Source organism: Chryseobacterium sp. FH1 (genome assembly GCF_000735135.1).
In the GTDB taxonomy this organism is placed as follows: domain Bacteria; phylum Bacteroidota; class Bacteroidia; order Flavobacteriales; family Weeksellaceae; genus Epilithonimonas.
On record NZ_JPLZ01000006.1, the window covers coordinates 1,845,489 to 1,903,159 of the forward strand.

General features: G+C 36.2%; 53 protein-coding genes and 1 other RNA gene (2 of these 54 cut by a window edge). 26 read left to right on the forward strand and 28 right to left on the reverse strand.

Going from position 1 to position 57,671, the window contains the following annotated elements:
• The 18 genes from IO90_RS15300 to IO90_RS15385 all read left to right on the forward strand — a co-directional run.
• On the forward strand, positions 1-594 hold the end of the coding sequence (locus tag IO90_RS15300) for a SusC/RagA family TonB-linked outer membrane protein (protein WP_034968399.1). The gene continues 2,274 nt to the left of window position 1, outside the view; 594 of the gene's 2,868 nt are visible here — the last part of the coding sequence; its start codon lies off the left edge, out of view; it ends in the stop codon at positions 592-594.
• A gap of 11 nt (positions 595-605) precedes the next feature.
• On the forward strand, positions 606-2,561 hold the full coding sequence (locus IO90_RS15305; RefSeq protein ID WP_034968402.1) for a RagB/SusD family nutrient uptake outer membrane protein: 1,956 nt from the start codon (positions 606-608) through the stop codon (positions 2,559-2,561).
• A gap of 84 nt (positions 2,562-2,645) precedes the next feature.
• A complete protein-coding gene (gene uxuA, locus IO90_RS15310) occupies positions 2,646-3,824 on the forward strand; it encodes a mannonate dehydratase (protein ID WP_034968405.1) in 1,179 nt (392 codons plus the stop codon).
• Positions 3,825-3,866: 42 nt separating this feature from the next.
• Complete coding sequence (locus IO90_RS15315) at positions 3,867-4,682, forward strand: SDR family oxidoreductase (protein WP_034968409.1); 816 nt, start codon at positions 3,867-3,869, stop codon at positions 4,680-4,682.
• 171 nt (positions 4,683-4,853) lie between these two features.
• Complete coding sequence (locus tag IO90_RS15320) at positions 4,854-6,551, forward strand: glycoside hydrolase family 43 protein (RefSeq protein ID WP_228374694.1); 1,698 nt, start codon at positions 4,854-4,856, stop codon at positions 6,549-6,551.
• A gap of 33 nt (positions 6,552-6,584) precedes the next feature.
• Complete coding sequence (locus tag IO90_RS15325) at positions 6,585-9,089, forward strand: glycosyl hydrolase 115 family protein (RefSeq protein WP_228374695.1); 2,505 nt, start codon at positions 6,585-6,587, stop codon at positions 9,087-9,089.
• A gap of 20 nt (positions 9,090-9,109) precedes the next feature.
• Positions 9,110-10,171 carry an aldose epimerase family protein gene (locus IO90_RS15330; RefSeq protein ID WP_034968413.1) on the forward strand — a complete coding sequence of 354 codons (1,062 nt, stop codon included), beginning with the start codon at positions 9,110-9,112 and terminating at the stop codon, positions 10,169-10,171.
• A gap of 2 nt (positions 10,172-10,173) precedes the next feature.
• Complete coding sequence (locus tag IO90_RS15335; protein WP_034968415.1) at positions 10,174-11,901, forward strand: sodium:solute symporter family transporter; 1,728 nt, start codon at positions 10,174-10,176, stop codon at positions 11,899-11,901.
• Positions 11,902-12,547: 646 nt separating this feature from the next.
• Complete coding sequence (locus IO90_RS15340; RefSeq protein ID WP_081871832.1) at positions 12,548-14,461, forward strand: sialate O-acetylesterase; 1,914 nt, start codon at positions 12,548-12,550, stop codon at positions 14,459-14,461.
• A 33-nt stretch (positions 14,462-14,494) separates the two neighbouring features.
• Positions 14,495-15,943, forward strand: a complete 1,449-nt coding sequence (locus IO90_RS15345) for an MFS transporter (protein WP_034968417.1) — start codon at positions 14,495-14,497, stop codon at positions 15,941-15,943.
• Positions 15,944-15,949: 6 nt separating this feature from the next.
• Positions 15,950-17,065 (forward strand): endo-1,4-beta-xylanase, encoded by a 1,116-nt coding sequence (locus IO90_RS15350; RefSeq protein WP_034968419.1) that lies wholly within the window; start codon positions 15,950-15,952, stop codon positions 17,063-17,065.
• 129 nt (positions 17,066-17,194) lie between these two features.
• The gene (locus IO90_RS15355; RefSeq protein ID WP_034968421.1) at positions 17,195-18,163 is read left to right on the forward strand and encodes a glycoside hydrolase family 43 protein; all 969 of its coding nucleotides are present in this window, start codon (positions 17,195-17,197) and stop codon (positions 18,161-18,163) included.
• 77 nt (positions 18,164-18,240) lie between these two features.
• On the forward strand, positions 18,241-20,277 hold the full coding sequence (locus IO90_RS15360; RefSeq protein WP_034968423.1) for an alpha-glucuronidase: 2,037 nt from the start codon (positions 18,241-18,243) through the stop codon (positions 20,275-20,277).
• Between the two features lie 119 nt (positions 20,278-20,396).
• Positions 20,397-21,050 carry a fructose-6-phosphate aldolase gene (gene fsa, locus IO90_RS15365; RefSeq protein ID WP_034968425.1) on the forward strand — a complete coding sequence of 218 codons (654 nt, stop codon included), beginning with the start codon at positions 20,397-20,399 and terminating at the stop codon, positions 21,048-21,050.
• Between the two features lie 201 nt (positions 21,051-21,251).
• Positions 21,252-22,061 carry a Cof-type HAD-IIB family hydrolase gene (locus IO90_RS15370; protein ID WP_034968428.1) on the forward strand — a complete coding sequence of 270 codons (810 nt, stop codon included), beginning with the start codon at positions 21,252-21,254 and terminating at the stop codon, positions 22,059-22,061.
• A gap of 131 nt (positions 22,062-22,192) precedes the next feature.
• On the forward strand, positions 22,193-22,543 hold the full coding sequence (locus IO90_RS15375; protein ID WP_034968431.1) for a VOC family protein: 351 nt from the start codon (positions 22,193-22,195) through the stop codon (positions 22,541-22,543).
• Positions 22,544-22,549: 6 nt separating this feature from the next.
• Positions 22,550-22,897 carry an SdpI family protein gene (locus tag IO90_RS15380; RefSeq protein WP_034968432.1) on the forward strand — a complete coding sequence of 116 codons (348 nt, stop codon included), beginning with the start codon at positions 22,550-22,552 and terminating at the stop codon, positions 22,895-22,897.
• Positions 22,898-22,937: 40 nt separating this feature from the next.
• Complete coding sequence (locus IO90_RS15385) at positions 22,938-23,963, forward strand: M28 family metallopeptidase (RefSeq protein WP_034968436.1); 1,026 nt, start codon at positions 22,938-22,940, stop codon at positions 23,961-23,963.
• A gap of 54 nt (positions 23,964-24,017) precedes the next feature.
• On the opposite strand, the gene IO90_RS15390 is transcribed toward IO90_RS15385, so the two are convergent.
• Positions 24,018-24,785 (reverse strand): NUDIX hydrolase, encoded by a 768-nt coding sequence (locus IO90_RS15390; protein WP_034968439.1) that lies wholly within the window; start codon positions 24,783-24,785, stop codon positions 24,018-24,020.
• Positions 24,769-25,959: an MFS transporter gene (locus tag IO90_RS15395; RefSeq protein WP_034968442.1), complete on the reverse strand. Its 1,191-nt coding sequence runs from the start codon at positions 25,957-25,959 to the stop codon at positions 24,769-24,771. The genes IO90_RS15390 and IO90_RS15395 overlap by 17 nt, the downstream gene beginning before the upstream one ends.
• A 223-nt stretch (positions 25,960-26,182) precedes the next feature.
• Between IO90_RS15395 and IO90_RS15400 the strand changes: the two genes are divergently transcribed.
• Positions 26,183-27,622 (forward strand): glycoside hydrolase family 30 protein, encoded by a 1,440-nt coding sequence (locus tag IO90_RS15400; RefSeq protein ID WP_034968444.1) that lies wholly within the window; start codon positions 26,183-26,185, stop codon positions 27,620-27,622.
• Positions 27,623-27,672: 50 nt separating this feature from the next.
• On the opposite strand, the gene IO90_RS15405 is transcribed toward IO90_RS15400, so the two are convergent.
• Together IO90_RS15405 and IO90_RS15410 are read right to left on the reverse strand one after the other, a co-directional pair.
• Complete coding sequence (locus IO90_RS15405) at positions 27,673-28,191, reverse strand: hypothetical protein (RefSeq protein ID WP_034968447.1); 519 nt, start codon at positions 28,189-28,191, stop codon at positions 27,673-27,675.
• A gap of 192 nt (positions 28,192-28,383) precedes the next feature.
• A complete protein-coding gene (locus IO90_RS15410; protein ID WP_034968449.1) occupies positions 28,384-29,487 on the reverse strand; it encodes a M14 family zinc carboxypeptidase in 1,104 nt (367 codons plus the stop codon).
• 339 nt (positions 29,488-29,826) lie between these two features.
• Between IO90_RS15410 and IO90_RS15415 the strand changes: the two genes are divergently transcribed.
• From IO90_RS15415 to IO90_RS15430, 4 genes are all read left to right on the forward strand, one after another.
• On the forward strand, positions 29,827-30,885 hold the full coding sequence (locus tag IO90_RS15415) for a TerC/Alx family metal homeostasis membrane protein (RefSeq protein WP_034968452.1): 1,059 nt from the start codon (positions 29,827-29,829) through the stop codon (positions 30,883-30,885).
• 15 nt (positions 30,886-30,900) lie between these two features.
• On the forward strand, positions 30,901-31,596 hold the full coding sequence (locus IO90_RS15420) for a hypothetical protein (protein ID WP_034968454.1): 696 nt from the start codon (positions 30,901-30,903) through the stop codon (positions 31,594-31,596).
• Positions 31,597-31,715: 119 nt separating this feature from the next.
• Complete coding sequence (locus tag IO90_RS15425) at positions 31,716-32,234, forward strand: helix-turn-helix domain-containing protein (protein WP_034968457.1); 519 nt, start codon at positions 31,716-31,718, stop codon at positions 32,232-32,234.
• 232 nt (positions 32,235-32,466) lie between these two features.
• Positions 32,467-34,659 (forward strand): B12-binding domain-containing radical SAM protein, encoded by a 2,193-nt coding sequence (locus IO90_RS15430; RefSeq protein ID WP_034968459.1) that lies wholly within the window; start codon positions 32,467-32,469, stop codon positions 34,657-34,659.
• Positions 34,660-35,066: 407 nt separating this feature from the next.
• Here the strand turns inward: IO90_RS15430 and IO90_RS15435 are convergent, their stop codons facing one another.
• Both IO90_RS15435 and atpD read right to left on the reverse strand, forming a co-directional pair.
• Positions 35,067-35,348, reverse strand: a complete 282-nt coding sequence (locus IO90_RS15435; RefSeq protein ID WP_034968462.1) for a FoF1 ATP synthase subunit delta/epsilon — start codon at positions 35,346-35,348, stop codon at positions 35,067-35,069.
• 55 nt (positions 35,349-35,403) lie between these two features.
• The gene (atpD, locus tag IO90_RS15440; RefSeq protein ID WP_034968464.1) at positions 35,404-36,912 is read right to left on the reverse strand and encodes a F0F1 ATP synthase subunit beta; all 1,509 of its coding nucleotides are present in this window, start codon (positions 36,910-36,912) and stop codon (positions 35,404-35,406) included.
• 161 nt (positions 36,913-37,073) lie between these two features.
• Here atpD and IO90_RS15445 point away from each other — a divergent pair, with 161 nt between their 5' ends.
• Positions 37,074-38,000: a bifunctional riboflavin kinase/FAD synthetase gene (locus tag IO90_RS15445; protein ID WP_034969363.1), complete on the forward strand. Its 927-nt coding sequence runs from the start codon at positions 37,074-37,076 to the stop codon at positions 37,998-38,000.
• Here the strand turns inward: IO90_RS15445 and IO90_RS15450 are convergent.
• The 16 genes from IO90_RS15450 to IO90_RS15525 form a co-directional block, all read right to left on the reverse strand.
• Positions 37,997-40,648 carry a TonB-dependent receptor gene (locus IO90_RS15450; protein WP_034968467.1) on the reverse strand — a complete coding sequence of 884 codons (2,652 nt, stop codon included), beginning with the start codon at positions 40,646-40,648 and terminating at the stop codon, positions 37,997-37,999. The two genes, IO90_RS15445 and IO90_RS15450, sit on opposite strands and share 4 nt — an antisense overlap.
• Positions 40,649-40,659: 11 nt before the next feature.
• Positions 40,660-41,430, reverse strand: a complete 771-nt coding sequence (locus IO90_RS18515; protein WP_051878756.1) for a GLPGLI family protein — start codon at positions 41,428-41,430, stop codon at positions 40,660-40,662.
• Between the two features lie 74 nt (positions 41,431-41,504).
• Positions 41,505-41,789 (reverse strand): hypothetical protein, encoded by a 285-nt coding sequence (locus IO90_RS15460; RefSeq protein ID WP_034968470.1) that lies wholly within the window; start codon positions 41,787-41,789, stop codon positions 41,505-41,507.
• A 199-nt stretch (positions 41,790-41,988) separates the two neighbouring features.
• Complete coding sequence (locus IO90_RS15465; protein WP_034968472.1) at positions 41,989-42,342, reverse strand: MmcQ/YjbR family DNA-binding protein; 354 nt, start codon at positions 42,340-42,342, stop codon at positions 41,989-41,991.
• A gap of 6 nt (positions 42,343-42,348) precedes the next feature.
• Positions 42,349-43,011 (reverse strand): hypothetical protein, encoded by a 663-nt coding sequence (locus IO90_RS15470; RefSeq protein ID WP_034968474.1) that lies wholly within the window; start codon positions 43,009-43,011, stop codon positions 42,349-42,351.
• Between the two features lie 90 nt (positions 43,012-43,101).
• A complete protein-coding gene (gene kdsB / locus IO90_RS15475; RefSeq protein WP_034968477.1) occupies positions 43,102-43,824 on the reverse strand; it encodes a 3-deoxy-manno-octulosonate cytidylyltransferase in 723 nt (240 codons plus the stop codon).
• The gene (locus IO90_RS15480) at positions 43,821-44,405 is read right to left on the reverse strand and encodes a hypothetical protein (RefSeq protein WP_034968480.1); all 585 of its coding nucleotides are present in this window, start codon (positions 44,403-44,405) and stop codon (positions 43,821-43,823) included. The genes kdsB and IO90_RS15480 overlap by 4 nt, the downstream gene beginning before the upstream one ends.
• A 27-nt stretch (positions 44,406-44,432) precedes the next feature.
• Positions 44,433-44,897 (reverse strand): RES family NAD+ phosphorylase, encoded by a 465-nt coding sequence (locus IO90_RS15485; RefSeq protein ID WP_034968484.1) that lies wholly within the window; start codon positions 44,895-44,897, stop codon positions 44,433-44,435.
• Positions 44,897-45,370 (reverse strand): antitoxin Xre-like helix-turn-helix domain-containing protein, encoded by a 474-nt coding sequence (locus IO90_RS15490; protein ID WP_034969369.1) that lies wholly within the window; start codon positions 45,368-45,370, stop codon positions 44,897-44,899. Before IO90_RS15490 ends, IO90_RS15485 begins: the two co-directional genes overlap by 1 nt.
• Before the next feature lie 59 nt (positions 45,371-45,429).
• A complete protein-coding gene (locus tag IO90_RS15495) occupies positions 45,430-46,683 on the reverse strand; it encodes a pyridoxal phosphate-dependent aminotransferase (RefSeq protein ID WP_034968487.1) in 1,254 nt (417 codons plus the stop codon).
• A 194-nt stretch (positions 46,684-46,877) separates the two neighbouring features.
• Positions 46,878-48,599 (reverse strand): phospho-sugar mutase, encoded by a 1,722-nt coding sequence (locus IO90_RS15500; protein WP_034968491.1) that lies wholly within the window; start codon positions 48,597-48,599, stop codon positions 46,878-46,880.
• A 19-nt stretch (positions 48,600-48,618) separates the two neighbouring features.
• Positions 48,619-49,320 (reverse strand): GIN domain-containing protein, encoded by a 702-nt coding sequence (locus tag IO90_RS15505; RefSeq protein WP_034968494.1) that lies wholly within the window; start codon positions 49,318-49,320, stop codon positions 48,619-48,621.
• 38 nt (positions 49,321-49,358) lie between these two features.
• Positions 49,359-50,321, reverse strand: a complete 963-nt coding sequence (locus tag IO90_RS15510) for a glycosyltransferase family 2 protein (protein WP_410492591.1) — start codon at positions 50,319-50,321, stop codon at positions 49,359-49,361.
• A 19-nt stretch (positions 50,322-50,340) separates the two neighbouring features.
• Positions 50,341-50,766 carry a type II toxin-antitoxin system VapC family toxin gene (locus IO90_RS15515; RefSeq protein ID WP_034968500.1) on the reverse strand — a complete coding sequence of 142 codons (426 nt, stop codon included), beginning with the start codon at positions 50,764-50,766 and terminating at the stop codon, positions 50,341-50,343.
• Between the two features lies 1 nt (position 50,767).
• Entirely contained in the window at positions 50,768-51,022 is a 255-nt protein-coding gene (locus IO90_RS15520; RefSeq protein ID WP_034968502.1) for a DUF6364 family protein, read from the reverse strand.
• Positions 51,023-51,107: 85 nt separating this feature from the next.
• Complete coding sequence (locus IO90_RS15525) at positions 51,108-51,695, reverse strand: DUF4199 family protein (protein ID WP_034968505.1); 588 nt, start codon at positions 51,693-51,695, stop codon at positions 51,108-51,110.
• A 133-nt stretch (positions 51,696-51,828) separates the two neighbouring features.
• Between IO90_RS15525 and ffs the strand changes: the two genes are divergently transcribed.
• Positions 51,829-51,926: signal recognition particle sRNA small type (ffs, locus tag IO90_RS18715), an RNA gene on the forward strand.
• Between the two features lie 64 nt (positions 51,927-51,990).
• Here ffs and IO90_RS15530 read toward each other — a convergent pair.
• The 6 genes from IO90_RS15530 to IO90_RS15555 form a co-directional block, all read right to left on the reverse strand.
• Entirely contained in the window at positions 51,991-52,674 is a 684-nt protein-coding gene (locus IO90_RS15530; protein ID WP_034968508.1) for a metal-dependent hydrolase, read from the reverse strand.
• Positions 52,671-53,594, reverse strand: coding sequence for a tetratricopeptide repeat protein (locus tag IO90_RS15535; protein WP_051878761.1), 924 nt, complete (start codon positions 53,592-53,594; stop codon positions 52,671-52,673). The genes IO90_RS15530 and IO90_RS15535 overlap by 4 nt, the downstream gene beginning before the upstream one ends.
• Before the next feature lie 30 nt (positions 53,595-53,624).
• Entirely contained in the window at positions 53,625-54,554 is a 930-nt protein-coding gene (gene menA / locus IO90_RS15540) for a 1,4-dihydroxy-2-naphthoate octaprenyltransferase (protein WP_034968512.1), read from the reverse strand.
• A 2-nt stretch (positions 54,555-54,556) separates the two neighbouring features.
• The gene (locus tag IO90_RS15545; RefSeq protein WP_034968515.1) at positions 54,557-55,846 is read right to left on the reverse strand and encodes a PQQ-binding-like beta-propeller repeat protein; all 1,290 of its coding nucleotides are present in this window, start codon (positions 55,844-55,846) and stop codon (positions 54,557-54,559) included.
• A 12-nt stretch (positions 55,847-55,858) separates the two neighbouring features.
• Positions 55,859-56,695, reverse strand: a complete 837-nt coding sequence (locus tag IO90_RS15550) for a 1,4-dihydroxy-2-naphthoyl-CoA synthase (RefSeq protein WP_034968519.1) — start codon at positions 56,693-56,695, stop codon at positions 55,859-55,861.
• A 332-nt stretch (positions 56,696-57,027) separates the two neighbouring features.
• Complete coding sequence (locus IO90_RS15555) at positions 57,028-57,519, reverse strand: DUF4920 domain-containing protein (RefSeq protein ID WP_034968523.1); 492 nt, start codon at positions 57,517-57,519, stop codon at positions 57,028-57,030.
• Between the two features lie 146 nt (positions 57,520-57,665).
• On the opposite strand from IO90_RS15555, the gene IO90_RS15560 reads away from it, so the two are divergent.
• Positions 57,666-57,671, forward strand: the 5' portion of a protein-coding gene (locus IO90_RS15560) for a GIN domain-containing protein (protein ID WP_051878763.1). Its footprint extends 822 nt past the window's final position; the window shows 6 of its 828 coding nt (coding positions 1-6); the start codon lies at positions 57,666-57,668; the stop codon falls past the right edge of the window.

Consider the following 57,671-nt stretch of genomic DNA (forward strand, 5'->3'; position numbering starts at 1 on the left):
ACACCAGTAAGAGCAATTGGTCCTGCAGATAGACAAATACAGGATATGACTCCAGATTTTACAGGTGGTTTTACATCTAGAATGTATTACAAAAACTTCGACCTTTCAGTTGTTGGTGCTTTCAAAAGTGGAGGTCTTTTGATCAGTACACTTTATGGCACTAGTGGCTATCTTAATCAATTAAGTGGGCGTAACTCCAACGTAGATGTAGATTACTGGACAGAGGAAAACCCGAATGTGCGTTTTCCAAAACCCGGAGGTATGATGAGTGGCGATAATCCTAAGTATGGAAGCACGCTTGGTTATTTTGACGCTTCATATTTGAAAATCAGAACTATTTCTATAGGTTATACATTCAATAAAGATCAGATCGAAACTATTGGACTTAGCAACCTAAGACTGTACGCAACAGTTCAGAATCCATTTGTTTTATTTTCTCCGTATCATAAACAGTCAGGAATGGATCCAGAGACGAACTCATTTGCTAATGAAAATGCAGCGGTAACCAATTCTTTACCTACAAGGTTTCTTACAATTGGTACCAATACGCCAACTACACGCAATTATCTGTTAGGTCTTAGTGTAACTTTTTAAAATCAAACAAAATGAAAAATATAATCAAAAAAGGAATATTAGCAACTGCTTTTTCTTCTTTGCTAATAACAGGCGCCTGTTCCGATGTGTTGGAAGAGCAACCAAGAGCGACATACACACCAGAGTATTTTCAAACAAGTGAGGGTGTTCTGAGTGGTTTGACATCTATGTATGCACATTTGAGATATATATATGGTCAAGCATATTTTTATAATGCAACAATTACAGGGACAGATGAGGTCACGTATGCACAAAGTGCCGATGAAAATTTCAAAACAATGGATTATTCTGGACAAGGCAATGTGAATCCAGCAACTGCACCTACCAGTGTGGTTTGGAATACAGTTTTTTCTAACATCAATACTGCAAACGGAGTTTTGAAATTTGGAGAACAAGTGGGAATTGCTCCAAATTTGTTAGCAGAAGCACGTTTCTTCCGCGCATTTGATTATTTCTTGTTAGTTCAGGAATATGGTGGAGCACCTTTGGATTTAGGCGCCGGAGATCTTCAATTCAATACGAATCCTGTAAGATCATCAGTTCGTAATACTGTGCCAGAAGTTTACACCAAAGTGGTATTTCCAGATCTAATAAAAGCGATAGAGGATTTGCCGGCATCTCCACGTTTAACTGGAGCTGTAGCTAAAACTACTGCAAGATTATATTTAGCAAAAGCCTATTTGACTTATGCTTGGTGGTTAGAAAACCCTAGGGACATTCCTACTTATCCATTGACACCGAGGACAGATCCAGATGGTCACGATGCAAAATGGTATTTCCAAAAAGCTTATGATATCGCAGTTTCCGGAATAGATAGTCCAGGTGTATATGGTTTGCAGGCGACTTATTACGATGTTAACGTTGCAATTAATGATAGAAACAAAGAGGTCTTACTATACGCAGATCACACAGAAAACAGTGAGTTCTACAATGGAAGTAGCTTAACATATAGTAATGGAAGTGCGCCGGAGAATTTTGCTAGTTGGATGTTAACTTGGAATTACACCAATATTAGAAGTAGTTCCTCTGCAACAACTTGGACGCCAGTTCCATCTGTTCAACGAGAAGCAGTTCAAGCTTTAGGTCGCCCTTGGACGCGTATGGCGCCTACGATTGGTGCGGTTGTCAATACGTTTGCAGATAAAACAAATGACTCTCGTTATGATGGTACATTCACAACTACGTACCGAGGAAATTGGAACAAAGATGCCAGTACAAATAATTTTCAAAGATTGTACAATGCTAACAGTTTAGAAATAAGACCTGGAGACGCTATATTTTCATTTCTTAATGATGAACCTTCACAATCGATAGCATATCCTACAGGAGCTGGAAAAAGCAATATTGGCGCAGGTGAATTGCCAGGAAGAGCAGATTTTGTGGTTTCTCCAAAAGGAATTAGCCGAATTGTATATCCAGGAATTTGGAAGATTGGACCGTACAGAACTGATAGTGGTGCAGGACTAGGGCAGCCAAATGCCGCTAGTACAAGACCTTTCAATATAGCTAAATTCTCTGAGTTGTATTTCATAGCAGCAGAAGCTGTAGTGAAAGGAGCTACACCACAAGCAGGCAAAAGTGCAAGAGAATTGGTAAATGTAATCAGAGCAAGAGCCGGTAAATGGCGTTGGGACAACAATGGAAATGTTGCTAAGGTTCAAGATAACAGTGCACAGATGACGGCGGCAACTCCAGCCATTATCACGATCGATTATATTTTAGCTGAAAAATCAAGAGAATATTTCGGAGAAGGTTACAGATGGTATGACCTGGTACGTACTCAGAAATGGGAAGAGTTGGCAGGTTCTTATCAAATAGGTGGAAATAATTATGGAGATCACACAGCACAAACTGTCAATAGAAACATCCAAAAATTCCACTATCTACACCCAATTCCTCAACTTCAATTAGACAGAATGGGCTTGACACCTGCAGAAAAAGCCGCTTATCAAAACCCAGGATATTAATTATTAATAATTTTACATTCATATCAATCAAGAACAAAGTAGGTGTAGCCTTTACACCTGCTTTGTTTAATTAAATAAACTACTATGGAAAAAACTTGGCGTTGGTTTGGGAAGAAGGACAAAATCAAATTGGATATGCTCCGCCAAATTGGGGTAGAAGGCATCGTATCTGCACTTCACGATATTCCGAATGGTGAAATCTGGACGTTGGAGGCCATCGAGGATTATAACAACTATATAGAAAGTTTCGGACTTCGTTGGTCTGTAGTTGAAAGCCTTGCCGTGAGCGAGCCTATCAAGTACGGAGGCGAAAACAGAGACCAACTGATAGAAAATTATATCGAAAGTCTAAGAAATCTTGGCATAGCCGGCGTGAAAACCGTTTGCTACAACTTTATGCCAGTTTTGGATTGGGCTCGTACAGACCTTTATTTTCAATGGAAAGATGGTTCGTCATCGCTTTATTTTGATAAGGCCAAATTCGCCTATTTCGAAATCCACATTTTGAAAAGGGAAGGTGCCGAACAAGATTATAACCAACAAATCCTTAACAAAGTCGAAGAACTGAAATCAACTTTAACCGAACAAGACAACAATGATCTGATTGATTCCATCATAGTGAAAACACAAGGTTTCGTGAATGGAAACATCAAAGAGGGCGATCAAAATCCGGTTGCCATTTTCAAAAGTCTATTGGCTCTTTATGACGGAATCGACAAAGATCAGCTTCGCCAGAATATGAAATATTTCCTCGAAAAGATTATGCCCGTTTGCGAAGAGTATGACATCCAAATGTGTGTGCATCCAGACGATCCACCATTTTCATTGTTAGGTTTGCCAAGAATCGTAACCAATGAAGATGACATCGATTGGTTCCTGAATGCGATAGATAATCCCCACAACGGATTGACTTTCTGCACAGGATCTCTCAGCGCCGGACTTCAAAATGACGTTCCTAAATTGGCTCAGAAATATGCTTCCAGAACAAAATTTGTCCACCTCAGAAGTACCAATGTTTTTGAAAATGGAGATTTCATAGAAGCGGGACACTTGGAAGGCAGAGGAAAAATCGTTGAGGTCGTTCGAATTTTCGAGAAGGAAAATCCACCTTTGCCAATGCGAATTGATCACGGTCGTCTTTTGACAGATGATATCGACAAAGGTTACAATCCTGGTTATTCTTTCCTGGGAAGAATGTTGGCATTAGGTCAAATTGACGGCGTGATCGCAACAGTTCAAAACGAATTGTCAAATAAAAATTAACAAACAAATCATTTATCAACCATCATTTATCATTTATAAAAAATGAACGAAATATTCAGCATAAAAGAAAAAGTCGCAGTCATCACAGGAGCTTCGGGCGTTCTCGGCGGAAGCTTGGCTAAAAGTTTCATCGAAGCTGGCGCAAAAGTAGTTGCGATTGGCAGAAATCAGGAAACTCTGGATGCGCGTGTCAAAGAACTTATAGAATCCGGAGGCAATGCATTAGCCATCGAGGCCAACATTATGAATATCGAAAGTCTCCAAAATGCTTCAAAACTGATTCTCGAAAAATATGGCAAAATCGATATTTTATTGAATATCGCTGGTGGAAATATTCCTTCGGCAACGCTTTCTCCAGACCAATCTTTTTTCGATATGAATATGGAAGGCTGGGATGAGGTCACGGATCTGAACATCAACGGAACGGTTTACCCGAGCTTTGTTTTCGGGAAAGCAATGGCTGATCAGGGAAGTGGAAGCATTATTAATATTTCATCGATGGCGGCATATTCCGCGATTACGAGAGTTGGAGGTTATGCGGCGGCGAAGTCTGCAATTACCAACTTTACCCAATGGCTGGCAACAGATTTGGCACTCAAATTTGGAGATAAGATTCGTGTGAATGCCGTTGCGCCAGGCTTTTTCATTGGTGATCAAAACCGTGCGATTCTCATCAATCCAGATGGATCTTTGACAGACCGAAGCAAAAAAGTAATTGCCAAAACACCAATGCAGAGATTTGGCGAGGTGGAAGAACTTAATGGAACCGTTCAGTTTCTCTGTTCAGATGCAGCAAGTTTTATCACAGGTGCTTTGATTCCTGTTGATGGTGGTTTCAGCGCATTCAGTGGGGTTTAAAATTAGTATTATTTTCTTTATACAGTAAGCAAGGCCTTGATTTCAATTTCAATTAAGGTCTTGTTTTTAAAGTTATTTTCACCTGAATTTCTCAATTTTCAAAGTGTTGAATTGAAAGCCAAAAGACAATCGCTATCAGCAATTTACAATCTAATAATGAAACAGAACCCAATGACTCTCAATTTTAAAATAAATAGAATCACGCTGATTGCAACAGCATTTTTGACAATCTCTCAACTTTCTGCACAGACTTTTTCAGATTTTCAATACAAAGGGAATGATAAGATCTACTCAGAAAATCCGCTCAAATCCGATGAATTCTATTCGCCGATTCTTCAAGGCTGTTATCCGGATCCGAGCATCACGAGAAAAGGAAACGATTATTATCTGGTCAATTCTTCGTTTGCGATGTTTCCCGGCGTTCCGATTTTTCATTCTAATGATCTGATGAACTGGAAACAGATTGGTCACGTTCTGGACAGACCTTCACAATTGAAAGTTGATAAAGCCGGATTCTCAGAAGGAATCTACGCGCCCGACATCAAATACAACAAGCACAACGACACATTTTATATGATAACTACGCAGATCGCAAGCGGAATCGGAAATATGGTTGTAAAAACAAAAGATCCGAAAAAAGGCTGGAGCGAAGTTAAAAAACTAAACTTTGATGGAATTGATCCTGCGATTTTCTTTGATGATGACGGAAAAGCCTACATCGTCCACAACGACGCGCCAACAAAAGGAACCGAGCAGTACAGCGGTCATAGAGTGATCAAAATCTGGGATTACGATTTGGAAAAAGATCAGGTAGTGGCAGGTTCAGACAAAATTATCGTGAATGGAGGCGTGGACATCGCCCAAAAACCGATTTGGATAGAAGGTCCGCATTTGTACAAAAAAGACGGAAAATATTTCCTGATGTGTGCAGAAGGCGGAACTGGAGGCAATCACAGCGAGGTCATCTTTATGTCAGATTCTCCCAAAGGGTCGTTTGTTCCAAGCAAAAATAATCCGATTCTTACCCAAAGATATTTCCCAAAAGAAAGAAAAGACAAAGTGGATTGGGCTGGTCACGCCGATCTGGTGGAAACACCTGATGGAAATTATTATGGCGTGTTCTTAGCGATTCGTCCAAACGAAAAAAACAGAGTGACAACAGGACGCGAAACCTTCATTTTGCCTGTGGATTGGAGCGGAACTTATCCAGTTTTTCAAAACGGTTTGGTGCCGATGAAACCGAAATTAAAATTACCAAACGGCGTAAATAATAAAACCAATGAAAACGGGTTTTTCCCGAACGGCAATTTTACTTTTAGTGATAATTTGAAAAATTCTCAACTCGATTACCGATGGATTGCGATGCGTGGACCGCGTGAAAGTTTTATTTCTCAGACTAAAAATGGTGTTAAGATCAATCCGTTTTCTACGAATATCAAAGCGAAGGCGCCAGTTTCGGCATTGTTTCACAGACAGCAACACGCCACTTCGGAATCTTCTGTGACCTTGGATTTCAAACCAAAATCTGAAAAAGAATTGGCGGGAATCACTTGCTATCAAAGCGAAAATTTCAATTACGTTTTTGGAATTACGAAGAAGTACAAAGATTTCTACATCGTTTTGGAACGTACGGAAAAAGGAAATTCAACAATAATTTCTAGTGAGAAGATTTCACTTTCAAAAAATATTCAGCTTCAGGTTTCTGTGGTGGCCGATGATTACCAATTCAATTATTCTTTGGATGGGAAAAATTACAAGAATCTTGGTGGAAAAGTTTCTGGTGATATTCTATCAACCGATGTTGCAGGCGGATTCACCGGAAGTTTGATTGGTTTATATGCAACTTCGGATAATGACATTAAATTTTAAATATTTATGAGTCAATTAATTAAAATAAATTATTTGAAGTTTTTTTTATTATTAATGATATTCTCCTTTTTCATTAATGTAAAAGCGACCGAACCTTTCATCACGACAGAAAAAAGTTCTGAAACGCTCATTATCAAAGAGAAATCAACGAAACTTTCAATCTTCACAAATTCTTCCAGTGATAAAGGAATTCTGAGAGCTGTCAACAATCTTCAATCCGATTTTCAAAAAGTGACGGGCGAAACTCCGATTGTCATTAATCAAATTTCAAATTCTAAATCGCCGTTAATAGTTATTGGAACGATTGGAACCAATTCAATCATTGATGAATTAATCAAACAGAAAAAACTGAACGAGAAAGATTTAAAGGGAAAACGGGAAAAATATCTCATTCAAAATATCAAAGATTTCAACGGAATCTCAGAAATCATCGTGATTGCTGGAAGCGACAAACGCGGAACAATCTACGGAATCTACGAATTTTCCAAACAAATCGGTGTTTCGCCGTGGCATTATTGGGCAGATGTTCCGGTCAAAAAATCTGAAAATCTGTATTTCAAAAAAGGAGTTTACACAGACAACGAGCCCGCTGTAGAATACCGCGGAATTTTCCTGAATGACGAAGAACCTTCACTCGGAACCTGGGCGAGGACGACTTTTGGCGGAATCAATTCCAAGTTTTATGAGAAAGTTTTTGAATTGATTTTGAGACTCAAAGGCAATTATCTTTGGCCAGCGATGTGGGGAAAAGCGTTCTACGACGATGATCCTCAAAACGGAATTTTGGCCGACGAAATGGGAATTGTGATGGGAACTTCGCACCACGAACCGATGGCTTTGGCGCAAACCGATTGGCATCGATACATCAAAAAAAATAATCTGCCGAACGTTTGGGATTATTCCAAAAACGCACGAGTGTTGCAGGAGTTCTGGACATCCGGAATCGAGCGAAGCAAAAACTGGGAAAAGCTTGTAACCGTCGGGATGCGTGGCGACGGCGACGAGGCGATGGGCGAAGATACCAATATTTCTTTGCTGGAAAATATCGTCAAAGACCAGCGGAAAATTATCCAGAATGTGACCGGAAAAAATCCGAACAAAACGCCTCAAGTTTGGGCTTTGTACAAGGAAGTTCAGGATTATTATGATGAAGGAATGAAAGTTCCGGACGATGTGATTTTGCTCTTTTGTGATGACAATTGGGGCAATGTCCGAAAGCTTCCTGATTTAAACAAACCTTTGCACAAAGGTGGTTACGGGATGTATTATCATTTTGATTACGTTGGCGGACCGAGGAATTCCAAATGGATAAACATCAATCCAATCCAACGCGTTTGGGAACAGATGAATCTGACGTATGAACACAAAGTTGATAAAATCTGGGTCGTAAATGTTGGCGATTTGAAACCTATGGAGTTTCCGATTAGTTTCTTTATGGAAATGGCTTGGAATTCGAAACAATTCAATGCCGATAATCTTTTGGAATACACGGAAAATTGGGCTTCTGAACAGTTTGGAGAAAAGCATTCTAAGGAAATTGCGAGGATGATCAATCTTTATGCGAAATACAACCGAAGAGTGACGCCGGAAACTTTGGACAGCAAAACTTACAGCCTGGAAAATTATAAAGAATTTGAAACCGTTGTGAATGATTACCGAAACCTTTCACTTGATGCAAACCGTTTGTACAACGAGATTCCTGCTGAATATAAAGATGCGTATTTCCAATTGGTTTTGTATCCGATTGACGCTTGCAGTAATTTGTATGAGTTGTATTTTAATGTTGCGAAAAACCACCAATTAGCCTCAAAAAAAGACATCCGAGCGAATGATTTTGCCGACAAAGCAAAACAGAATTTTGAATATGATTCGATTCTTCAGAATAAATATAACAATGAAATTTCTGAAGGAAAGTGGAAACACACGATGGATCAAACCAGAATTGGTTACGACAATTGGCAACAGCCTGACAAAAATAAATTGCCTGAATTGATTTATTTAAAGGAAAATGAACTTTCAAAAAGTAAGATTTACAAAGAAAAAGACGGCTACATTTCTATCGAAGCGGAGCATTTTTCAAGAAAAAATAATTCAGATAAAATCGAATGGAAAGTGATTCCAGATTTTGGAAAAACATTGTCAGGAGTGACGACTTTTCCTCAAAATATTTCTCCTAAACAAAATGAAAATGTGTCGCTTGAATATGAAGTTGATTTCACGACAATTGGTGAATTTGAAATTCAGTTGTTATTGGCGCCGACGCTTAATTTTAATTCGAACAAAGGTCTTCGTTATGAGATTTCTTTTGATAATGAAAAGCCTCAAATTATTAATTTCAACGGACATTATCGTGGAGAATTAGGGCAATGGCAATCGGAACATATCATCAAATCAAAAGCAAAACATAGAATTTCAAAAGCCGGAAAACATACTTTACGATTCCGAGTTTTGGATGCGGGAATTGTTCTGCAAAAGATTCTGATTGATACAGGCGGGCTCAAAGATTCTTATCTTGGTGCACCGGAAAGTGATTTGTAAATTAATTAGATTTAAAATTAATGAAAAATATTCAAGTTTCAGATTACGGGACAATGGCTGGCGGAAAAATGGTTAAAAAATACACTTTGACCAACAAAAATGGGATGACGTTGGAAGTCATCAATTTTGGTGGAATCATCACTTCTCTTACGGCTCCGGACAAAAATGGAAAGTATGAGGATGTGGTTTTAGGCTTTACAAAACCAGAAGATTATTTCAATGGAAATCCGTATTATTTTGGCGCGATCATCGGAAGATACGGAAACAGAATTGCGAACGGAACATTTGAGATTGATGGAAAAACCTATCAAGTCGATCAAAATGATCATTCCAATAATCTTCACGGTGGAACCAATGGTTTTCACACCAAGTTTTGGAATATTGAAGTTGTAAAAGACTCAGAATTTCCAACTTTGAAACTGACTTACACAAGTCCAGACGGCGAAGAAGGTTTCCCGGGAAATCTGAAAACTACAGTTTTATATACTTTGAACGACGATGATTCTTTAGAAATTTCTTACGAAGCAGAAACCGACCAACCTACAATTGTCAATCTGACGCAACATTCTTATTTCAATCTTTCTGGAGATTTTACCAAAGAAATTACTGACCACGAATTGCAGATTGATGCCAATCAATTTCTTCCGACAAACTCCACGATGATTCCAACTGGAGTATTGAAAAATATGGAAAATACCGCTTTTGATTTTACAGTTTCAAAACCAATCGGAAAAGATATTAATCAAGATGACGAGCAATTGAAATTTGGAAATGGCTACGATCACAATTATATTCTGAATGGAAACGGACTTAGAAATATCGCCAAAGTTCATCACCCGGAATCGGGTAGAGTGATGGAAGTTTTGACAACCGAACCAGGCGTTCAGTTCTATTCCGGCAATTTCCTCGATGGAAAATTCGAAACCAAAACTGGCGGAAAAAGTGAAAAGAGAACCGGGTTTTGCTTGGAAACTCAGCATTACCCAGATTCTCCGAACCAATCAGCTTTCCCATCAACCGTGTTGAGACCGGGAGAAAAATATGATTCAAAAACGATTTACAAATTTTCAGTTAAAAAATAGTTATGGGAAATTTAGCAACCATTGACATCGTCATTTTCTTGATTTACTTCATCGTAGTCGCGGGCTATGGAATTTGGATTTATAACCGAAAAAAATCTTTGGCGACGGGAAGTCAGGATTATTTCCTTGCGGAAGGATCGCTGACCTGGTGGGCAATTGGAGCCAGTTTGATAGCTTCTAACATCTCAGCAGAACAGTTCATTGGGATGAGTGGCGAAGGTTTTTTTGTCGGAATTGCTGTTGCCGCGTACGAGTGGATTGCGGCGATTGCACTGATCATCATTGCGATTTGGTTCATCCCGATTTATCTTAAAAATAAGATCTACACGATGCCTCAGTTTTTGGAAAGGCGCTACAACAAGTCTGTTTCGCTCATTATGGCAGTGTTCTGGCTATTTTTGTATGTGATTGTAAATCTTACCTCAATTCTCTATTTGGGCGCATTGGCAATCGACACTTTGTTGGGTGGCGAGAATCTCCACATCATTATGATTGGTTTGCTTCTGATGGCTTTGCTTATTGGTCTCGGCGGAATGAAAGTGATTGGATACACCGATGTCATCCAAGTGGCAGTCTTGATTATCGGTGGTTTTGCAACAGTTTATATGGCTTTGCAAATTGTGGATCAGAGAATCAATGGTGCGACGATTGGTAGTGCTTGGACGGGTTTCAATACTTTGTTGAGTGAGGCGCCGGAACATTTCAAATTAATATTGGACAAACCTACGATGACCACGACAACTCTGGCAATGCCCGAGAATCTAAGTGTTCAGAAATATATGATCTTGCCAGGTTTGGCGATGTATTTTGCTGGACAGTGGATTGTGCATTTGAACTATTGGGGTTGCAACCAGTACATCACGCAACGTGCTTTGGGCGCAGATTTGAAAACAGCCAGAACCGGAATTTTGTTCGCTGGATTCTTAAAGTTATTTATGCCAATCATCGTAATGCTTCCAGGAATTGCCGCTTATGTTTTGCATAGAGAAGGTCATTTGGAAGGTTTCAATGGTATTAAAGATGGCGCCTATTCTGCAATCTTAGGATTTCTCCCTTCTGGCTTGAAGGGGCTTGCCGTCGCAGCGCTTACTGCAGCGATCGTTGCTTCGTTAGCTGGAAAAGTCAATAGTATTTCCACCATTTTCACATTGGATATTTATAAAAAATATTTCAAAACAGATGCTACCGAAATCCAATTGGTACGAACGGGACGTTGGGCGATTATCATTGCAATGTTTGTGGCGTTGGCTTTTACGTGGACCGATGTTTTGGGAATTGGTGGCGAAGGTGGATTTACCTTTATTCAGAAATATACAGGATTTATAAGTCCGGGCGTATTTGCGATGTTCCTTTTGGGAATGTTTTGGAAGCGCACCACGGGAACTGCAGCTTTGGTTGGTGTTGTTCTAGGATTTCTATTAGCCATTTTCTTCAATAATTTTGCGGTGGATATCTTCGGGAAAGAAACTTGGCTGTATACGGCATTCACTTATGAAAAGTTCGAAAATGGAGTAGTGAACACCATTACAGAAATTCCGTTTTTGATCAATATGGGTTGGTCATTTTTCATCACGGTTGCTGTGATGATCTTGATAAGTCTTGCTGGTCCGAAAATCAATCCGAAGGCGTTTGATATAGATCGATCGATGTTCAAAGTTGACCCTAGAACTATGGTTTTGATCGTCATTACGCTTCTTTTCTTGACGGCGATTTATGTTAAGTTTTGGTAATGCTCAAATCAAACTATTAGAAAAATAAGGATTATCGTTACTGATCCTTATTTTTTTTATATTTAATTTAAAATCAGTTTGTTATAATTTTATAAAGTTGTTTTAATATTTTTTCTAATTGTATTGATCTTGTCAGTATCTCTTCAATTTATACTTTTTCAAACAATGTTTTAGAGAATTATCCAAAATTATCAGTTTTGATGGTCATTTCAGTTATTGAAAGCTTTTATATTTCATCGATTTTCATCTAATAAAGATTAATTTTAAATGAACACAATGTTAAAATTATGTTAAAGTTACTATGATGTTAAAATTGACTTTTCATAAATTTCAATCAAAAGGATATTGTGAAAATTACGATAAGTAGACACCACCAAAAATTCTAAAGATTTTGACAATTTATTTAATCAATTGTATATCAACAATCCTAACGTTTGTGCTTTATTTCAGAAGGTTTTATTAATCTTATTTTTTATGATAAGCCTGTCGTTTTTTTTAATATTTTTATTTAGTTTTCAATTCAATTTTTTCCTATGAATCTGCTTGCATCGCAAAAATGTTTTGTATGTAGATAGTTTCTTTTATTTTTAGAAAAGTAGAATCAACCAAGACTCAAATTTTTATTTAATTAACATAGAATTGATAAATGAAGAATTTCAATACTTCTAAAATCTTGTATTTTCTCTTTGCATTTTGCTTCATTAATTTGTTTGATGCAAAAGTAAAGTTGCCTGCATTGGTTTCTGATGGTATGGTTTTGCAACGCGATCAAAAATTGAAAATTTGGGGAAGTGCAGATGATGGTGAAAAAGTCGAAGTTAATTTTATTAATAAAAAATACAAGACGACAGCCGATCAAAATGGAAATTGGAAAATCACACTTCCAAAGCAAATCGCAGGCGGACCTTATATAATGAAAATCAATGAGATCACTTTGAAAGATATTTTCATAGGCGACGTTTGGGTAGCTTCCGGCCAATCTAATATGGAATTGCCGATGCGAAGATTAAAACCGCTTTATGAAAATGAAATCAAGACTGCTAACAATCAACACATCAGATTTTTCACAGTTCCTCAAAAATACAATTTTAAAGTTCCTCAGAATGATTTTGAATCGGGGAAATGGGAAGCGACAAATCCGCAGACAATCCTCAATTTTTCTGGCGTCGCTTATTTCTTTGCGAAGAACATTAATGAAAAAAATAAAGTTCCGGTTGGCATAATTAATACAAATTTGGGCGGTTCTCCAATTCAGGCTTGGATGGATGAAAATGCTTTGAAAAATTATCCTGAATATCTGGATGAAGCTAAAAAATGGCAAAACGGTGATTTGATAAGGTCCACAGAATCCACAGAACAAGCGCTAAGTAAAGCTTGGTACGAAGAATTGGATCAAAGTGATATTGGCTTCAATCAACATTGGGAAAAGTTTGAAACCAATGATTCGGATTGGAAAACGATGAACATTCCAGGATCTTGGGAAGACACAGAAGGTTCTTTTGACGGGTCGGTTTGGTTCAGAAAGGAAATCAATTTGTCAAAAGGAACGGCGGGAAAATCCGCTTTTTTGAATCTTGGCAGAATCAAGGATGCCGATGTAACTTACATCAATGGTGTGAAAATCGGAAATGTAACTTATGAATATCCGCCACGTTGGTACGACATTCCAGCTGGTGTTTTGAAAGATGGAAAAAATATCATTAGCGTAAGAGTGATCAATGGAAGCGGAAGAGGAGAGTTCATTGCAGAAAAACCTTATTATTTGGAAATTGATGGTCAAAAAATAAATCTCGAAGGCGAATGGAAATATAAAGTTGGTGCCAAAATGGAAAAAATGGCTCCCGGACAAACCTTCATTCGCTGGAAACCGACTGGACTTTACAACGCGATGATTCATCCAATAATCAATTATCAGATCAAAGGTTTTCTTTGGTACCAAGGCGAAAGTAATACTAAAAAACCAGAAGAATACGGCGATCTTTTGACCACGATGATTTCAGATTGGCGAACGAAATGGAATCAAAAAGACTTACCGTTTTTGGTAGTTCAATTAGCCAATTTTATGGAGCAAAAAAGTGAACCTTTGGAAAGCAATTGGGCAGAACTGAGAGATCAGCAACGTCTTGTTTCTTTGAAAGTTCAAAACACCGGATTGGCGGTCATCACAGACATTGGAGAGTGGAATGACATCCATCCATTAAACAAAAAAACAGTTGGCGACAGATTGGCTTTGCAGGCTTTTAAAATCGCTGACAAAGAGAATATCATTGCAGACGGACCTGTTTATCAATCAATGAAAATCGATGGAAAAAAAGTGATTTTGTCTTTCAAATCCGGAACTGATGATTTCGAAAATGTTTCAGAATTGAAAGGTTTCGCTATCAAAAGAAAAGATGGAAAATACATTTGGGCAAACGCAAAGATCGAAGGAAATAAAATCATCGTTTGGAGCGAAAACATTCAGAATCCAGAAGCCGTAAGATACAATTGGGCAGACAATCCGAGCGGAAATCTATTCAATAAAACTGGTCTTCCAGCTTCATCATTTACGACAGAATAATCAATTATCATTTATCAAATATCAATTATAATAATGAACAACTCATCTCAAAAAATATCTGTCGTTGAAAAGATAGGCTACAGTTTAGGAGATTTGGCGGCCAACTTGGTTTTCCAGACTTTGGTCACTTATCTGGCTTATTTTTACACCGATATTTACGGATTGAAACCGGAAGATGCTTCGATCATCACATTGAGTGTTGGATTGTTGGCTGGCTTTGTGTTCAATCCAATGGTTGGCGCTTTGGCGGACAGAACCAGAACCAAATGGGGGAAATTCCGTCCTTGGATTCTGTTGACGGCGATTCCGCTTGGTGTTGCCGCGCTTTTAGCTTTCAGCACGCCCGATTTTTCTTACAAAGGGAAAATGGTTTACGCCGCTGCGACTTACACGTTGTTGCTTCTTTTGTACGCTGGAAACAATTTGCCTTATGCGGCGTTAAGTGGCGTGATCACAGGTGATATGGGCGAGAGAAACAGTATTTCTTCTTATCGTTTCGTAGCAGTAATGTTTGCACAGTTTTTCGTTCAGGTGTTTATGTTGCCGATTATCTTGTCCGTTGGAAATGGCGACAAAGCCATTGGAATCGAAAGTGTGATGACTTGGCTGGCGATCATTGGAACCGTGATGTTGCTCATTACTTTTCTAACGACCAAAGAAAGAGTAGTTCCAAAACCCGAGCAAGAATCGACCTTGAGATTAGATTTGAAAGACCTTTTCAAGAACAAGCCTTGGATTATAATGTTGTCTGTAACGGCTTTGATTTTCGTGACATTGGCGATGAAAGGCGGTTCCTACGTTTACTATTTTAATAATTATGTCGACGAGACAGCGCTTCAGGAATTCATTTCTCCGATCACCAATTTTTTCAATTCCATCGGGATGAATTTCTTTGGCGAAGATCCTCGCTCAGCTGGATTTGGATTATTCAATGCTGGCGGAATCATTATGATGATTGTTGGGATTACGTTTTCAAAACGATTTGCAGACAGATTTGGGAAGCGTGATACTTACGTTGTTTCACTTTTCATTTCAACGGTTTTCATCTTGATTTTCCTAATGTTTCCTCCGAAATCAGTAGGGTTAATGTTTACTTCTCAGATTTTCCACGGATTCTTCTACGGCATCGGAACACCTTTGCTTTGGGCGATGATTGCAGATGTTGCTGACTATTCTGAGTGGAAAAACAATCGAAGAGCCACCGCAATTATTTTCTCTGCAATGATGGTCGGTTTGAAGGTCGGTTTGAGCATTGGAAGTTCATTGGTAGCCTTGATAATAGGGAAATATGGATACATTTCTACAGAAGGTGCCGTGAATGTCATTCAGCCGGAAACAGTTTCCAAAGGTGCAAAAATGCTGGTTAGTATCTTCCCATCGATTCCATTTTTTATCGCTTGCGGTTTGCTTTTCTTTTATAAAATTGATAAAAAGACAGAAATACAAATAGAGCAGGATTTGGCAGAAAGAAGAAAAAAATAATTGAATATGAAACAAATAATAATCTCTGTGAGCATTGCAACTTTGGCTTTTTCCAACAGCTTTTTTGGACAGCAGGAAAAATCATCTACGTTGAAATCTGCGTACCAAAATGATTTTTTCATAGGCACAGCTTTAGGGCTTTCTCAAATTTACGAATCGGATCTGCAAGAATCAAAAATTGTAAAAGATCAATTCAATTCCATTGTTGCAGAAAACTGTATGAAATCGATGTTTTTACAACCGAAGGAAGGTCAGTTTTTCTTTGATGATGCAGACAAATTTGTATCTCTCGGAGAGAAAAATAAGATGTTCACAATTGGACACACTTTGATTTGGCATTCCCAATTACCAGATTGGTTTTTCATTGATAAAAATGGAAATGATGTTTCTGCGGAAGCTTTGAAACAGAGAATGAAAAATCACATTCAAACCGTCGTTACCAGATACAAAGGAAAAATAAAAGGTTGGGACGTTGTTAATGAGGCTATTATGGAAAATGGATCTTATCGGAAAAGCAAATTCTTTGAAATCTTAGGAGAAGAATTTATTCCGTTGGCTTTCAAATACGCTCAGGAAGCAGATCCACAAGCTGAGCTTTATTATAATGATTATAACGAATGGCATCCGGGAAAAATAGAAACCATTGTCAAAATGGTGAAGAATATGAAATCCCGCGGAATCCGAATTGATGGCGTAGGAATGCAGGCTCACATTGATATGAGCAGTCCGACTTTGGCAGAATATGAAAATGCAATCGTAAAGTATGCGCAAGCTGGCGTGAAAGTCAATATTACGGAGTTGGATCTCAGCGTTCTACCGTCACCGTGGGGAACTTCTGCAAATATTGCTGACAAAGTTGAGTACGACGAGAAAATGAATCCGTATGTCAATGGACTTCCAAAAGATGTCGAGGAAAAATGGGAAAATCGATATGCCGATTTCTTCAAATTATTTCTGAAACACAAAGATAAAATCCGAAGAGTCACGTTCTGGGGCTTGACAGACTCCCAATCTTGGAAAAATGATTTCCCTGTGAAAGGACGCACCGATTACGCCTTGTTTTTTGACCGCAAATGTGAAGCAAAACCAGTCGTTGAAAAAATTATAAAACTTACAAAATAGAATTTCGATCTCTCACAGATTTAGCAAATCCGGCAGATTTTTATATATGATTAATCTGCGAAATCTGAATAATCTGCGAGAAAATCAATCTATCATCTATCAGTCTATTATCTAAAAATCTAAAATTAAATGAAACAATCAAAATACCTTTTCCCAAAAGATTATATGGCCGATCCGTCCGTTCACGTTTTCGAAGATAAGATCTACATTTATCCATCCCACGACCGAGAAAGTGGCATTGAGGAAAACGATAACGGCGATCATTTCGATATGAATGATTACCACGTTTTTTCTTTGGATGATGTGGAAAACGGGGAAGTTACAGATCACGGTGTTGTCCTTTCTGTGAAGGATATTCCTTGGTCTGGTCGTCAGCTTTGGGATTGCGATGTGGCTTTCAAAGACGGTAAATATTATATGTATTTTCCTCTGAAAGATAGAAATGATATTTTCAGAATTGGTGTGGCAATTAGTGATAAACCGTCTGGTCCTTTCATTCCTCAGAAACATCCGATGTTGGGAAGTTACAGCATCGATCCTTGTGTTTTTGAGGAAAATGGGAATCATTATATGTATTTCGGAGGAATTTGGGGCGGACAATTGCAACGTTACAGAAATAACAAAGCTTTGGAATCTGCACTGTTTCCAAACGATGATGAGCCTGCAATTCCTTCAAAAGTCGCCCGTTTGAGCGATGATATGTTAGAATTTGCCGAAGAACCAAAAGACCTTTTGATCCTAGACGAAAATGGTCAAGAACTACTTCACGGCGATCCTCACAGGTTTTTCGAAGCGTCTTGGATGCACAAGTACAATGACAAATATTACTTTTCATATTCCACAGGAGATTCTCATCTGTTGTGTTATGCGATTGGTGACAATCCTTATGGACCGTTTACTTTCCAAGGTGAAATTTTAACGCCGGTTGTTGGCTGGACCACGCATCACAGCATTGCAGAATTCAAAGGGAAATGGTATTTGTTCTACCACGACAGTGTTCCAAGTGGCGGAAAAACCTGGCTCAGAAGTATGAAGGTGATCGAACTGGAATACGACGAAAATGGAAAAATAAAAACCATAGAAGGTTTGGAAAATTAATCAAACCAAATTCCAGAGAATCTGACAAGTTCAATATTATTAATCGTGAATTTAATTTGCGGACATAACTATTTCAAATGCAAAATTTCAAAGCCTACATTTTAATATTTTTATTAATTCCATTCTCAATTTTCGCTGAAGACGGAAGCAAATTATGGCTTCGTTTTCCAAATGCCAAAAACGGAATTTCTGCGGATAAAATTATTTCTAAAGGAAACAATCCGACTCTTGAGATTGCAAAAAAAGAATTGATGAACCATTGGAAAGGTCAGGCATTGGAACTCAGAACCGACAAATCTTTGAAGCATTTGAAAGACGGTTACACAATCAAATCAATTCAAAATAGATTGGTTATTTCTGCCGAAAAAGAAATCGGATTGTTGTACGGCGTTTATCATCTTTTGCGTTTGCAGGAAACAAAATCCTCAACTTCAAACCTTAATATCACCGAAAAACCATCTTACGACGTCAGAATCCTGAACCATTGGGACAACCTGGATGGAACGATTGAGCGCGGTTATGCTGGATATTCTCTATGGAAATGGGAAGATTTGCCTAATAAAATTTCTCCGAGATACGAAGAATATGCAAGAGCCAACGCATCGATTGGAATCAACGCAACTGTTCTCAACAACGTCAACGCCTCTCCGAAAATCCTTAGCAAAGATTATCTTGAAAAAGTGAAAGTCTTGGCAGATATTTTCCGACCGTACGGCATCAAAGTTTATCTGTCAGTAAATTTTTCTTCGCCAAAAGTTTTGGGTGGATTGGAAAATTCTGACCCATTGAACAAAGATGTCCAGAAGTGGTGGAAGAACAAAGCAAACGAAATTTATAAAATAATTCCAGACTTCGGTGGATTTTTGGTGAAAGCCAATTCCGAAGGACAACCTGGCCCGCAAGATTACGGAAGAACGCACGCAGATGGTGCCAATATGATGGGCGATGTTTTAAAACCAAACGGCGGAATCGTGATGTGGAGAGCTTTCGTTTACAGTCCGAGCAAAGAAGACCGTGCGAAGCAAGCTTATTTGGAATTTGTTCCGTTGGATGGGAAATTCAAGGATAATGTGATTGTTCAGATCAAAAATGGACCTGTGGATTTCCAACCGCGCGAAGCTTTCAATCCACTTTTCGGCGCTTTGAAGAAAACGCCGGAAATGGTGGAGTTTCAGATTACTCAGGAATATTTAGGTTTTTCAAATCATCTGGTTTATCTCGCGCCATTATTCAAAGAAACGCTCGACAGTGATACTTATTCTGACGGAAAAGGTTCTACGATTGCGAAGATCACAGACGGCACTTTAAGACCAGCAAAATTGACTGCAATTTCTGCAGTCGCAAACATCGGAGAAGATAAAAACTGGACAGGGCATCATTTTGCACAGGCCAATTGGTACGCTTTCGGACGATTGGCTTGGAATCACAGTTTGTCATCAGAACAGATTGCAGATGAGTGGATTAAAATGACTTTTACGTATAATCAGGAATTCGTAAAACCGGTAAAGGAAATGATGCTTTCTTCTCGGGAAACTGCCGTGGATTATATGATGCCTTTGGGACTTCACCACATTTTTGCATCTGGACATCATTATGGACCTGAACCTTGGGGTGATTACAAAGGCGGAAGGCCAGATTGGTCTCCGGTTTATTATCATCAAGCCAATGAAAAAGGACTTGGTTTCGACAGAACAAAATCTGGAAGCAACGCCGTTTCGCAATATTTTCCGCCGTTGGACAACATCTATGGAAATATCAAAACTACACCCGAAAATTTAATTCTTTGGTTCCATCACGTGCCTTGGGATTACAAAATGAAAGATGGAAAAACGCTTTGGGAAGAATTGTCTTATAAATATGACACGGGCGTAAAAAATGTTCGTGATTATCAAAAAACTTGGGACGTATTGCAAAAATTTGTTGATGAAGATAGATTCAAATCAGTGCAATCTAGGCTGAAAATTCAGGCTAAAGATGCGGTTTGGTGGAAGGATGCTTGCTTGCTTTATTTCCAGCAATTTTCAAAAATGCCGATTCCTTACGACATCGAAAGGCCAGTTCACGAATTGGAAGATTTGAAGAAAATTAAACTGAATATGGGACATCATAATTAAATGCTGATAGCGATTTGCTTTTTGCTTTTAGCTTTTTCGAAATCAATATTTAATTATTTGAAAATCTAATATTTACAAAATATCACTTAAAATTTAAAAACCTTAAACTTAAAAATATAATGAAATTTTTTATTGACACAGCTAACTTAGAACAGATAAGAGAAGCCAACGAATTGGGAATTCTGGATGGCGTTACAACCAATCCGACATTGATGGCAAAAGAAGGCATCAGCGGAAAAGAAGCTATTCTTCAACATTACAGAGATATTTGCAACATTGTGGATGGCGATATTTCGGCAGAAGTACTTTCCACGACTTACGAAGAAATGATTGCAGAAGGAGAAATTCTCGCTGCGATTCACCCAAACATCGTTGTTAAAATCCCAATGATAAAAGATGGTGTGAAAGCTTTAAAATATTTTTCAAACAAAGGCATCAAAACAAATTGTACTTTGATCTTCTCAGCTGGACAAGCACTTTTGGCCGCGAAAGCTGGAGCAAGTTACGTTTCACCGTTTTTAGGAAGATTGGATGATATTTCGACAGATAGTTTAAATTTGATTGAAGAAATCAGATTGATTTTTGATAATTATGGTTTCGAAACTGAAATTCTAGCAGCTTCCGTAAGAAACAGTATGCACATCATCAACTGTGCAAAAATTGGTGCCGATGTTGTGACTTGTCCGATCCAGCCGATTCTTTCTTTGTTGAAACATCCTTTGACGGATTCAGGATTGGAGCAATTTATCAAGGATTCACAAAAAATGCAATAACTGATTTAATGTGGCTTTGAAACGCCGGCAGAGTTGATGTGAAAATATGCTCTTAACGCTGATTTAATCTTAAAATTGATAAGAAAGTCTGAAAAGAAAATAATTGACCTTAAATTAATAAGCCTGATTTTTTAAAAGGTCAATAATTTAAGACCTTTGTTACTTGTTTTTGAAATTAAGGAATAGTAATTTGCATCAATTATGAAAGATATCAAGCTTATTGTAACCGATATGGACGGGACTTTTCTCAATTCCAATTACGAGATCAGCCCGGATTTTCCTGCTATTTATGAAGAATTGAAAAAAAGAAACATCCTCTTTGTTCCCGCAAGTGGCAGACAAATGCCCGGAATCACGCAGTATTTTGGGGACATCGAAAATGAAATCGGTTTCATTGCAGAAAATGGCGGTTACGTGGTTTACAAAAATGAGGAATTGTTTGCGGACAAATTAGACCAACAATCTATCATCGATATCATCAAAACAATCCGCGAAATTCCTGGTGCCAAAGCTGTTTTATCGGCTAAAAAGAAGGCTTACTATGAAACAGAGGATCAGGAATTTGTAGATTTTTTCTCGAGATATTACACCGAGAACGAAAAGGTAGATGATTTGACAGAAGCCGTTAATGACAGTGCTTTCAAAATTGCTGTTTATCATCCGGATGGTTCCGAAAAGAATATTTATCCTTATCTCAAAAAATTCGAAAAGTACAATCTGGAAATCGTGGTTTCTGGAAAAAATTGGCTGGATGTGATGAATAAGGACATCAACAAAGGAAAAGCCGTTGAGAAAATACAGAATTTACTCAATATTACACCTTCGCAAACGATGTCTTTTGGAGATTATATGAATGATATCCAGATGTTGAAAAACGCTAAATACTCTTACGCAATGGAAAATGCGCATCCGTCTGTAAAAGAAGTCGCGACCTACGAATCGGCTTCTAACAATGATTTTGGAGTTGCGAAAACCATCAAAGCTTATTTGGATTCGATTGCACTCAACTAAGAATTTTTCGTTTTAAATTCTCTTTTTATCAATCAAAATTTTTTGTTCAGTAATTTGATTTTTGTTTTCAAACTTGGTCAGATTAGAATTTATTTTAGCTATTTTTGAAATTAATAAACATCAGAACCACTATGATTTCATTAGTAATTCCCAAACTTCCTTTCATTAATAAAGAAAAAACGCTGGATTATTATCAGAAATTGGGTTTTGAACTGGTTTCGGATTACGATGATTATTTCATTACAAAATATCAACAATTGGAAATTCACTTTTTTGAATTCTCAACTTTGATTTCAGAAAAGTCTGATTTTATGATCTATCTAAGAATCGATAATGATATTGAAAAATTTTATCAAAATATTCAGAATCAAGGCATTGAAATTCATCCAAATGGAAAATTGGAAACTAAACCTTGGAATGTGAGTGAGTTTTCTTTGATTGACCCAAATGGAACTTTGCTGACTTTTGGAGAATTAATTTAAATAAAAATGATGGTCGAAAATGTTACATCAATTCCATACACTATCGGCGCAGTTGTGCTGTTTGCAGGATTTTTGATGTATATTTTTCCTCCGAAGAAGATCAATTATCTATATGGCTACAGAACTGCCAGATCTATGAAAAATATTGAGAATTGGAATTTTGCTCAGAAGTTATCATCGAAGTTATTAATGATTATTGGAATTGTAGCAATTGTAACCGGAAAGATCGGAACTATTTTTTCCATCGATGAAGTTTTGCTTAATACGATTGGCGTCATCGAATTGATAATTTTAATGATTTTATTATTTGTAAAAACAGAATCTGATCTAAGAAAATTTGAGAAGACTATGTAACAATCTTTTTATAATATCGACTTAATATCAAATTAAACTTATGAAAAATATAAAACTATACGGATTTTTCCTTGGTTTTGCGCTGTTGCAAAGCTGTTCTACTACGAAAACTTTCGAATACGAAGGCAAAGGTTTCCAAGAGGCTTACAACAGTATCACGCTGGCCGAACTGAAAGAAAACCTATACGTCATCGCTGGTGACGAAATGCAGGGAAGAGATACAGGAAGTCCTGGTCAGAAGAAAGCTGGCGAATATATGATCGAGCAGTACAAGAAAATGGGAATCGGATTTCCAAAAGCTTTAGGTTCTTACTATCAAAAAGTGCCATCTGAAGCGATGAAAAAATATGGCGAAACTTTGCCGGATTCCGAGAACATTTTGGCATTCATAGAAGGTAGCGAAAAGCCGGACGAGATCATCGTGATTTCTGCACACTACGATCACGTTGGAACCAAAAATGGAGAGATCTACAACGGTGCCGATGACGATGGAAGTGGAACTGTTGCGGTAATGGAGATTGCACAAGCTTTCAACGAGGCGAAGAAAAAAGGTTATGGGCCAAAGCGTTCTATTCTTTTCTTACACGTGACAGGAGAGGAGCACGGACTTTTCGGGTCGGAATATTACTCTGATCATCCAGTTTTCCCGCTGGTAAATACGGTTGCGAATCTTAATATCGATATGATTGGTAGAGATGATCCTGAAAACCGAGGAAAAAAATACGTTTATGTGATAGGTTCTGAAATGCTAAGTTCAGATTTGAAAAAAATAAGTGAAACGGCTAATGCCAAAACCGAGAAGCTGGAACTTAATTATAAGTATGACGATCCGAAAGATCCACAAAGATTGTACTACAGATCAGATCATTACAACTTTGCAAAGCACAATATTCCGGTAGCATTTTACTTCGATGGAATCCACGAAGATTACCACAAACCAACAGATACGCCGGATAGAATTGATTACGATATCTTGACAAAACGTACAAAATTGGTTTTCGCAACCGCTTGGGAATTGGCAAACAGACCAGACAGAATCGTAGTTGATGGTAAAAACGAACGATAATATCAATAGAAAAGACGACTATGAAAGTCGTCTTTTTTATGTTTTTGAAATCAATTATTTATCAAAATCCGATTTCTTAATTTCAGAATTATCCAAAAATCTGTAGAGATAAGGCGCCTTGTTGGCAGAACCTGTGAAATGTTTTTCTAACCTTTCCAAGATATTCATACTCAGGATTTTCCTTTGGAAATTGTTGCGTCTCAAAGATTCTCCGAGGATCGCTTCATACAAATGTTGTAATTCTTTCATCGTGAATTTATCGGGGAGAAGATTGCTTCCCATAATCTGATAATCGATATTTTTTCGGAGATAGAGTAGTCCTTTTTCAATCATTTCTTTGTGGTCGAATGCCAAGTCAGGCAGTTCACAAATGTCGAACCAACGGCAAACTTCGTTGAAGGAATCTGGGAAAGTATAGGTCAAAGTATAATCTACCAAAGCAAAGTATCCGACGGAAATGTAACGCTGATGAATCCAATGGCTGTCATCAACGGCAATTTTTTTGTTTTCCAAAAGTTTGTGGTGAACATTGTTTTGCGTTCTTCTCACATCGCCAAAAGTGTAAAACTGCTCCAGATAAACGTCGGAAAGATGCGTTCTTTCGTAGAGTGTTCTTGCAGCTGCATCGTTCAGATTTTCATCATTAAAAATAAATCCGCCTGGAACACACCAAAGATCCAAATCGTGGTACTTCAAAAGTAAAACCTTTAGCTTGTCTTTGTGAAACCCGAAAATCACGCAATCCAAAGAGACGTGTTCCACAAAATCTTTAGTTTCTACTAATTGCTGGAGATTCTGTTTATTTTTATTGTTTTCGGTCATAGGTTATCTGCGTTTTGTTGAGGACGAATGTGAGTCCAAATATAATTAATAAAGGTAAAAATATGAAAATCGGATAAAAGTAACTCATCTTATGATAGAAAATCATTGCCATATAGATGGATCCTAACGAACTTCCCAAAGATGAACAGATTACAACTATCGAAACAAAGTAATGCGTTTTTTTAGCTGGGATATTATTCAGGATTTCTGAGTTGTAGAGCGGATAAAGTGGTGCAAGGAACAATCCTATTAACGGAATCACAAAGATCAAAAGATATTTGTAATCTTCATAAAAGTAGGAAATTAAAACCTGTGAGATTCCTAAAATGATGAAGATTACACATAGGCAAATCAGAACCAAGCGAAACCAATGGAACCTGAGAATCAATTTGCTGGTAATCAATCTTCCAAAGAATGAAAATAAGGCCAAAAATGCGGAAGACTGCAAGGCGAAATAGGTGCTGATCTGCAAATTATTTTTGTAAAAACTTGGCAACCACGAGTTGAAACTTTGTTCCACCAAAACCATAAGAAAAATGATGATAAAGAAATAAATGATCTTTGGTTTTAATAAAAATCTTAAGCCACCAGAAAAAATTCTCTTCTCTGACGCTGGAATTTCTATGATTTCCAAAGGTCTGATCATCAAAACAGTGATGATGCTGAAAAGTGCAATAATCCAAAATCCAAATTTCCAATATTCTGCATAATCGCTTGTGAGGAGACTTCCGAAGCCAATATTGACAAAGAAGATTCCGAACATAAAAGCAGCATCTACACTGCTGATCGTGCTTGCCAGTTGTTTGTCTTTGTAATTGTTTTTGATGATGCTGAAAACGGAAATTTTAGCCAAAGCGAAACTGACGCCCACAATGCTCAACCAAATTTTGAAAAACCAAAATGCATCTACCAAGGGCAACGCAATACAACTTAAAATGATGAAAATCAAAGAAAATATCAGCGCATTTTTATTCCCCGTTTTGCTTATGAGATTGACGCAAAACAAAGAAATCACTGCCATCGGAATATCTTTGAAACTTTCTAAAAATCCCAAACCGGCGTAAGAAATTTGACTAGATAACTGCAAAATAATGGCGCCCATACTGTTGAGAAGCATAGAAAAAATCAGAAAACTGAACATTAGCGGAAGCTTGATCTGGTTTTTGGATGTCATTTGTTTTTGAAAAGGCGATTATAATATTTAATATTAAGAATAATTTTTGGTGAAAATGAGCTTGATTATTAACAATTTATTAAAATTAAAAAAACCTCTAAATCTCCCACAAATAAAAGATTTTTTTTAAATATTAAAAAATATTTGGCATATAATAAAAAAAGATTATTTTTATTGTCTCACTTTGAGATAAAATAATCTATTAATTATTAGTTCAAAATAAATGAAAAAGACAATTGTACTATTTGCAACGCTCTCCTTGATATCCACTGTCAATGCACAGAATTACTGGAAAAAAGGGATGAAGCAAGGAAAAGTGATCTTGACCTCGCAGAAAAGCAATGAGAAATTTGCCAGTAAATCCAATGCTGTTTTCACGGATTTTCCACAACCAAAAGAGACGGACATATGCGTTTTCGTTGATCCTGATTTCAAATATCAGAAGATCATTGGCTTTGGAGGTGCGATTACAGACGCTTCTGCAGAGGTTTTTGCAAAACTTCCAAAGGATAAGCAAAAGGAATTTATTGAGGCATATTACGGAAAATCGGGGATAGGGTACAATGTTGTGAGAACCAATATGAACTCGTGCGATTTTTCCAGCGACAATTATACTTACGTCAAAGATAATGATGAAACACTAAAATCATTTGATGTAAAGCACGATGAACAATACAAAATTCCATTGATCAAACAAGCTCAAAAAGCAATTGATCCAAAGGACTTTAGATTTTACTTCAGTCCGTGGAGTCCGCCAGCGTGGATGAAATCTAACAACAGTATGCTGAAAGGTGGAAGATTATTAGACAAATATTATCAAGTCTGGGCAAATTATTATGTTAAGTTCATTCAGGAATATGAAAAAAGAAATATTCCGGTTTGGGGATTGACGATCCAGAACGAGCCAATGGCAACACAAACTTGGGAATCTTGCATCTACACAGCAGATGAAGAAGGAAAATTCTTAAGAGAAAATCTAGGTCCAACTTTGTGGAAAAATGGATATAAAGATAAGAAAGTCATCATTTGGGATCACAACAGAGATTTGATTTTCCAAAGAGCAACCACCACTTTGCAAGATCCGGAAACTTCCAAATATGCCTCTGGGATTGGATATCACTGGTATGAGACTTGGAATAACAAATCTCCATTGTTTGATAATTTGGCAGAAACACACAGAGCTTTTCCAGACAAATTCCTGATTTTCACGGAAGGCTGCAAGGAACAATTTGATTTTTCTAAAATTTATGACGTGAGCATCGGCGAATTGTACGGGCGAAATATGATCAACGATTTGAACAAAGGGACTGCAGCCTGGACAGATTGGAACATACTTTTAGACGAAAAAGGTGGACCAAATCACAAAGGGAATTTCTGTTTTGCACCAATTATCGCCAATACAAAAACAGGAGAGTTGCATTACACTTACGAATATTATTACATCGGACATATTTCGAAATACTTAAAACCAAATGCACAACGTGTTGGAAGTTCTTCCAACAAAGACTTCTTGCTATCCACAAGTTTCTTGAACGAGAGTGGGGAACTGGTCGTAGTGGTGATGAACGAGGGCGATGCAGACACAGATTTCAATCTGTGGATCGAGGGAAAATCTTCAAAACTTTCCGCGCCGGCACATTCTATACAGACGATAGTTTTATAAACTATATATTTTTTGAGGGTTATGGACAGCAGCTTTTTGAGCTGCTGTTTTTATTTTAATTTTTCTGAGATCATCTTGCAATCTGCAGGATTCAGTCTTTGCCCTTTGGAGAAATTGAGAGATTTTCCAGATTCGTAAATTGCTTTGTTTGAATTAGTTTCAGCATATTTTCCAATGCCTTCCAGCAAAACGCCACTGTCTTGCAAAAAGTAAATTTCTCTTTCGCTGGTTGTTCCTTCAGAAGCAAATTTGTAATTGACTTTCATAGTATCACCAGAAATAGTTCCTGAAATGTCGCCAGAATTTGAATCTTTTTCGAAGTTTTGATATTTCAATTTTCCAGTAACTTTTGCGTTGGAAATCTTGTAAGACAAAAACATAGAATCTTTTCCGATTACGCTCATATAGCAATTTTCAACGTTTTCATTTTCGGAGATTTGATTTGGATCTTCGGAAATGGCCAATGTATCAGGTTTTCGATTTTCGACATTGGTTTGTTTGCCGTCGTTTTTTTCGCAGGAGCAGATTATTAGAACAGATCCGGTCAAGATTAAAAAAGCTTTTTTCATAATAGTTTATTTTAATAGTAATTCAAGCTTAGAAAATATTGTACCATATTGATATTTAGTTGAATATGTGGGTCTTAAACAAAGGTACAACAATAAATACAAAAAGTCCTATAATTTATATTATGTTAAATTGGGTTTGTAAATCGTTTTATACCAATTCATTACAAAGTGATAAAAACGAAAAATATTAAATTATTCTATAACGAAATCTACTAAAGAATCCAATTTTGGAAACTTCTTCACAGAAACAAATTTCTTATCGGTGCAATCAATTTCTTTCCAACCTTTTTTGTGGTTCAGATCGCCAACTTCGATGACGTATGGCTGATAAGTCAGTTTAGAATTCTCATCAAGGATTTCTCTGTACTGTACGGCAATATCCATAATGCATTCGAATTCTGTGTTGAGTTTCACATTTCTGTAAATCAAATCAAAATGAGATTCTCTGTTCTGAGGAATATCAAAGTAAGTTTCGTAGCTCAAAGTGTCACCTTTAAGAACTGACATTGCCTTCAAAGCATAATACAAAGCGTGTGTGTAAAATTCTCTGGTTTTGTTGCGATCCAGATCATTCTCATAAAATCCGCCTTCAAACAAAATAGACGGAATCCCAGATTTCATAAAATTGTCTCCGCTGGATGTTGGGTAAAATTCGTCTGTATATTTTGCAATTCTATTTGGCAAAATATGTTTCATCTGCATATAGATTGCCGAAATCACCGCCATACTTTTTTTCCTGTTTTCCGTGACGTCTCTTTCGACATTTTCTGAGGAAGCCAAAAATGACAAAGTCGCTGGATGACTGCCATCCGTTGTAAAAATCGTTCGTTGGTCGTGAAGATTCAAAAGATAATTGTAATTGCCATTCAAGACCACAGATTTCAAAATTCTCATCTCCGTACTGGAGTTTCTGATGAAGTCTCGATTGAGATCAATATCGTAAGCATTTCTTCTGGACCAAGTTTCTGAGCCATCAGGATTCAACATAAATATAAAATCCAATTGAATCAATGAAAATAGTTTTTCCTTAAGCTCCGGATGTTTCTCAAAAATCTGAAGAAGATCCAACATCGCCAAAGTTGCAGTGGATTCGTTTCCGTGCATTTGCGACCAGCCGGCAACTCGTGTTTTCCCATTTCCCAAAGTCAACATATAGATAGGTTTCCCCAAACTAGATTTTCCAATCTCTTTTATCTGATCGCTGTAATTCTCCTGTAAGTAAGAAAATAATTTTTCTGGGGAAATATAGCGTTCTGGGAAGTTTACATTTTTTGAATAAGGAAAACTGACTGTCATAATTGCTTTTTTATATGTTGACAAAAATAACATTTAATCCCAAATAATCACTGTTACATTTGTAAAATCATTAAACAAGTCAAAATGACAACTTGTCTGTTAATTATTTTGTGGATTGATATATTGCTACTTTAATTTTATAATTTATATATTATCAGTATTTTACGTAATCTAAATAAAGTATTTTTTTAAATTTACTTTAATGTGGATTATCCATAGTTTCTTCCGTTTGTTCATCAGAATACTAAACGATAATTTCTTTGAAAATACTGATATTTTACAAATGTATAAACGCTTAAATCATAATTATTTCGCTATTTTTGCTCATATTTTTTACTGATGAGCAACGAGATTTTATTCCTTTCGGGATTCTTGATATTTATAGTGATACTCCTCCTACTCGACCTGGGAATTTTTAATAAGAAAGATTCAGCCGTGTCTTTGAAGCAAGCTGGACTGATGAGTGTTTTCATAATTCTCCTTTCTTTAGGATTTTATATAGTCCTCACCTACTTCGGTCATCAGATCCACGGGATCGATAGTATCGAGAGATTACAGGAAATAGTTGCCAAGCATAAACATCCCGTCAAAATAATTCCGGATAACCTGGAGCATAGCATTATGCTTTATAATAAAAATCTCGGCCTCGAGTTTCTAACCGGTTACTTGGTAGAATATGCACTTTCTATAGATAACATTTTTGTAATCCTATTGGTCTTTTCCGGATTTGGAGTTGCACCGCGCAATTATCACCGCGTATTGTTCTGGGGAATTTTTGGTGCGATCGTGATGAGATTCCTGTTCATATTTATAGGCGCTGCTTTGATTCAGAAGTTTGAATGGATTATGTACGTGTTCGGAGCGTTCCTTATCTATACGGGAATCAAAATGTTTATCGATAGAAATAAAGAAGACGAGATAGATCCACAACATCATCCTGTGGTAAAGTTTGCGCAAAAACATTTCAAAGTTCATAACCAATTTGTAGGCAATAAGTTCTTTGTCGTGATTGATGGTATTAAGAAAATGACGCCGTTATTCCTGGTTTTGATTATCGTAGAATTTACAGATCTAATATTCGCTGTTGACAGTATTCCAGCAATATTCTCCATTACCAAAGATCCTTACATTGTCTTTTTCTCCAATATCTTTGCGATTATCGGACTTAGATCGATGTTCTTCTTACTGGCCGGAATTGTGAATAAGTTCCGATTCCTGAAGATCGGTTTGGCTGCATTGCTTACGTTTATCGGTCTCAAAATGATCTTCCACCATTATCTAGATGATATCGGATTTACCACTTCACATTCATTGATTGTGATTGTCTCCATCTTGTTTTTGAGCATCGCGACGTCCCTAATGTTTCCGGAAAAGAAAACTCATCATATCGAGTCTTAGTTTAAAACGAACAAAATGAAAACGCTGTTTGCACTTTTATTTTCAATTAATATTCTTGCTTGTAAATGCGATAACGTTAATCTGAAAAGTTCATTTGAAAGTGCAGATTTTGTTTTTGTAGGAGATATTTTTGAAGTTCATAAAACGCCCTCTGGATTTAAAACTTTAGATAATTATCTCAGCAAAGTTAAGATAGGAAAGATTTACAAAGGGAATAATTACGATGGCTTTTATACCGATCAAGCTACTCTTTTTGGATCACAAATTCGCTCTTGTGACTTGATATTTGATGAAAAGAATCAATATTTAATCTTTGCTTTCTACGAACCCGACACTGGATTTCTATTTTCAGAACACTGCCTTTACACAAAAAAGCTTTCGGATATTTCTGATGATGAAATCCAAGCATTAGATATTCTCAGTAAGAAATATCAGCAAAAATTAAAACTTGACAGTTTAAAAAATTCTAATAATGATAATTTTGATCTTGTTGTTGATGATCTCTTTAACCAACCTAACAGAAAAATTATTAGTCTAAACAACGAAATAAAAGCGCTACAGGAAGAAAATTCCAATCAAAGATTGCTGATCATTATAGTCGGCTTTATTTCATTTCTTTTCTTATCCACAATAATTTGGTTAATCTTTCGTAACAGAAAAATAAAAGTGATAACTAAGGCTTATCCACAAATTGTTTTGATTTTACATTAAGTAAGTATATAACTTACTGATTATCATATAATTAAATTTAATGTAATTGTTTACAAAAGTAAATATCAGTTGATTACAAATGTAAAACAATTGTAAACTAATTTAATTACATTTGTAAAATGGATTTCAGTAACAGATTTACAAAAGTAATAGAACATTCAGAATTATCTCCGGCAGAATTTGCTGAGGAAATTGGCGTACAACGTTCCAGCATTTCTCATATCATTTCTGGACGTAACAAACCTTCTCTCGATTTTATCACCAAAATAAAAACGGCATTTCCAGACTTCGAATGGAATTGGCTAATCACTGGAGAAGGCGAAATGCTGATTTCAGAGAAAGCACCTGAACCTATTGTCGAAGAAAAACCAGAAGTTTTAGAAAAGAAAAAACCGTCTTTGCCTGATTTGTTTTCTTTGATCAATGATGAGAATTTTGGCATTACCGAAAGTGAGGATAAAGTAGAAAAATCAAAATCGCGAGATTCCAATATTTCTTCACAAGTAGCTGGAAAAAATGTTTTATCCGATTCTCAGACATTAGAAAATTCCATTCAAAAACAAGATTCGAAAAAGAAAAATGTCAAAAGAATTGTGTTTTTTTATGAGGATGGAACTTTTGAAACTTTTGAAAATTAATATCAAAGTTTGAACTACAAAAGTCACAAAAGAAAATCTAAAAACTGTAAACTATGAAAAGCTTAAAATAATTTGTTTAAAAATAATGTATCTTATTTGTACATCTTAAAAGTATAATGATTTAAATATCTTTTGTGACTTTTGTGCTTGAATTATTTCACCATAAATTTTTGTTCTCAAATAATCTTCAATTTTCAAATTTTAGAAAACTTATCTTTGCAAAAAATTTCTTTTGAAAGATATTCTTCTCATCACGCCTCCTTTCACGCAACTCAACACGCCTTATCCGGCGACGGCTTATATCAAAGGTTTCTTGAATACCAAAAATATATCAAGCTATCAAATCGATTTGGGGATTGAAGTAATCTTGCAGTTGTTTTCAAAGGAAGGGATTCAGAAGGTTTTTTCTAATGAGATTGACCTCAAAATTATTTCTGAAAATTCTCAGCGTATTTTTGCTTTACGCGATGAATATGTCAAAACAATCGATCAGGTCATCCTTTTTCTACAAAATAAAAATCCAACTTTAGCGCGACAAATTTGTTCGATGAATTTCCTGCCCGAAGCTTCTCGTTTCAATCAGTTAGATGATATGGAATTTGCTTTCGGAAATATGGGTTTGCAAGACAAAGCGAAACATTTGGCAACCTTATATCTAGAAGATCTTTCCGATTATATTGTCGAAAATGTGGATTCGGATTTTGGTTTCAGCAGATATGCAGAACGATTAGGAAAAAGCGCGAATTCTTTTGATGAATTATATTCAAAATTAAGTGATGATCAGACTTTTATAGATGATTTTACTTTAAAAATCCTTCGAGAAAAGCTTGAGTTGATTCAACCAAAATTGGTTTGTTTTTCCGTTCCTTTTCCAGGGAATTTGTATTCTGCGTTTCGTTGTGCCAAATTCATCAAAGAACATTATCCGCATATCAAAACGGCGATGGGTGGCGGTTTTCCTAATACAGAACTTCGCGAGGTCAAAGACAAACGGGTTTTTGAATTTGTGGATTTCATCACTTTGGATGACGGCGAATTGCCTCTTGAACTCGTTTATGAGAATGTTTGTCAGACAGAGGATTTTGAGGCTACTTTAAAACGTACCTTTCTAATTGAAAACGGAGAAGTTAATTATAAAAACAATTCCACAAAACACGATTATAAACAAGCACAAGTCGGAACGCCTGATTATTCCGATCTGCAATTAGACAAATATATTTCCGTCATCGAGATTGCCAATCCAATGCACAGTTTGTGGAGCGATGGCCGATGGAACAAGCTAACAATGGCGCACGGTTGCTATTGGGGAAAATGTACCTTTTGCGATATTTCTCTCGATTACATCAGACTTTATGAGCCTGTTTCTGCCAAAATTTTGGTTGATAGAATGGAGGGACTGATTGCAACAACTGGCGAAACCGGATTTCACTTTGTGGATGAAGCAGCGCCTCCAGCTTTGATGCGTGAAGTAGCATTGGAAATTCTACGAAGAAATCTTGTTGTGACTTGGTGGACGAATATTCGTTTTGAAAAAAGTTTCACGCAAGATCTTTGTTTTCTACTGAAGATTTCAGGTTGTGTGGCTGTGTCCGGTGGATTGGAAGTCGCAAGTGATCGATTGTTAAAATTAATAGACAAAGGCGTTTCCGTAGATCAAGTCGCGAGAGTGACAAGAAATTTCACCGAATCTGGAATTATGGTTCACGCCTATTTAATGTATGGCTACCCGACTCAGACGGTTCAGGAAACGGTGGATTCGTTGGAAATGGTGCGCCAGCTTTTCGAAATGGGAATTTTGCAGAGTGGATTTTGGCATCAGTTTGCTATGACGGCGCACTCACCTGTCGGAATCAATCCTGAGGAATATGGTGTGATCCCAGTGAAGCAGGAAATTTTGTTCGCTAACAATGACATTGATTTTACAGACAAAACGGGAATTGATCATAGTAAATTTAGTTTTGGATTGAAGAAATCCTTGTTCAATTATATGCACGGAATCAATTTTGAAATGCCGTTGCAAAGTTGGTTTGATTTTAAAATTCCTCGAACTACCATTCATCCGGATTATATTCACGACTCGCTTTTGGAGGAGGAAAATTTCAGTTTTAAGCCGAATTCCAAAGTTGTTTTCCTGGAAAAAAATGTGATCGCTGAAGATTTTATTAAAACTAAAAAAGGAAATTCGTGGGAACTTTCTCAATTGACTTTTCATTTGAAAACCAATATTTTGAAGATTGAATTGGCTAAGGAACAAGCGCATTGGCTGATCAGAATCCTCAATGAAAACGCAATTGAAAATGGAAAGAAATTGAGTTTGTTGCAACTGAAAACTGATTTTGAAAATAGCTTTGAAGATTTTGAATTGTTCTGGTTTTCGAAACCTTTGCAACAATTGAAGGAAAATGGGGTGATTCTTTCGCTTTAGAAATTTAATGTTATAATTCATAGGAATAAATTCCTATGCTGGGAAATCGGTCGTCCCGTTGGGACTTTTTAAATGATTTGAAAATTGTGTTTTTTGGGAACTTCAATTTTATTGAAAATGTGAATCTAAAGACAAATGTTCGATTTTGCGAAGCTGCAGCCCGACTTGAACGGAAATCCTTTTTTGCTTTGTCTTCGAGTTCTATTTAGACAGAAGTCGTCTGCAAAAAAGATTGGGAGTGGAAGGCGGATAAAGCTGCCCAAACCTAACGAAGTGATTTGACTTAGTCAAATAATTACCAATATTCCGGAACTTCGTCTCTTGCTCAAATAGATTTTCCCTGAAACTTAAAACAAAAAATCCCGAAAATTGCTTTCCGGGATTTTGATTTTATATGAATTGGAATGTTACTCGCAAAGAATAATCCCCTTATCATTGTTGAATTCTAAAACACCACTTTTGATCTCGTAAGAGTAAGCGCTTTTTGCTTCTGTTTCTTTGGTCAAATATTTTTCGAAAGAACCATTGACTTTGTCAGTATAGATCTTCACTTTTCCACCAACCAAAGCAGAAACGATTGCCGCGTGATTTTTAAAGATTTGGAATTGCCCGCTTTTACCAGGAAGAAGAACTGATTCTACTTCGCCTTCAAAGATCACAAATTCCGGAGTTAAAATTTTTATATTCATTTTAATTGGCTTTTAGCTTTTGGCAAATAGCTATTGGCTATCAGCAATCCGCAAATTAAACGTTCTCTGCTAACAATTTTTGTCCTGCTGCGATAGCTTCTTCGATAGTTCCCTTCAAGTTGAAAGCAGACTCTGGATACTGATCCAATTCTCCATCGATGATCATATTGAATCCTTTGATGGTGTCTTTGATGTCTACCAATGATCCTTTAAGACCTGTAAACTGCTCAGCAACGTGGAAAGGCTGAGACAAGAATCTCTGAACTTTTCTAGCTCTGTAAACTACCAATTTATCTTCCTCAGAAAGTTCTTCCATACCAAGGATCGCGATGATATCTTGCAATGCTTTGTATCTCTGAAGAATCTCTTTCACTCTCTGAGCACAGTTATAATGTTCTTCACCAATGATCTCCGGCGCCAAGATTCTTGACGTAGAAGCCAAAGGATCTACCGCTGGATAAATACCTAATGAAGCAATTTTTCTATCCAATACAGTCGTTGCATCCAAGTGAGCAAAGGTTGTAGCCGGAGCTGGATCCGTTAAATCATCCGCAGGTACGTAAACCGCTTGTACTGAAGTAATGGAACCATTTTTTGTAGAAGTAATTCTCTCCTGCATCGCACCCATCTCAGATGCCAATGTCGGCTGATAACCTACCGCTGAAGGCATACGTCCAAGAAGTGCAGACACCTCAGAACCAGCCTGTGTAAAACGGAAGATGTTATCTACGAAGAACAATACATCTCTACCTTGTCCAGTTTCGCCACCATCTCTGTAATATTCTGCCAATGTCAAACCAGAAAGTGCTACTCTAGCTCTTGCTCCTGGTGGTTCGTTCATCTGTCCGAAAACGAAAGCTGCTTTAGAATCTTTCATTTCCTCAAGATCAACTTTGGAAAGATCCCAACCTCCATTTTCCATAGAGTGCATGAACTCGTCTCCGTATTTGATAATGCCTGACTCTAGCATCTCTCTCAAGAGGTCATTTCCTTCTCTCGTTCTTTCTCCTACTCCTGCGAATACGGAAAGACCACCGTGACCTTTTGCGATATTGTTGATCAATTCCTGGATCAATACTGTTTTTCCAACACCTGCTCCACCAAACAATCCAATTTTACCTCCTTTTGCATAAGGCTCGATAAGATCGATTACTTTGATACCAGTGAAAAGAACTTCTGCTGAAGTCGTCAACTGGTCAAATTTTGGTGCTGGTCTGTGGATTGGCAAACCTCCTTCTTTGGACAAGTTCTGAAGTCCGTCGATCGCGTCACCTACTACATTGAAAAGACGTCCGTTTACGCCGTCTCCAACTGGCATTGTGATCTGCTGACCTGTTCCAAGAACTTCCTGTCCTCTTTGAAGACCGTCTGTAGCATCCATTGCGATACATCTTACAACGTCCTCGCCAATGTGCTGTTCAACCTCCAAAACAACTTTTTCTCCGTTGCTTTTGATGATTTCCAGAGCGTCATATATGTTTGGTAATTGTTCAACTTCATTAAAGACCACATCGATAACTGGTCCAATAATTTGTGAAATTTTTCCTTTAATTTGGTTTGCCATTACTAAATTTTTACTTGTGCGCAAAGATAATAAAACTTTGTATATCTGCATTGTCAGAAAAAAAGATTTTTATCATATTTGCATAACAATTGACAACACCATTTTTAGGTGTATTTTTAGCCGGACAAAACGCATCACTTTTTGTCAAAAAATTTCAGCATTTGAAAATCATTACGGATTTCAACGATTATCACTCCAAAACCCCACTGGCATTATCATTAGGAATGTTTGATGGTGTTCATCTTGGGCATTTATCTATTATTAATGCATTGAATGAAATCGCCAAAAATGAAGATTTGGAATCAGCCATTCTAAGTTTCTGGCCACATCCAAGAAAATTCCTGAATCCGAATGATGATGTTAAAATGCTCAACACACTGGAAGAAAAGCTGGAATTGCTTGAAAGAAGTGGAATCCAGAATATTTTCCTTAAAACTTTTGATGAAGAGTTCAGAAATCTTACGGGAATCGAATTCTGTGAACAGGTTTTGGTTGACAAACTAAATGTAAAACACATCATCATCGGTCACGACCATACTTTTGGAAAGAACAAAAGCGGAAATTTTGAGTTATTGAAATCTTTATCTAAAGAATTAGATTTTAAAGTCAATCAATTGGAAGCTGTTCAGACTAAGGATCTCAATATTAGTTCTACAAAAATACGAATTGCTTTGTCAGAAGGCAGAATCACTGATGCGAATGAAATGTTGGGTTACAATTACCCATTGACCGGAAAAGTGATTCACGGAAAAAAACTGGGCAGGACGATTGGCTATCCAACCGCAAATATCGAAGTTCCTATCAATAAGCTGTTGCCTAAAAGTGGTGCTTACATTGTCGAAGTTTACATCGATGATCAATTTTACAAAGGAATGCTGAGCATCGGCACCAATCCGACCATTGACGACAAAAATGAATCTTTACATACCGAAGTTTATATTCTCGATTTCGACCAAGATATTTATGGCAAGGATATCACAGTGAAATTTCGAGATTTTCTCCATGATGAAATTAAATTCGAAGGAATGGAAAAACTGATTGAAAAGTTGGATTTGGATAAAAAATTGACGGAGGAATTTCAATTCTAAAAACTCTTTCTCAATCCGAAAACAATATTTCTAGGCAACAATCTTTGGGTGAACAAACTTTCGCTGATGTTGCTAATGGAATAACGTTGAATCGAATTTTCATTCAGCAGATTATTAGCCATAATGAAAAAATCAATTTTATAATCTTTCCAATTGTAATCCATTTTAATATCCAGAAACTTGGTCGTTTTCTGAGCTGTATTTCCGAATTTGAAGTAATCCAAATTGGATTGCAATTTAAAACTTGAGGAAAAATTGTAATAGATATTGAAAAACCCTCTTTGATCCAAATAAGAATTTGTGTTCACATCGGAGTTGATTCTGTTGAAATTCCATTCGTATCCCAACTCATAATTCACTTTTTTTGTCCAGCCAGATTTCATTTCCAAGCCAGTTTTGTACGATGAGAAAACAGATTTTATCAATGGTTGATTATTGATGCTGTTCTCATAATCGGATTTCATATAATTATTGAAAATACTAATTCTGGATTTTATAAATCTCACATATTTCCGAAGTTCTGTGTTGGCAGAAAACATATTGTTGTTCTTCACCAAAATATTTTGGTTAAAGGTAAACTCTGGATTTACAATCATATTATTCGAAATATACTTTTCGCTTCTATTATAAAAAAAATTGATGCTTAGATATTCTGACATTTGGTCACCAACATTGTAGGACATTCCAATGTTATAATCTGGCAAAACCTGAAAACCAACATCACTTCTGGAAAAATTCCGGTTACCTTGGTAGATATAACTGTTGTAAAGTTGAGTAATATTTGTAGTCGTAAAACGCCTGCCAGCAAACAAACTAATGCTTCCCGCTTTCCTACTTTCATAAGAAATATTAACATTTGGATTGATGTAAAATCCTGTTTCTTTATCTTGATTCAATTCTGATGAGAGCAATTGTTGATTAAGAATTCCCGCAAATTTCCATTTTTTATTGAACGTTTTAGTTCTTTTGATTTGAAAGTTGAAATTATTCAAACGATAATCAATTTTGTTTATAAATTCCTGATTATCAAAATTTAAAATATTATTACTTGCATCCAAAATTTTCATTTCAGAGTTAAGGAAATCTCTGCGGAATTCGTCCGCCACATAAAGTTCTAGATTATTATCTTCTGAGTAGGTTTTGAGATACGTCAGTTTTGCACCGCCGAACAGCATTTCAGAATCAACGGTTTGGTTTATTCTCTTCGCATCTTCGTTGTTAGAAATAATGGATGCGACATTGTTTTGGTCTGTAAAATCATAAGGTCTGTTCTGGTAGATTATTTTTGCCACCGCTACCAAAGCTTGTGAAGAGTCTATTTTTTTGGTATAAACCAATTTGTTTTCTGTTGAAAAAAGTCTATTGTTTCCATTTTGAAAATTCGGTAATCCGTTGAACAAGAATTGATTATCGTTATTTTCTTGGATAGATGAAACTTTGTTGTAAAATTCTAAAGAAGAATTGTTTCGGAAGCTTTTGCTAAGTTCCAGTTTTCCAATGATATTATTGTTTTTCTGTTTCCAGACTTTGGATTCTGTGTTCGCAAAACTCACATTTTCATAATCGAATCTGTAATAACTGTCCACATAATTTCTGTTTTCTGTTTTATTGTAAATCGTCACAAACTCCAGTTTCCAGTCGTTTCGGAAATTGTAGATGTAGTTGAAAGTAGTTAAGAAATCATTATTAAAGTTGGTTCTTTTCTCTTCAAACATCATATTTTTTTGATGCAGATTCAGCAGAGAAAGCGTGTTTATATTGACGCCAATATTCTCACTGCTAGTATCAGAATTTGGTTTGATTAGATATTGTACACCATTCATCTCGTTAACGCCCAGATTGTTGGCATTGATCAGGAAATACACTTTTCTCCTTTTGGAAAAATTCATCAGATTGAGTTTTCCTTGGCGCATATCTTCTTTGTAGGATGTAGAAGCCAAGAGCGTACTACCAAACCATTTGCTTTTCGCATCTTCTTTAAGGGAAAGGTTGATGGCAATCTGCTCTGTATTCTCAATATTTTTGAGGAGTTTGTTTTTGGAAAAATTGGTTAACACTTGTACTTTTTCTACCGGACTAGTCGCCATATTTTGTGTAAGTGTTTGGTAGCCTCTCTCAAAAAGATCATCTCCTTCTACCAGCACTTTGCTCACTTCTCTATCTTTGAACTTTATTTTCCCGTCACTTTCTATGGTGATGCCTGGCAATTTTCTCAGGAGTTCCTCCACGTTTTTTTCTGTGCCGTCAGAAAATCTTTCTGCGATATACTCCACTGTATCTTTTTTGATGCGAAGCTTTTTATCCTTCGTAATGCTGACTTCCTTGATTTCTTTGACGTTGTCTGTCTCAATAGTAATATTGCCAAGGTCTTTTTCAGATTTGGAATTGATTTCTAAGTCTATATCTTTCTGAAAAAAGCCAAGTGCACCAATCTGCAACCGGAACTTGCCCATTGTTTTGCTGGAAATGGAAAAACTTCCGTCCTTATTACTAAAGACGAAAGTTTCTATTTCATTTTTCTGATTGAAAAGGATGATGTTTGCCCTGGGAACCGGCTGGTTCTCATCTGACAGTACAAAACCCTTGATTTTCGTTTGCGCAGAGATTTTTAGGAAAAAAAAGATAAACAATAAAGATAATTGTTTCATTAAGTTTTTTTTTATTTTTCCCTTTCCCACTCAAAGCTTTTCTCTAACTCTCCTTCTCTGTAATGTACAGGCTCTCCAAAAACAGTTCCTGCCGGAGAATTGGCAATTTCTTTCTCTTGTCTTTCCCGTAAAACTTTATTTTGTAAAGTAATTACATCTTTATAATCTATTACAGAAGTTAAATTTTCAGCGAAGAAATCCGAATGATTCCTTGGAAGCAGAAAATTTCCGTTTTTAACAATCCTAACAGATTTGAAGCCATAAAAACCAGAAGATTCTTCGGCTTCCAAAATAGCGCCAGGAAGTCCTCGCAGTTTCCAAGGAAATACTTCGCCATTGATATCCGTTGTAAACCACACCGTCCATTTTCTACCTCGATAATCCGCTGTAGCTTTTGTACAATCATAATCCAAGATTTTCTTTGTTTCTCCCAAGATTTTCCAAATAGGAACCTCTGTTTTATCTTTTGTTAGTTTAGATAGTTCTTTAGGGCGTTGAGGAAAATAGGGCAACGTTTGATAGAAATCTTCCGATTTTTTATCAAAAAGATATACAAAGTTGGAATTGAGCAATGAAGAATTATCATGCACATCTTCATAACTTTTATACCCTTTGTCATGCCTACTTAAGAAAAAATAATTTTTTTCCTTAGAAGATAATAGATATGCTTTTGTAGTATTGTTTGGCAACGGTAATTTATACTCATATTCTATAAGTGTAGAATAAACCTGGCTGTAGAAACATTGCGAAATCAATAAAAAAAATAAGATAGTTTTCTGCATTATTGGTTATATTTTATAATATAAGTGACTATTTAAATATTAAATAGTCACTTTTTTTTTCTAAACTAATCTATTTACATACAAGGAGTCAAAGAAAGCACAACTTTTTTTGAATACGTCGTAGTTGTGGAACCAGGCGCTTGCCCCACACCACATTCAACTCCTTGCGGCCTGCCCATTTCAAGTCCTTCAAATACACCGCAAGAATTTTCAACAATAACTATATGCTGGGTATAGCATGTTGCTACCTTTTGAGATTCTTCATTTTTTTTAAGATCTTCATTCTCGATAATTGTATTTCCATAAGAAAAACCAGAAGCACAAACTGTAAGCAAAAGCCCAAATAATAATTCTTTCATAATAAAATTTTGTTTTGATTGTTAATAATTTTTGTTTTTAAATGTTTTGTTGATTATTTATCAAACTTAAAAAAAAAAAAAATAACATCCAAATTTTTTTTGGAGAATATATTATGTTAAATTACTTATAGATAATTAGTTACAAATATTAATTACACTGAAATTGATAGAATGATTTATACAATGTGGAATTTCAGTTTTAAGAATTGTTGATTTCTTCTCTGATTTTCTTAGTCAAAGATTTGAAGACCAAATCGTAAGAATGGTCAATCAATTGAAAAATCAAATCCTGTTTCAAACCTTCACAAACCACTGAATTCCAATGCGTTTTGTTCATATGGTAAGCACCGTTGATCTGAGAAAATTCTTCTCGTAATTCCTCGCTCCATTCAGGATCAGCTTTGGCAGAGAATGTTGCTGGATGCTGTTCCAAGGAAATCAAAAGAAACATCTTCCCACCAACCTTGAAGACCAAGGTTTCCAGGTCAAAGGGAAAACTTTCCGTCACTGCCTTTTTACTTAAGCAATATTCGCGGATTTCCTCAGCTTCCATAATGAATTAAAACTTAAAAGTATTTTTCGGCAATTCCTTATTGACTTCTATCTTATTGATAGTCATCACGTAATCGCTATCCTTTTTAGGTGAAGACGATTCGATTCTGTAAGGCATTAGTAATTGTCCTACTTTTTTATAATCAGAATAGGTCAGAATCTCATCTTTCTTGATCTCACGAAACAACATATAATTTCTGACATCGAAATAATAAATTGTTTTGTTGACATTCTTCGTCAATTCCACCTTGAAATAGAATTGATCGTTAATTTTTTCTTTCCCTAGAAATTTAGCTTCAAAACCTTTGTTTTCCCAATCAATAAAATCGTTGTCGAAGTTTTCAGGAATATAGTCATTGTACTGCTGAAGCTTGTTTTGCGCATAATTCATCGCATATCCATTCTTCCCATCATAACCTTCAACGGGCGTTTCTTTTCCGCCAACAACCATTGCTGTTTTGCTGAGATTGGGACGTTGCTGATAGATTTTAATAGGATATTCGTCATTCACGCCGAGTGTAACTCTTCCTTGGATTTGAACCGTGTTCAGAAGTTTCCAATTGGTAAGGCCACCAGAATTCTCGATGTTTTTGTCGATGATCTCTGTAGCCGTTTGGGCAGAAATGAAAATGGAAAATATAATGGAGAATATGAGAATTATTTTTTTCATTCAGAATTTTTAAGAATCCAAAGATAGGATTTTTATTAAGTTATCGATTCTGTGGAAATATTAAAAAGTGCTAAAAAAGATATTAATCAGTTAGAGTAGCATTTTTGCTTTTTCCAGATCCTCCGGCGTATCGATTCCGATTCCTACGAAATCCGTTTCTATCATCCTAATTTTCATTCCATTTTCCAAATAACGCAATTGCTCTAATTTTTCTGAAATTTCCATAGGTGTCATTTCCAGAGACGAAAACTTAAGCAAAACTTCTTTCCTAAAAGCATAAACGCCGATGTGCTTGTAATACTTGACATTGTACGATAATTCCCTATGAAAAGGAATCACAGAACGGCTGAAGTACAAGGCAAAACCATTATTATCTGTGATGACTTTCACATTATTAGGATTCTTAATTTCCTCAGATTCTTTCAATTGAATTTTTAATGATGCCAAAGAAATCTCTTTCTTTTCGTCCTTGGCAAAAACGTCAATCAATTGCTTTAAAGGTTCTTTCTTAAGAAAAGGTTCATCGCCCTGAACATTGATGACAATATCACAATCGATGTTCTGGACAGCTTCGGCAATTCTATCACTTCCAGTCTCGTGTTCGCCTGTCATTACGGCTTTTCCTCCGTTTTTGGAAATTTCATCAAAAATAATTTCGGAATCTGTAGCCACGAAGACTTCATCAAATAAACCAGTCTCTACAACATTTTGATACGTTGTTATAATAATAGTTCTATTACCCAAAACTTCCATCAGTTTACCTGGGAATCTAGTGGAATTGTAACGGGCAGGGATAACTGCGATGACTTTCATTTGATAAATTTTAATAAAAAGATTAATGCATAGATCCAAGAAACGTATAAAGCAGAATAGAAAAATCCTAATCCGAAGCTCTTTAGAAAATTGCCTTTACATTTTTTTGAATTTTTAAAAATAAGCCGTAAAGCTCTGAAATAAATCCAATAGAGTATGGCGATTAAAAGTAAAAAAACCGACCAGAAAAACACTCCGACCACATACAGTGATAATAATATTAAAAGTGTAAAAGCTAACCAAGCAAAAATTGATAAAATAATACCCACAAGCCCATCTCCATCCACATCTGGAACATCTACGTCTGGTGCGTAGTCAGACGTAGATTTTATATTTTTAGTGAAATTTTCCTTGGTGAAAATCTTACCTAAATTATCTCTTAAAGCTATGCCTTCGTATAAACTTATACTTACAAAAATGAAAAAAGCAACTGCAAGGATAGAAGTTGAAAGGATAGAATTCTGAAATAAACTATGATGAGATCGGTATCCTGAAATCCAAACACATAAAATCACTAATAGAATAATTACTATTGATGAATAAAAAGTAAACTTGGTTTCAAGAAAAATTTTATTCTTCATTTATGATGATAATTATATTTTTTATTTTTATTGATTTTTGATAATAGCTTCCAATCTATCGTCAGGCTCAAAGTCGAGAACGTCAATTAGTTTTACTTTTTTGAAATCTTTATGAAAGGTATTGATGACGACATTCCAATTTTCAGGAACGACTGCGGAAGGCACTTTTAAACATAGCTTTTCATCAGCATCAAACCAAGCATTTCCAATCTTTTGACAATCAAAATAATTCCTAAAATCCCGCCAGCTTTTCGATAATTCAGAAGATTCAACCGTTTGGATTTCTGCATTGCTAGGAATTTTGATGACCATAATTTTAAAGTCCTTATTGAATCCCAATCCTTTCCGATGCGCCAATGTTTCCAAATAGGCAAGAGAAATACTCTCGGCTGTGTAAAGTACTTTTTTACCTTCGGAGTTCCATCGTCCTTCCAAGCCACTCGCAAAGAGAGAGTCCGCATATCTTTTGTGTACGATTCTGTAGACGAGCATTATACAGGATAACCTTGGGCTAGTTTTTCTATCTCTTCGTAGATCAGATCTACACCTCCAGAAGTGGAAATAAAATCTATCGGCTTATCACTGGAATTCCAAAAAGGACGGTTCATCCATAGGGTAAACTCATCCAGATTTCCAAAGATCTCCTTTCCAAAACTATAAAGATTGATCAATTTTAATAGATGCTCGCTGTAGATCGGGTCCAAGCCTTTCTCTTGATCTCTGTAATTGCTGATGGTCCTTGGAGAAAGATTGATGACAGATGCCAAAGCTTTCTCTGGCATCTTGATGGCATCAGCAAGTGAATAGAATACGTCTGTTTTCAAGCCTTCTCTTGCTTTTTTCAACAGTTTGTAGTCATCTTTTATTGCAAATCTATTGAACACAGAAGTGACTGCTCCATAAGAGGCTATTGGCTCTTCTACTCTATTTTTGTTGGAATCGCGTTGTTCTCTATTTGTTGCCATTTCTTTTTCCTTTCCACAAAGATAGAAATTTTTCCAAGTCAAAAACGAATTTTTTCCAATTATTTCAAATTTTCAAGCGCTTTTTTCAATTTTGGCAGACAATCTTTGATATCATCTAGCGAACATCCGCCAACAGATGCTCTGAACCAAGGCACTGACTTGTCATTTCCAAATGCTGAGAAAGGAACCAAAGCCATTCCTGCATTATTGATCAGATAGAAAACTAAATCTGTAGAATTTTCAATTAATTTACCGTCTGGAGCAACTTTCCCTAGGTAATCCAATTTGATGGTCAAATAAAGTGCACCCATTGGCGAAATGCTTTCAACTGCAAAACCACTATTCTTCAAATCTTGGATTCCCGCGTGAAGTTCTTTCAAACTGTTGTTAAGTTTTCCTTTATAATCTTCTAAGAAATTGTCAACAGCAGAATCATCAGCCAAAAATTCAGCAACAGCTTCCTGCTCTGGTTTCGGTGCCCAAGCACCTACGTGAGTTAGCAAAGCTTTCATTTTGTCAATCACCAAACTTGGTCCGAATCCCCAACCAACTCGAACGCCAGTCGCTGCGAAACATTTAGATGTTCCATCAACATAGATCGTGTAATCTTTCATTTCTGGTAAAAGACTTACCGGATCGTGATGATCTGAACCAAATGTCAGCATCGCATAGATCTGATCGTACATCAAATAAAGCGGTTTCTCATCATCACCTCTTCTTTTATTTTCTTCCAAGACCAATTCGCAAATTTCAGATAATTGCTCTCTTGTAAACATTGTTCCAGTCGGATTAAGTGGAGAACAAAGACAAAGCAAAACGGCACCTTCCAGATGTGGTCTCAAATCATCGGCTGTTGGCAAGAAATTATTGGATTCCTGAGTCTGGACTTCCACAGCATTGGCACTCGTCAAATAAGAATAATGGTTGTTGTTCCAAGAAGGAATTGGGTAAATCACTTTGTCACCTTCGTCCACAATTGTTTTGAAAACAGCGTAGATCAAAGGTCTTGAACCTGCTGTAATCAAAATATCATTGGCAGAATAATCCAGATTCCAGCGTTTTTTAAGATCATTACTCACGGAAGCTCTCAGAGATTGCAAACCGTTTGCTGGTGGGTAATTAGTAAGGTTATTCTTATAAGCTTTCTGGATTCCGTCTTTCAACTCCTGAGGAATTGGATAGATGTTGGAATTGAGATCGCCAATAGTAAGGTTTGAGATTTGTGCACCTTTCGCTTTCAGGTCATTCACTTCATTTCCGATTTTGATGATCTCTGAACCAACGAGGTTAGATGCTAGTTTTGATACTTTCACTTTATTGATTTTAAATTATTATTCAGATTTATAATCTGATTTTATTCTTTACTAGATTTTACAAAGGTCTTAAATGTAACTGACTAATTCAAATTACACAACAAAAAAAGTTCTCAAAACTAAGTGACTTTAGTAATTGAGAACTTTCTATTAAAAATATTTGGAGTTATATTTTTATCAAATAAAATTTTCAATTACAAATTCAGATCCTTCTTTACAAGCTGAATTTTTTCTTCCAACTTAGGCAGTTTTTCTACGAAATCTTGCTCAGAAGTAATAGAATCTTTCACAGAAACATAGAATTTGATTTTCGGCTCGGTTCCAGAAGGACGCACGCAAACCTTAGTTCCATCTTGCGTGTAATAGATCAAAACATTAGATTTTGGAATATCATCCATCACCTTTTTCTCATTTTTGGAAACCACAAAACAAGTTTGCTCTTTGAAATCTTTTACTTCTTCCACAGGAGAACCAGCGATTTCTTTTGGAGGATTTTCGCGGAAGTTTTTCATCATTTCCTGGATCTCTTCTGCACCACTTCTTCCCTTTCTCACCACATTGATCAAGCCTTCATAATACAATCCAACTTCTTTATAGATGTCAATCATATACTGATAAACGGTTGTCCCATTGGCTTTACACCAAGCAGCAATCTCACAAGCTGTCAAGATAGAGCCACAAGAATCCTTGTCTCTCACGAAATCGCCTGTCATAAATCCGAAACTCTCTTCGCCACCGCAAATAAACTTTTCCTGACCTTCGAAATCACGGATCATTTTCCCGATCCATTTGAAACCGGTCAATCCAACTTTGCAGTCAACACCGAATTTCTCAGCAACATCAAAGAAAATATCAGAGGTTACAATCGTAGAACCAATGAATTCTTTTCCGGTAATTTTCCCCGCTTTTTTCCATTGATCTAATATATAATAAGTAAGAATTGTATTGCATTGATTTCCGTTTAATAACTGGATTTCGCCTTCAAGATTTCTCACAGCAATTCCCAATCTGTCGCCATCTGGATCTGTTCCGATTACGATATCAGCATTGGTAATCTCTGCAAGATCCATCGCCATAGAAAGTGCCGCTGGTTCTTCTGGATTTGGAGAAGAAACAGTGGGGAAATTTCCACTTGGAATCATTTGTTCTGACACAAGATCCAACTTTGTGAATCCAGCTTTTTTCAAAGCTTTTGGAACTGTTGTGTAAGTTGTTCCGTGAATCGATGTGAAAACGATATTAAGGTTGTCTCTACCAACATTCTGATAAAGAGAGTTTTCCATACAAGCATCAACATACACATCATCTTGTTCTTCGCCAATCCACTCTATCAAATCATCGTTTCCATCAAACTTGATATTTTCGAATTTGGTTGCATAAACTTCTCTGATGATATTTTCGTCATCTGGTGGAACGATTTGCGCACCGTCATTCCAATAAACCTTGTAACCATTATATTCTGGTGGATTATGGGAAGCTGTCAAAACGATTCCAGCATTACATTTTTTATCACGAACGGTGAAAGACAATTCTGGTGTTGGACGGTGGTCTTTGAACAACAAAACCTTGATTCCGTTTGCCGTCAAAACATCAGCCACCACTTTCCCGAATTCCTTAGAATTATGTCTTACATCATAAGCAATCGCCACTTTGATTTCCTCGCCAGAAAATTGCTGATGAAGATAGTTGGCTAGACCTTGAGTCGCTTGTCCTAATGTATATTTATTAAGACGATTGGTTCCAACGCCCATTATACCGCGCATTCCGCCTGTTCCAAATTCTAATTCTCTGTAGAAAGAATCTTCCAGATCAGGAGATTCGGAATCAATCAAAGTTTGAACTTTTTTTCTTGTTTCTTCGTCAAATGTTTCTGAAAGCCAAAGTTTTGCTTTATCTAATGTTGATGTGTCAGACATTTTATTTATAGTTTTTTGTTTATTTTATTATCCTCTTTTCAATCGTAGCTTTTTCGGTGAGATTCACTTTTTTGGAAGGCTCGCCGTAATAAACCAGTTTCGAAGTATTTTTCAGTTTTCCTTTGATTTCTTCATCCACATTCAATTCCGCATAATTTCCGTTTTGAGAATCAATTTCCAAATCTTTGATGTACCAATATGGCGCAATGATGCTCGCTGTATCTTTGATGTTAAGCTTTGCTAAAGTTGTTTTACCCAAAAGATTAGCTCTACTTTTATTCGTCATTTCGATATTCGACTTTTCTGAAATCACTGAACCGATAAATTTAGCATTATCTTTTAGATTCAAGGAAAAATTTTCAACTTTCATCTGGCTGGAGATATTAAGTTCCACAGAATCAGCTATTTTAATATCATCAAAAGCATTTTTGCCGTAAATGGTAATATTATAGAAATCTACTTTCTCCGTCTCACTGTTTTCCGTGATGTAAAGATGTTTGTCTTTAATTTCAATGTGCAGATTTTCAAAGATATTTGGATATGTTTCTACATTCACAAAATTGTGTGGACTTTGCACGTAAAATACGCGGAATTTCCCTTTCAGATTAAGTTTTGAAAACTCAGCCAATTCCACATCTTTCGATTGAATCTCGCCTTTTGGTTTTACTTTGCCGCAGGAAACTGCTATGAAAATTAGAGTTAAGTAAAATAGATTTTTCATAAGATTAATGATTTACCAAATTAATTAAATTATATCATTTAAATTAATTCCTCAATATGATAATTCTTATGTTCACGATTCGTTCTGATAATCAATTCACCTAAGAATCCAGCTACAAAAAGTAAACTACCCATAATCATCATCGTCAAAGCAATGAAGAACCAAGGATTGTTGGCAATCAGATTTCCGTAAACTTTGAAGATATAGACATCAATCAGTTTTGAAATTCCCAACCAAATGGCTGACAAAAATCCTATGATAAACATCAAAGTTCCCGCTGCGCCAAAGAAATGCATCGGTCTTCCGCCAAATCTGCTGACAAACCAAAGCGTGACCAAATCAAGAAATCCACGAACAAATCTTTCCGTCCCAAACTTCGAAGTTCCATACGGTCTTGCCTGGTGTTGAACTGGTTTTTCAGTAATATTTCTAAAGCCAGCATTGGCCGCCAAAACCGGAATATAGCGGTGCATATCGCCATAAACATCAATGGATTTTACGACCTGTTTTTTATAGGCTTTCAATCCGCAATTGAAATCGTGAAGTGAAACACCAGAAACTTTCCTGGCCGCAGAATTGAATAATTTTGAAGGAATATTTTTGGTCATCACGTTATCAAAACGCTTCTTTTTCCAACCTGAAACGATGTCATAATTTCCAAGTTTTACCATTTCGTAAAGTTCTGGAATCTCTTCTGGAAAGTCTTGTAAATCAGCATCCATTGTAATGATGACATCGCCATTCACTTTTTCGAATGCGGCGTGAAGTGCTTGTGATTTTCCGTAGTTTTTTGAAAATTTGATCCCGTGAATCTGTGGATTTTGAATCTTCAAATTCTCGATGATGGACCAGGAAAGGTCGGTGCTTCCGTCATCTATGAACCAAACTTCGTAAGACAATTTGTTGTTTCTGCAAACGGTGTCGATTCTGTTGAAGAGTTCTTCCAGAGAATCTTGCTCGTTTAGCAAAGGAATTATAATGGATAAATTGAGGGTGTTCAAATTGATTGATTTTAAGAGTTCAAAGATATTTCTTTTGAATGAGATTTAATGCTTCATCTGGTGCAAAAACAGGAATTTCGGAAGTGGAAAAATCTTTTAGATTTCTAGTTACTATTCCATTGATTTTTTCGATTTTATGAGCACAAAAAATCTGGATTGCATCTTCAAAATCTTTGTGGTTGGACTTTACAGATTTTCTAATTATTTCTTCATCAATAGGAATTATTTTAATGAAATTCATAATTTCATCTATTAATTCTCTTAATAGAGTCTCTTTAATATTTTTTTTGCAGATGTAGTGCAATGTTGCAATACTGTGTGAAGAAACATAAAGTTCGATATTTTCTTTGGTCGAATAATTAAAGATTTCCGAAACAATGTCAAAATGTGGATGTCTCCTCTGTAGCAAATCAACAATAATGTTGGTATCCAAGAAAAAAATCATTTTATGAATATTTTTTCTCCAAATATTCTCTCGTGTATTCCTCTAATTCTTCATCTGTATATTGAGGAATGTCATTAGGGATTTTATCCAAAAGCTTTTTCATTTTTGCAGTTGGTTCTTTAGTTTTTTCAGGTTCGCCTAAAGATTCAAGATACTTCTGCACCATCTCAGAAAGACTTCTCTGAGTACCTTTTGCATATTTCTTAGCTTTTTCTATGACCGATTTTTCTACAGTCAGAGTCAGTTTGGTTGTCATTACGTGTTGTTTTAGTAAAGATACGTATTAATTCATAAATGATAATTGATAATTTATGAATGATTTTTGAAAAGCCATCTAACTTTTATTCGTATCTTTTCTTATTCTTCATAAAACCAGCAATGATGATGGATAGCATCAAATAGAACAACAAAAATCCACCGAAAATCGCCGACAAAAATTTGAATGAAAAATAATTGCGGTCTTCCTTCATCGCTACTTCCCTTGCAATTTTGGCATTTTTGTAATCCTCTTCCAGTTCCTTTACTTTCGCAGGATCTTTGTGATTGGCAACTTCCGTTTTTTTCTTCGCATAAGCTGCGTCTAGATTATTAAGTTCTGTCTGCACATATTGATGATTCAACATATCTCTTGCATCTGTGTCTGCATAATTGAGAAAGGCAAAGATTGAAAACATAGATAAGATTCCACCTACAAAAAGCGTGACGAATGTTTGTTTAAAAGCTTGAGGATAAGTGATTCGCGTCCCTTGTCTTAACCAATAAGTTGAAGCAAAACCAGCGAAAACGTACAGAAAAGTCATCCCGAAAGCATTGACCTGCATCGTGGTAATCCAATAATTAGCATTGGCGAAAAAATAGTAAACAATGAAGAAGGTCAACATTGTGATAGAGAATAAAATAAAACCTGCTACTAAAGGGCTTTTTGTCATAATTAAATTTAATTTTATGAAAATTAAAGTCAAACAATAAATATTTGAAACTGACTGTCAGTCTCCTACATTTTAATATCGTTCTTTTCTCAATTTTCCTTTTTCTTATTTCTTAATTTTTATATCTTTGCACCGGCAAGTCCTAAACAACCAGCTCCTGAGAATCCTCCAGGGTGGGAACGCAGCAAAGGTAATTGGTCGTAGCGGTGTGATTTAGGTAGCTTGCCATTTTTTATTTTTTTAAGTTAAGAGATCAAGACGGTTTAATTTTAAATTACTTGATCTCTTAATTTTTTTAGAACTCAAATTCTTGTCCCAATTCTGGCAAAACAAATTCTATGTTCTTATCTGAAAAATGCTTTTTGGCTTCTTCGTGATTGATTTCAATCGGTGCAAAAGTATCGAAATGGCAACCAATAACCTTTTGTGTTTTCAATAATTCTGACGCTGCGAAAGCCGCTTTTCTTGGGCACATTGTGTAATGCTTTCCAACTGGAAGAATCGATAAATCAAGCTTTCCGAAAATCTCAGGAAATAAACTCATCTCAGAACTCACGCCAGTGTCACCAGCTAGATAAAGGTTTCTCCCGTCCGAAAATCTGAAAATATAGCCAGAAGCCAATCCGCCGTAAGTTCCGTCTGGGAATGAGCTCGTATGCAATGCTGGAACCATAGAGATCTTTAACTTTTCCAATTTAGCAGAACCTCCGAAGTTGATGTCGATATTATTGGAATGTCCAAAATACCCGCAGATCTCAGGTTGACCGATTACTGTTGCATCCGGATGATTTTCTAAAACTTCTTTTACGTCTGCCGTGTGATCGCCGTGCGCGTGCGTGATGAGAATATAATCTATCTTTTGAGCGGTGATGTCAAAACCAGATTTGTCTTTTTGATAATTGTAAAAAGGATCGGAAAGAATCGTTTTTCCATTGTATGTGAACAAAAAACAGTTTTGTCCGAGGAATTTTATTTTCATTTTTTTCTTTTTTTAATTATGATGAGAATAAGTGATATAAAAATCAAACTTATTATAGTTAAAATTATGATCTTATGTTTATGTGTATAATATTTAAAAATTTCTAATAAATCTTCAGAAATAATTTTTCCTGAATCAGAATTTTCTTTAATTAATTCTTTAAAATGAGAAAATCTTTCATTGAATAATGGACTATTGTAACCATATTTTTCAGATAATTCATAAGCTTCAACTGCTGTTTCTAAATCTTTTGTTAAAGCCAATAAATTTCCAAAATCAAAATAAAGTTTTCCAACAATTTGCTCTTTTGGTTTTACAAATTGAGTTCTTTCAGATAATTGATATGCTAAAGCTTGAGAGAATTCTTCTAATTGCTTCGTGGAGTATTTAGATGTTGGATTTTTTTCTTTTCCAAAATCAAAACCCAATAGATTTTCCAATGGAATAATTCCCAATTTATATTCAAGAATCCTTATATGAATCCACTCTGAACCGTGATGAGAATCTTTATTTAATTGTAGTGCTTTTTTTATCCAAATCAGAGCATTTTTATTATCTCCAATTAATTCATAAGTTGTTCCTAAATTTGAAGCAAGTTCATATTTATTAGGTTGCTTTTCTTCTATTTCTTTGAATATAGAAATCGCCTTATCATATTCTCCTAAATAAACTAATGAAGTAGCATAATTTAAATAGCTGTCAAGATTTTTTGTCTTTTTATATTCTTCTAAATCAATTAATGAACGTTCTTCAACATCCTCTTTATTAATTTCATTAATGTAAAGACCTGCAACATATCTTTCGTGTTCTTGATTTTCAATTTGATTTCCTTTAACATCAGTTCCTACAACAGAATAATTAAGACAAGCAAAGGCAAAGCTTGAAATAACAAATGCTAATAAAAATGAAATTTTCCTCATAATTACGAACTCGATTATAATTTTAAAATATTAATTGAAAAAATTAAGTCCGAAAGCAGTCAATATTGACATTAAGAAAGTCAAAATCCCAACTTGTTTTAGAAAAGGATCCAAATCTTTTGGCTCTTTTACAGCCATTACATTCCGTCTGAGTCTCATAAAAGGGAAAATCAAAATCATCACAATGAATGGATAATACAAACCTCGCTCCTGAAATCCGTTGTACATCAAAAAAGCCAACATCAGCAGAATTGGTAATTGTAACAGAATAATCTCGTAAATCATAGCATTCTTGAAACCTAATCTCAATGCTAAAGTTTTCTTGCCAGCTAATTCATCATTCACGATGTCTCTCATATTATTCAGATTCAGAACGGCCATACTTAGCATTCCAATGGCTGTTGCTGGAAATAAAAGATCCCAGCTGAATGATTTTGTAAAGAGAAAATAACTCCCACAAACCGAAACTAGACCAAAAAAGATGAACACGAAAATATCGCCTAAACCTAAATATCCATAAGGTTTCTTACCAACTGTATATCCAATAGCTGCCAAAATGCAAGCCACTCCCAAAACGATAAAGATCCAGAATTCTCTTGTATGAGTTGGGTAAAATGCGACATACAACAAAGCAACCGTCGCAACAAATGCTAATAATGATAATAGAATCACTGCATTTTTCATTTGATTTGCGGTAATTCTTCCCGAAGCAACTGCTCTTTGTTCTGCTTCTCCTATCCTATTTTTGTCGGTTCCCTTCACGCCGTCACCATAATCATTGGCAAAGTTTGACAAGACCTGATATAGCAAAGTAACAAGAATGGCCAATGCAAAAATCTTCCAATCCCAAAATCCACCTTCCTCAGAAATCCGCCACTTTGCAATAAAAGATCCCATAATGATTCCACTCATAGAAAGTGGTAATGTTCGCAGTCGAGCTGCTTGTATCCAATCGATCATTTTTATTTTTTTCTAATAATTTCCATGTAAACATCAAAACGGCTCTTCTCTGGGTCATTGATGTTTAAAGCTTGCTCCTCAAAAGTATTCTTGGTAAAATCATAGATCATAAAATAATTTCTTGTTAGGAAAGCGACAGAATTCTGACTATATTTTACAACATTGGAAATGGCATTTTCTTTTGGTTGCAGTACTGTCTTGGCTTTGCCATTTTTACTATCAACCACAAACATGAAATTCTTTTCACCTTCAGCAAATCCAATGATAGTATTTTCAAATTGTTGCAATGATTTTATTTTGCCAAATTCTTCGATCTCTGTTTTCCATAAACTTTTTCCTGATTTCGAATCTAATGCGTACACATTTGCTTTTTTCTTGGCACTCAAACCAGAAGAAGTTGCAAAATATAGGATTCCATTATTCAAAATCATAGTTTCGCCAATTTTGGATTCTTTCTCACCCAGTTTGAATTCCCAATCTATGTTGGCGTTATTTTTCAGGTTCAGCGCATACACCATATCAATTTCGTCCGCTACATAAGCTCTCTCATCGTCAATTTTGGGAAGTGTGTACATTGGGCGATCTTTAAAACCCCTTTGCCAGAGTGCTTTACCTGTTTGCGTTTCGAAACAATACACCCAAGGCGCATTAGGAACAATCAAATAAGCATCTGTAACTGCTGGAGAATATTGGTTGAACTCGAATTGCATTTGATAATTCCAAATATGCTGACCTGTTGTTTTATTAAAAGCATAAAGGTTTTTATTGAAAGTAGGTAGGAAAATCAAAGATTTTGATATGGGAAGAAACTGCCCATTGGTGGCATATCTTCTTGTTATATCTTCCAAGCCTATATCGTTTTTCCAATAGGCAGAGCCGTCATTCACATTGAGTGCAACAAGCTGTTTTTTGCTACTCGCGACGTACAAAATTCCATTTTCTATATTAAAACCATTTCTCATTTTTTCTTTAGAGCCATCTGTGAATTTGTATTCCCACTTTTGTTTTTTTGACTCTAAATCATAAGAGACCACTGTTCCGTCGTTTTTGTAAATGATGAATGCGTCCGACAGAACTTTTTCTTTGCCAGTGATTGGTTTGATGTCCTCTGTAATCACAATATCCTCTGTAGTAAGGATTTTATTGTTACTGTACTGATTGGATTTACTTTCCGGCGCAACTGAAGGAACGATTCCGGTATTATCGTTTGTTGAAGGTGTCGCTGTTTTTTTCTGCGCATTCACAAAAAAAAGACAGCAAAAAATAGAAAGAATGGTGTATTTTTTTTTCATAACTTTTTTTAATTATGAGATCCATTGATCGTCTCCGAAGTTAGGTTTTCGCTTTTCTAGGAAGGCATTTCTACCCTCTTTTGCTTCTTCTGTCATATACGCCAAACGTGTTGCTTCACCTGCAAAAATCTGTTGTCCAACCATTCCGTCGTCTGTCAGATTCATAGCGAATTTTAGCATTCTGATGGAAGTTGGCGATTTTGCAAGGATTTCCTGAGCCCATTCGTAAGCGGTATCTTCTAATTCTGCGTGTGGAATTACGGCGTTTACCATTCCCATTTCTTCCGCTTCTTTTGCTGAGTAATTTCTTCCTAAAAAGAATATTTCTCTTGCCTTCTTCTGACCTACCATTTTTGCCAAATAAGCAGAACCATAACCTCCGTCGAAGCTTGTAACGTCCGCATCGGTTTGTTTGAAAATTGCATGCTCTTCACTTGCCAAAGTCAAATCACAAACCACGTGAAGCGAATGTCCACCACCAACTGCCCAGCCGTTTACAACAGCAATCACAGCTTTTGGCATAAAACGGATCAAACGCTGAACTTCCAAAATATTAAGTCGGTGTCTTCCATCTTCTCCCACATAACCTTGATGTCCACGTGCTTTCTGATCGCCACCGCTACAGAACGCGTGACCGCCATCTTTAGGACTTGGCCCTTCGCCTGTCAGCAATACTACGCCAATCGAAGAATCTTCGTAAGCGTCGTAAAATGCGTCGTAAAGTTCTGAGGTTGTTTTTGGACGAAATGCATTGCGGACTTCTGGTCTGTTGATCGCAATTCTTGCAACGCCATTTGATTTTTTATAAGTAATATCTTGGTATTCTTTAACGGTTTTCCAATCTGCCATTTTTTGAAAATTTAGAGTGTAAATATAAGCAGAATTGATGGGGTTTCAAAGGAATTATGTAAATGAGGAAAAGACAATTTTATGGAAAATTTCTAACTATTGCAAAGCGTGATTCTTGCGCCAGCGCGTAAGGGATAGAAGCGGATATCCTTTTTTTTGGCTTGGGAAAAGCGTTGGCAAAAAAAGATAGTAGTGGATAGCCCGACCCGCTTGTTTTTGCTTGATGGAAAACCTCTTTCGATCAACTAAATGTGAAAGCAAAACAAAGGGATACGCCCAAAGAAAAAAGCCTCAGAAAAATCTGAAGCTTGTAATTTATATGTTGAAATTAATTATTCTACAACTTTTATCGCGCTTGCCAAGAATCTGGTTTCGGTTTTTGGTTCTGTGATGGCGTCAATCTCCGCTTGTGATTTTTTAGCGTCTTCTGCATAATGTTGCAACTCTTTCACAGAGGTGGTTTTGCTTTCTGCACTGCCTTCCAAAACGACGGTTTTCCCTTCCAAAGCGGTCGGAACGAAGAATGCGTAATCTTTCATCTTAACGAAAAAGGACTCGCCACTTTCTGTAGCAACGCTCACCCAACATCCTTTTTTAGGACAAACGCCCGTGATTTTTCCTTTGACGGAAGTCTTGGCGATTTTATTTTTTGTTTTTAATTCCTTGTTCAATTCGTCTGGTGAAATGGCTTTTTTGACGGTTTTTGCGGAAACGTCCTGACCGTAGTATTCTCCAACTTTAGCATCGCCAGCTGGTGGGCCAGATTGTGCAAAAGCGGAAACGGATAATCCAATCAAAACGAAGGCGAATAATATATTTTTCATAATAAATCTTTGTTTTTTTAATGCTGTAAATTTAAAAAATTATTTAGAATGAAAAAAAATAATTTTTTGATGTAATGAATTCTTACTTTCGATTGTCTTACTATTATTAAATTCTAACTTTTGAAAATCAAATAAATATATATCTTATGAAA

Excerpts from the sequence above, each read along its gene's own strand:
- IO90_RS15305 (WP_034968402.1), top strand. The coding sequence starts at position 606 with ATGAAAAATATAATCAAAAAAGGAATATTAGCAACTGCTTTTTCTTCT.
- uxuA (WP_034968405.1), top strand. The coding sequence starts at position 2,646 with ATGGAAAAAACTTGGCGTTGGTTTGGGAAGAAGGACAAAATCAAATTG.
- IO90_RS15315 (WP_034968409.1), top strand. The coding sequence starts at position 3,867 with ATGAACGAAATATTCAGCATAAAAGAAAAAGTCGCAGTCATCACAGGA.
- IO90_RS15320 (WP_228374694.1), top strand. The coding sequence starts at position 4,854 with ATGACTCTCAATTTTAAAATAAATAGAATCACGCTGATTGCAACAGCA.
- IO90_RS15330 (WP_034968413.1), top strand. The coding sequence starts at position 9,110 with ATGAAAAATATTCAAGTTTCAGATTACGGGACAATGGCTGGCGGAAAA.
- IO90_RS15335 (WP_034968415.1), top strand. The coding sequence starts at position 10,174 with ATGGGAAATTTAGCAACCATTGACATCGTCATTTTCTTGATTTACTTC.
- IO90_RS15340 (WP_081871832.1), top strand. The coding sequence starts at position 12,548 with ATGAAGAATTTCAATACTTCTAAAATCTTGTATTTTCTCTTTGCATTT.
- IO90_RS15345 (WP_034968417.1), top strand. The coding sequence starts at position 14,495 with ATGAACAACTCATCTCAAAAAATATCTGTCGTTGAAAAGATAGGCTAC.
- IO90_RS15350 (WP_034968419.1), top strand. The coding sequence starts at position 15,950 with ATGAAACAAATAATAATCTCTGTGAGCATTGCAACTTTGGCTTTTTCC.
- IO90_RS15355 (WP_034968421.1), top strand. The coding sequence starts at position 17,195 with ATGAAACAATCAAAATACCTTTTCCCAAAAGATTATATGGCCGATCCG.
- IO90_RS15360 (WP_034968423.1), top strand. The coding sequence starts at position 18,241 with ATGCAAAATTTCAAAGCCTACATTTTAATATTTTTATTAATTCCATTC.
- fsa (WP_034968425.1), top strand. The coding sequence starts at position 20,397 with ATGAAATTTTTTATTGACACAGCTAACTTAGAACAGATAAGAGAAGCC.
- IO90_RS15370 (WP_034968428.1), top strand. The coding sequence starts at position 21,252 with ATGAAAGATATCAAGCTTATTGTAACCGATATGGACGGGACTTTTCTC.
- IO90_RS15375 (WP_034968431.1), top strand. The coding sequence starts at position 22,193 with ATGATTTCATTAGTAATTCCCAAACTTCCTTTCATTAATAAAGAAAAA.
- IO90_RS15380 (WP_034968432.1), top strand. The coding sequence starts at position 22,550 with ATGATGGTCGAAAATGTTACATCAATTCCATACACTATCGGCGCAGTT.
- IO90_RS15385 (WP_034968436.1), top strand. The coding sequence starts at position 22,938 with ATGAAAAATATAAAACTATACGGATTTTTCCTTGGTTTTGCGCTGTTG.
- IO90_RS15390 (WP_034968439.1), bottom strand. The coding sequence starts at position 24,785 with ATGACCGAAAACAATAAAAATAAACAGAATCTCCAGCAATTAGTAGAA.
- IO90_RS15395 (WP_034968442.1), bottom strand. The coding sequence starts at position 25,959 with ATGACATCCAAAAACCAGATCAAGCTTCCGCTAATGTTCAGTTTTCTG.
- IO90_RS15400 (WP_034968444.1), top strand. The coding sequence starts at position 26,183 with ATGAAAAAGACAATTGTACTATTTGCAACGCTCTCCTTGATATCCACT.
- IO90_RS15405 (WP_034968447.1), bottom strand. The coding sequence starts at position 28,191 with ATGAAAAAAGCTTTTTTAATCTTGACCGGATCTGTTCTAATAATCTGC.
- IO90_RS15410 (WP_034968449.1), bottom strand. The coding sequence starts at position 29,487 with ATGACAGTCAGTTTTCCTTATTCAAAAAATGTAAACTTCCCAGAACGC.
- IO90_RS15415 (WP_034968452.1), top strand. The coding sequence starts at position 29,827 with ATGAGCAACGAGATTTTATTCCTTTCGGGATTCTTGATATTTATAGTG.
- IO90_RS15420 (WP_034968454.1), top strand. The coding sequence starts at position 30,901 with ATGAAAACGCTGTTTGCACTTTTATTTTCAATTAATATTCTTGCTTGT.
- IO90_RS15425 (WP_034968457.1), top strand. The coding sequence starts at position 31,716 with ATGGATTTCAGTAACAGATTTACAAAAGTAATAGAACATTCAGAATTA.
- IO90_RS15435 (WP_034968462.1), bottom strand. The coding sequence starts at position 35,348 with ATGAATATAAAAATTTTAACTCCGGAATTTGTGATCTTTGAAGGCGAA.
- atpD (WP_034968464.1), bottom strand. The coding sequence starts at position 36,912 with ATGGCAAACCAAATTAAAGGAAAAATTTCACAAATTATTGGACCAGTT.
- IO90_RS15450 (WP_034968467.1), bottom strand. The coding sequence starts at position 40,648 with ATGAAACAATTATCTTTATTGTTTATCTTTTTTTTCCTAAAAATCTCT.
- IO90_RS18515 (WP_051878756.1), bottom strand. The coding sequence starts at position 41,430 with ATGCAGAAAACTATCTTATTTTTTTTATTGATTTCGCAATGTTTCTAC.
- IO90_RS15460 (WP_034968470.1), bottom strand. The coding sequence starts at position 41,789 with ATGAAAGAATTATTATTTGGGCTTTTGCTTACAGTTTGTGCTTCTGGT.
- IO90_RS15465 (WP_034968472.1), bottom strand. The coding sequence starts at position 42,342 with ATGGAAGCTGAGGAAATCCGCGAATATTGCTTAAGTAAAAAGGCAGTG.
- IO90_RS15470 (WP_034968474.1), bottom strand. The coding sequence starts at position 43,011 with ATGAAAAAAATAATTCTCATATTCTCCATTATATTTTCCATTTTCATT.
- kdsB (WP_034968477.1), bottom strand. The coding sequence starts at position 43,824 with ATGAAAGTCATCGCAGTTATCCCTGCCCGTTACAATTCCACTAGATTC.
- IO90_RS15480 (WP_034968480.1), bottom strand. The coding sequence starts at position 44,405 with ATGAAGAATAAAATTTTTCTTGAAACCAAGTTTACTTTTTATTCATCA.
- IO90_RS15485 (WP_034968484.1), bottom strand. The coding sequence starts at position 44,897 with ATGCTCGTCTACAGAATCGTACACAAAAGATATGCGGACTCTCTCTTT.
- IO90_RS15490 (WP_034969369.1), bottom strand. The coding sequence starts at position 45,370 with ATGGCAACAAATAGAGAACAACGCGATTCCAACAAAAATAGAGTAGAA.
- IO90_RS15500 (WP_034968491.1), bottom strand. The coding sequence starts at position 48,599 with ATGTCTGACACATCAACATTAGATAAAGCAAAACTTTGGCTTTCAGAA.
- IO90_RS15505 (WP_034968494.1), bottom strand. The coding sequence starts at position 49,320 with ATGAAAAATCTATTTTACTTAACTCTAATTTTCATAGCAGTTTCCTGC.
- IO90_RS15515 (WP_034968500.1), bottom strand. The coding sequence starts at position 50,766 with ATGATTTTTTTCTTGGATACCAACATTATTGTTGATTTGCTACAGAGG.
- IO90_RS15520 (WP_034968502.1), bottom strand. The coding sequence starts at position 51,022 with ATGACAACCAAACTGACTCTGACTGTAGAAAAATCGGTCATAGAAAAA.
- IO90_RS15525 (WP_034968505.1), bottom strand. The coding sequence starts at position 51,695 with ATGACAAAAAGCCCTTTAGTAGCAGGTTTTATTTTATTCTCTATCACA.
- IO90_RS15530 (WP_034968508.1), bottom strand. The coding sequence starts at position 52,674 with ATGAAAATAAAATTCCTCGGACAAAACTGTTTTTTGTTCACATACAAT.
- IO90_RS15535 (WP_051878761.1), bottom strand. The coding sequence starts at position 53,594 with ATGAGGAAAATTTCATTTTTATTAGCATTTGTTATTTCAAGCTTTGCC.
- menA (WP_034968512.1), bottom strand. The coding sequence starts at position 54,554 with ATGATCGATTGGATACAAGCAGCTCGACTGCGAACATTACCACTTTCT.
- IO90_RS15545 (WP_034968515.1), bottom strand. The coding sequence starts at position 55,846 with ATGAAAAAAAAATACACCATTCTTTCTATTTTTTGCTGTCTTTTTTTT.
- IO90_RS15550 (WP_034968519.1), bottom strand. The coding sequence starts at position 56,695 with ATGGCAGATTGGAAAACCGTTAAAGAATACCAAGATATTACTTATAAA.
- IO90_RS15555 (WP_034968523.1), bottom strand. The coding sequence starts at position 57,519 with ATGAAAAATATATTATTCGCCTTCGTTTTGATTGGATTATCCGTTTCC.